The sequence below is a fragment of the Streptomyces sp. NPDC093149 genome (genome assembly GCF_044754145.1).
In the GTDB taxonomy this organism is placed as follows: domain Bacteria; phylum Actinomycetota; class Actinomycetes; order Streptomycetales; family Streptomycetaceae; genus Streptomyces.
In genome coordinates this window covers 437989-480847 of sequence record NZ_JBIVON010000004.1, presented here as the reverse complement: position 1 = coordinate 480847, position 42859 = coordinate 437989, and the positions used below count along the sequence as shown (strand labels likewise).

The window sequence follows — 42859 nt, the reverse complement described above, 5'->3', positions numbered from 1 at the left end:
CACCTGTTGGTGTGGGCCCCGGGCCACCACTCAACCCGGCCCGCCGCTGACCCCGGGCGGGCTAGCGGGCCCCCTGACGCCGTTGTCCGGCGTCAGGGGCCCTTCTCGCGCGGCTCAGATGCTGGTGGCGCCGATTTCGACGCCGTGCTCGGCGGCGAGGCGGTGCAGGTCGTCCAGCTCGCCCTGCTCGACGTCCGCGAGGAAGTCGTCGCCCGTCTCGCGCGCTTTCGTGAGGTCGGACTCGGTTGCCCTGATTCGTTGCAGCAGACCTGCGGTGAAAGCGTCCATAATGCGCCCCCTCATCGTGGGTCGGTGGCACGGGGGTGTGCCCGGGTTTCCCTCCGCGCGGAGGCGGTAGGGCGGGTGATCACGCGCTCTCCGGGGACGGAGCGGCCAGTGGTACGCCACATTCAAGGCGTGATCGCGGGTGTGAATGCGTCCTCCCCAGCCTCGAGCTCAGAGAAACCTCAACTGGCCGGGAAATCCGGCGCATTCCCCGGAGCCCGGGGTGGGCCAGCGCCGTCTTACCGCCGGTTTATGCGCGTTGCGGGCAGGATGGAGCCGCACAGGACATCACCGATGAGCGGCCCGCATCACGGACCGTGACCGCATCGGGACGTTCTGAATTTTCCGTCTGATTTTTCTAAGGAAGGACAGCGCCGTGCGCGTACTCGTCGTGGAGGACGAGCAGCTGCTCGCCGATGCGGTGGCCACCGGATTGCGCCGTGAGGCCATGGCTGTCGATGTCGTGTACGACGGTGCCGCGGCCCTGGAACGCGTCGAGGTCAACGACTACGACGTCGTGGTGCTGGACCGGGACCTCCCTCTGGTGCACGGCGACGACGTCTGCCGCCGGATCGTCGAGCTGGGCATGCCCACCCGGGTGCTCATGCTCACCGCGTCCGGTGACGTCAGTGACCGGGTGGAGGGCCTGGAGCTGGGCGCCGACGACTATCTGCCCAAGCCGTTCGCCTTCAGCGAGCTCACGGCACGGGTGCGGGCCCTGGGCCGGCGTACGACGGTGGCGCTGCCGCCCGTCCTGGAGCGCGCGGGCATCAAGCTCGACCCCAACCGACGCGAGGTATTCCGGGGCGAGGCCGAGATCCAGCTCGCGCCGAAGGAGTTCGCCGTGCTGGAGGTCCTGATGCGCAGCGAGGGCGCGGTCGTCTCGGCCGAGCAGCTGCTGGAGAAGGCCTGGGACGAGAACACCGACCCGTTCACCAACGTGGTCCGGGTGACGGTCATGACGCTGCGCCGCAAGCTCGGCGAGCCGCCCGTGATCGTCACCGTGCCCGGCTCCGGCTACCGGATCTGACGGCCGATGCCCTCCGTCCCCGTGCCGCCGACGGCACCTCCGAAGCCCACCTGGGAGCCCAAACAGCAGGAGCCGCCCTACTGGCTCCGGCCGACCATCCGGATACGGCTCACGCTGCTGTACGGCGGCATGTTCCTGATCGCGGGCATCCTGCTGCTGTCGATCATCTACATGCTGGCCGCGCAGGCCCTGCACGTGGGCAGCGAGCTGCCGTTCAAGATCGTGAGCGGTCAGGTCACCAGTGACGTGTGCAACTTCAACGACAAGTCGACGCCGGACGCCTTCAATGCGGCCATGAACTCCTGCGTCAACCACCAGCGCCAGCAGGCGCTGGACACCCTGCTGAACCGATCGCTGCTGGCCCTGGTCGGTCTCAGCGTCATCGCCTTCGCCTTCGGCTACGCCATGGCGGGCCGGGTGCTCTCCCCGCTGGGCCGGATCACCCGTACCGCCCGCCGGGTGGCCGGGACGGATCTGTCCCGCCGGATCGAGCTGGACGGCCCGGACGACGAGCTGAAGGAGCTCGCCGACACCTTCGACGAGATGCTGGACCGCCTGGAGCGGGCCTTCACCGCCCAGCAGCGGTTCGTCGGGAACGCGTCGCACGAGCTGCGGACCCCGCTCGCGATCAACCGGACGCTGCTGGAGGTCCATCTCTCCGATCCGCAGGCCCCGCCCGAGCTGAAACAGCTCGGCAAGACCCTGCTGGCCACCAACGAGCGCAGTGAGCAGCTGGTCGAGGGACTGCTGCTGCTCGCCCGCAGCGACAACCAGATCGTCGAGCGCAAACCGGTGGACCTCTCCGAGGTGGCCTCGCGTGCGATCGATCAGACGCGTGGCGAGGCGGAGGAACGGGGCGTGGAGATCCGTGCCGAGCTGGCCTCCGCCGTGATCCAGGGCAATGGCGTCCTGCTGGAGCGGATCGCGCTGAACCTCGTACAGAACGCCGTGCGCTACAACATCCCCGAGCAGGGCTGGGTGGAGGTCACCACCGAGCTGCAGTCGGGCCATGCCCTGCTGGTGGTCTCGAACACGGGCCCCGTGGTGCCCGCGTACGAGATCGACAACCTCTTCGAGCCCTTCAGACGGCTGCGTACGGAGCGAACGGGCAGCGACAAGGGGGTGGGGCTCGGACTGTCGATCGCGCGGTCCGTGGCGCGCGCTCACGGCGGCCGGATCGTCGCGGAACCCCGCGAGGGAGGTGGTCTTGTGATGCGTGTCTCACTGCCGGTCTGAGAGGCTGAGCGGAGCGATTCGCACGCGCAGGAATTTGTTCGCTTTGAGCGGAATTTTCGGGACCTGGACCCGGAGCGGCCGTGTGTGATCGATCACAGAAGCGAATATCAGGACGTCAACGCTCCGTGATCGGGGTCGTCACCGGAAAACCCGCAAAAGTCGGGGTTTTCGGGGCCCGATATCACGGGAAGTACACGGGGTGGCGCCCGTGAAGCACGACACCGGGACCGTGTACGGTCCCCATCGCCACCCAAGCCGACCACTCCCGAGCGGTCCTTTTGGGTGTCGATTGAGTAACAGACCTTGATGTGAGGCAAAATCTCCGCCTCGGGTCGGGCACAAGTCCGGCCTCTCACGCGTTACGTGCGCTGAGACACCGCAGACACCCAGAGGGGGAGAGCGACATGGCAACGGATTACGACACCCCACGCAAGACCGATGACGACGTCGACCAGGACAGCCTTGAAGAGCTGAAGGCCCGACGGAGCGACAAGACGGCGTCCGCCGTCGACGTCGACGAGTTCGACGCGGCCGAAGGGCTGGAGCTGCCCGGCGCGGACCTGTCCAACGAAGAACTGGCCGTGAGGGTCCTGCCCAAGCAAGCCGACGAGTTCACGTGCATGAGCTGCTTCCTCGTGCACCACAGGAGCCAGTTGGCACGCGAGAAGAACGGCCAGCCGATCTGCCGCGACTGCGACTAGGTCGAGCGGCCGTGGCAGGCGACACACCGTTCCGGAAGCGACGCTTTCGGCGCAAGAGGTCGTCGGAGGCGAATCAGGGCGGTACAGGCCCGGCAGAAGGCGTTGCAGCGCCTGCCGAGCGGTCCGCCCTGCCACCCTCCACGGGTGTGCGGGACGACGAGCGAGGCCGGTCGGCCTCGCTCGAAGCGGTCACGGCAGCCGAGGGGGTCGACACGGCCGACGGGGCCGGACAGGTCGACAGGACGGAGCCCGTGACCGGGGCAGGCCGTCTGGGTTCGGTGAAACGGGGAGTACGCAAGGGCGGGGAGAGCGCCAGGGCCGCGATCGGTCATATCGCCGACCTGATCATCGAAACGGCTCCCCGCATTCCTGTGCGTGACCTCGCCACCCTGCGCAAGCAGTTCCCGGGCCTCGGGCCCGAGGAGCTCGCCGACAAGCTCATCGCGGGGGCCAGCAAGGCCACCGCCGCCGTCGGCGCAGGTATCGGCGCGGCGGCCATGATGCCCGTGCCGCCCGCCCTGCTCGCCGAGCTGACGGCGGAGATCACCGGTGTGGCCGCGATCGAGATGAAGCTCGTCGCCGAGCTGCACGAGGTCTACGGGCTGCGCCCGCCGGGCGGGCTCACCCAGCGTTCCACCGCCTACCTGACGTCCTGGACGGAGGAGCGCGGTATCGATGTCGCCCATCCCGCGACGGTCAACGCCGCGCTGGGCGGCCAGATGAAGCGCGAGCTGCGCCAGCAGATCATGAAGCGCACGGTGCGCAATCTGCCGAATCTCGTCCCGTTCATGATCGGCGCCGCCGTCGGCGCGATGGTGAACCGGCGCGACACCAGAAAGCTCGCCGAGCGGGTCAGGAAGGACCTGCGCAAGCGCCGGATCCCCTGGGACCGGCTTTCGGAGCTGCCACCGATGGAGCCGGGCGGCCCGCACAAGGGGCTGCCGGGCGAGCCGGGGAGTTAGGGCCTCTCGTTCGGATCAGGTCAGGCGGGTCAGGACCTGCTGGAGGCCGACGAAGCCCCTGGAGAGCCCGCGAAGGGCTTCCGCCGGGTCCATGGAAGAACGAAGGCCCGGATCGCGAAGAGCCCGGGACCAGTGCCCCTCCCGGCAAGCTCTGTCCCGTCGCGCCGTCCAGCACGCACGCTCGCGGCGTTGGCCAAAAGTCCTGGTAGTTGCGCTACAAGGACTTCCGGCCGCCTTGCGATCGCACGCACTGGACGACACTCCTCACGGGGCAAACATTGCGGGTCACGGCACCAGGTCGCTGCGGCCACGCCGCCAGGATGCGCACCGGGTGGTTTCGCAGGGCAGGCGGCGGTGTGCGCACACGCCTCTCCGGGCCGCGCCGCGATGCCCGGCCCGTGTCGCGATGCGTCTTTCAGGTCCGTACCGCGCTGAGCGCGGCGACCAGGGCCTGCGGCTCGCGGGTCGACAGATAGATGTACGGCGTCGGGTCCTGCGGGTCGGTGACCTCCACCCGCACCGCCGTCGGGATGTAGCTGCGCAGCAGCATGAACGCGCGGGTGTCCGCCTTGTACGAGCGCCACGCACGCGCCTCCTCCGCGTCCAGCACCTCGGCCTCACCGAGCGCCGACACCGGAATGCGCGCGTCACCGGCCACCAGGGCGCCCGCCACGACCCGGATCCTGGTCGAACCGTAGGAGCTGACCGCGACCGCCGAGAGCGCCGTGCCGCCTACCAGGCCGGCCAACAGCGGCAGGCTGCCGAGCGGCAACAGCATCAGGGCACAGGCGATGCCGACCAGGAACGCGATGAGCCACCACGAACGGGGTGCGGTCAGTCGTTCGTCGAAAGGCGGGGTGGAGGGCTGCATGAACCCAAGCTTGGCACGGTGCGACCTGCGGGTGGCCGCGCGGGTAAGGTCTGCGCCTGTGAGTGGAACATCTGCGGCTCTGAAGCCCCCGGCCGACGCGGTGAAACCGGTCCGGCATCCCGAAGCCCCGGCTCCCGGCGAACTCCTCGGCGCGCACTACGAACACTGTTTCGGCTGCGGCGGGGGACAGCCCCACGGGCTGCACCTCCAGGCACGGGCCGGCGAGGGTGTCAGAGTCACCGCCGAGTTCACCGTGAAGGCCGCCCACCAGGGCGCCCCGGGCCTCGCGCACGGTGGCATCCTGGCCACCGCGCTGGACGAGACGCTCGGCTCGCTGAACTGGCTGCTGCGGGTGATCGCGGTGACCGGACGGCTGGAGACCGACTTCGTCGCCCCGGTGCCGGTGGACACCGTGCTGTACCTCGACGCCGAGATCACCGCGGTGCACGGCCGGAAGATCTACTCCCGGGCGACGGGCCGGATCGGCGGCCCGGACGGGCCCGTGGCGGTCCGTGCCGAGGCCCTCTTCATCGAGGTGAAGGTCGACCACTTCATCGACAACGGCCGCCCGGCCGAGATCCGGGCCGCGATGGCGGATCCGGACCAGGTCAGGCGCGCCCGCGCGTTCGAGGTGAACCCCTGATGCGCCATCCCGTGGACGTACTGATCCGCCGGGTCGACCCGGACGTGCCGATTCCGGCCTATGGGCACCCCGGCGACGCCGGGGTCGATCTGGTGACCACCGAGGCCGCCGAACTGGCCCCGGGCGAGCGGGCGGTTCTCCCCACCGGGGTGTCGATCGCGCTGCCCGACGGGTATGCGGCGTTCGTGCACCCGCGGTCCGGCCTCGCCGCACGCTGCGGAGTCGCTCTCGTCAATGCCCCGGGGACGGTTGATGCCGGGTACCGTGGAGAGATCAAGGTGATCGTCATCAACCTCGACCCGCGGGAGCCCGTGCGGTTCGAGCGGTTCGACCGGATTGCCCAACTGGTCGTACAGCAGGTCGAGAAGGTGCGCTTCCACGAAGTGGCCGAGCTGCCCGGCTCGGCTCGCGGCGAGGGAGGCTTCGGATCCACCGGAGGGCACGCTTCCGGTGATGTTGGTGGCGTCAGGGGCGGGATTACCCAGGGCGGGAACAGCTACGCTTCGGTCGTACCCGACCGGGAAGGACAGTGACGTGTTCGGACGTCGCAAGAAGAGTGGTTCCGCCGATGACGTGGCGGACGAAGCGCGCGAGGCCGAGCAGGTCGTCGACGAGCTCGATGACGGCGACGGGGCCGACAGCGGCTCGCGTCGGGTGAATCTCCCGCCGGCGCCGCGGCCGGACGGACCGTGGGACATCACCGAGGTCTCCCAGCCCGGCGAGGGCCGGGTCGACCTGGGCGGCGTGTTCGTGCCCGGCGTCGAGGGCATGGAGCTGCGGGTCGAGGTCGCCGGTGACGCGATCGTGGCCGCGACCGTGGTGCTGCACGACAGTGCCATTCAGCTGCAGGCCTTCGCCGCGCCCAAGAAGGAGGGCATCTGGGGCGAGGTCCGCGAGGAGATCGCCTCCGGCATCACCCAGCAGGGCGGGATCATCGACGAGGTCGAGGGTCCGTTGGGCTGGGAGCTGCGCGCCCAGGTCCCCGTACAGCTCCCCGACGGCACGAACGGTGTGCAGCTGGTGCGCTTCGTCGGCGTCGACGGGCCGCGCTGGTTCCTGCGCGGAGTGATCTCCGGCCAGGGTGCCGTGCAGCCGGAGGCCGCGGGGCTGCTGGAGACGATTTTCCGGGACACCGTGGTCGTCCGAGGCGAGGGCCCGATGGCGCCGCGCGATCCGATCGTCCTCAAGCTCCCCAACGACGCCCAGATGGTGCCCGAGGGCGTCCAGCAGGAGAACCAGGAGGGCTCGAAGTTCTCCGGTGGCATGGGCCAGCTCCAGCGTGGACCCGAGATCACCGAGGTGCGCTGAGCGGATACGGGCCGCCGCCCGGCACAGCTGAAGGCCGGTGGGCCGTACTCCCTTTCGAGGGGGTGCGGCCCACCGGCCTTTCGGCGTCCAGGGGGATGGCAGGGACAAGCCCCAAAGGGACCACTGGACGATCCCGAAACCCCGACTGCCCAGGTCCACCCGCGGTGTGAGTGGGTGCGCGGGCCCGGACAACCCACGGCTTCGACGTCCGCGACGAGGACGTCGCACGCCTCTCACCGTGTGTGCGACACCGTTTCGACATGTCCGGCCGGTACTCCGTACCGATTGCCAGACCTGCCCGGCGGGCCGCGACCCCTGCGTGACCCGGGCACTCACGACGAGGAATCACGGTGTGCACTTCGCCACGCCCTGCTAACGTCTGCGACATGAAGCGCGCTGCTGTGACGACGACGCCGGAGAGTGTCCCGGCGCGCTGACAGATGTCTTGGTCCGAAGCCCCGGGGCGATTGCCCCGGGGCTTCGCCTTGCGGTCATTCGCCCGATGTCCGTGAGGAGACCGCCATGCATGACCACCGCAAGCTCGGCCGTGAACTGGGCCTGTTCGACACCGACCCGCTGATCGGCGCGGGCCTGCCGTACTGGCTGCCCGACGGCGCGGCCGTACGGCACACCCTGGAGGAGTACATCCGCGCCGCCGAGCGGCGCGCGGGTTACCGCCACGTGTACTCACCGGTGCTCGGCAAGCGGGAGTTGTACGAGATCTCGGGGCACTGGGCGCACTACAGCGACGACATGTTCCCCCCGATGGACCTCGGTGGGGAGCAGGTCGTCCTGCGGCCGAGCCTCTGCCCCCATCACGCGGTGATCTATCGCTCCCGCCCCCACAGCTACCGCGAGCTGCCCCTGCGCATGGCCGAGTTGGGAGGCATGTACCGCTCCGAATTCTCGGGCGTGCTCGGCGGACTGACCCGGGTGCGGGCCATCCAGCTCAACGACGCGCACATCTTCTGCACCCTGGACCAGGTCGCCGAGGAGGCGCAGGCGGCGCTGGAGATGATCCGCCGGGCGTACGAGGCGCTCGGCATCACCCCGACTCGCTACCGGCTCTCCCTCCCGGGCTCGGGTGGCAAGTACGTTGCCGCGCCCGCGAAGTGGGAACGGTCCACCGCCCTGCTGACCGACGTCCTCGACCGCTCCGGCCTGCCCTACGAGGCGGTTGAGGGTGAGGCCGCGTTCTACGGCCCCAAGATCGACGTCCAGGTCACCGACGGTGCCGGCCGGGAGTCCACCCTGTCCACCGTCCAGGTCGACTTCCATCAGCCCGAGCAGTTCGATCTGCATTACATCGGCGCGGACGGCGCCAGACACCGCCCGGTCATGGTCCACCGCAGCATCATCGGCAGTGTGGAGCGAGCCGTCGCCCATCTCATCGAACAGCACGGCGGTGCCTTCCCCGCCTGGCTCGCCCCCACTCAGCTGGTCATTCTCCCGGTCTCCGACACCGAACTGCCGAACGCCGCAGCCCTCGCCCGGCGATGCACCCACCTCGGACTGCGTGCCGAGATCGCGGGACCGGAACGCGGCAGCCTGGGCGCCCGTATCCGAGAGGCCCGCCTCGTTCCCTACCAAGCCGTCATCGGCGCCAGGGAGGCCGCTGACGATCACGTCGCACTGCGTCTGCGCGACGGACGCCGAATCGACCCGCAGCCGGTCAGTGACGTACTCACCCGCATCAGCGGTCTCGTCGGTGCCCACAGCACCGCCCTGTGGGTCGATGCCACCTCATAGCGGGCGTCGCGTGCCGGGTGCGGGCCCGCGGTGGGTGACGAACGGCCGGCCGCGCGTACGGCCCTCGGCCGGGCAGGTGTCCAGGGGCGCGGTACGGGCGGTGACCAGCGACCACCGGGCCCCGGGCACGCAGCACCTCAGGAGGGATTCACTGTCGTGCTGCGCGCAGCTTGAGAATGTAGGCCGCGGTGAGCGCAACGGCGCGGTCCTCGTCATGTGACAGATCCGCGAGGGCACGCGACGCCGCGTCCCCCGGGATGTCCGCGAGCGCCTGTGTCAGCCGTCGACGTGCAGACGATCCGATGGTGCTGCGGGCGAGGCAGTCGACGAGCCCGGTGGCGATCTGATCCGCCAACGCGCGATCACTCGCCAGCGTGCTCAGTGCATCGGCTGCGTCGGCGTCGTTCCTCTCCTCGACGATCATGTCGATGAGCGTCGGGACGGCGTCGGCTGCTCCACGTGCCCCGAGCGCCAGGGCCGCGTACCCGCGGACCACGACGTCGGGGTTCGTGAGAGCGTCCTGCAGCAGTGCGGTCGCCTCACCGTTCGGAATCTCGGCGATGGACCGGACGGCGCGTTTCCGTACCTCGGCAGCGGGTGATCCGAGGCCCTTCGCCAGCAGTGCCGGACCGTCCCCGCCCGCTCGCGCCAGAGCCCAACGCAGGGCCCCGGCGACGTTCGGATCCGACTCGCTCAGCACGGCCTCGACCAGTGCCTCCACCGGCACGGGTACTTCCTCGATCGCGGACAGGGCCGCGCGCTGCCGCGCCCCCGCGCTCTTCGACCCCAACGCCTGGAGGAGCGCGACGATCTGGAGGACGTCCTCCCAGCCGGCGGGTTCCGCGGCACCGATCCGGCGGAGTCGCGTGAGCAGCTCCGTCTCTGCTGCGATGCGGTCCCGCGCCTGGCGGATGAGGTCGTCGACGAGCTCGGCGGGCGCGAAGCCGGGGTCATCGAGCGCGCGCCCGACGTCGCGCAGCGACAGCCCCAATGAACGCAGGCTCTCGATGTGGAAGATCCGCCGGATGTTCTCGCCGGAGTACTCCCGATAGCCGGAGCCGGTACGGCCCGTCGGCCGCACCAGGCCGAGCGACTCGTAATGCCTGAGCATGCGGGCGCTGACTCCGGACCGTCGCGCGACATCACCGATCAACACTGCCTACCGCTCCTCCTTGCCGGCCCCGCCCAGGGCCACGATGCGCTTCGCCTCCTCGATCGCGGACTCGAATCCGGCATCCGGGTCGCGCCACAACCGTTCCGTGGCGATCGCGTGCGCGCGCACACGAGGGTCGAGGTCCGTCGTCGCGGCGTCCAGTGCCGGCAACATCACCTCCCCGAGCGCGACCAGCGCCCGGCTGAGGCTCAGCTGCGTCTCGTGTTCGCCGCGCCCGAGCTGTGTCGCCAACACTACGGCCAACTCGTGCTCCCCACCTTCGGGCACGAGCACGACCGCCGCTCGCCAGGCGCTCCGGGCCACCTCGTCGTCGGCGTCGGACAGCAGTGCCGGTGTGATCGCCGGCCACGCTTGCCGATCCCCGATCTTGGACAGCGTGTGCAACGCCTGGCTCCGTGCCTGCGTACGGTCCGAGCGGACTTCTTCGAGAAGCACCGGGACCGTCATCGATGCCGCGTGGCGGGTGAGCGCCCACGTCAGCATTTCACGCACGTAGAACTCGGGTTCGATCGCACATTGCTCGATGAGCTTGCCGATGAACCCCGGGTCCGGGGCCGTGCCGACGGCCAGCGCTGCCCGCAACCGGACCGACGAGCTGTTGTTCTCCAGCCCCTGGAGAGCTCGCATCGTGTTCGGGTCCTCTTTCGGCAGTGTCATGAGGGCCACCTCCTTGGCTGCAGTGAAGACCCTGTCACCGTGTCAAGGTCAACCGGAACCGGGCCGGGAGACGGTCGGCGTGCGCGGCGCGGGGCGCTGCGTCCAGGGGCCGGCGGCCATGGCGGATTCGGGGTGCCCAAAGGGGCGCGTATGGGGCGCGTATAGGGCACGTATGCGCGCCGTCAAAGGCCCGACCCTCCCCGTAAGGAAGCCATCAACGCAAGGCCGGGAGCGTCGGGACGCGGGGTTTGCTCAGGAGGTCAGAGATTCCGTACCTCATCTAGGAGCACACGATGGCCGATGTGGCCTTCGTCGTCACCACGATCGCGGTGTTCGCGTTGGTGGCTCTCGTCGCCAAGGGGGTGGCCAAGCTGTGACCGCCGAAAACGTCGTCGGCCTCGTCGTGGCCGTCGCCCTGCTGGGCTATCTCGTCCTCGCCCTTCTGTACCCGGAGAGGTTCTGAGCCCGATATGAGCCCCGTCCTCGCTGGTGTGCTCCAGGTTCTCGCGCTCGTCGTGGCGCTGGCACTGGCATACCGTCCGCTCGGTGACCACATGGCCGGCGTCTACTCCTCGCAGAAGCACCTACGCGTCGAGAAGTGGATGTACAAGGCCGTAGGCGTCAACCCCGACGCACAGATGCGCTGGCCCGCGTACCTGCGCGGGGTCCTCGCCTTCTCCGCGGTGAGTGTTCTCTTCCTCTATCTGCTGCAGCGGCTCCAGGGCGTTCTGCCCGGTTCGCTCGGCTTCGCCTCGATCGACCCCGACCAGGCCTTCAACACGGCGGCATCGTTCGTCGCGAACACCAACTGGCAGTCGTACTACGGCGAGCAGGCCATGGGCCATGTCGTCCAGACCGGTGGCCTCGCGGTGCAGAACTTCGTCTCGGCGGCGGTCGGTATGGCCGTCGCGGTGGCGCTGGTACGGGGCTTCGCCCGCTCCCGTACCGGTGAACTGGGCAACTTCTGGTCCGACCTGGTGCGCGGCACCGTCCGGATCCTGCTGCCGATCGCCGTGGTCGGCGCGCTGGTGCTGGTCGCCTGCGGTGCCATCCAGAACTTCTCCGGCATCCATGAGGTCGGCCGGTTCGTGGGCGGTTCGCAGCAGTGGAACGGCGGAGCGGTGGCCTCGCAGGAGGTCATCAAGGAGCTGGGTACGAACGGCGGCGGCTACTTCAACGCCAACTCGTCCCACCCGTTCGAGAACCCCAACGGGCTGTCCAACCTCTTCGAGATCTTCCTGATCCTGGTCATTCCCTTCGCGCTCACGCGGACGTTCGGCCGGATGGTCGGCTCGCTGAAGCAGGGCTACGCGATCCTGGCGGCGATGGGCGTCATCTGGCTGGGCTTCACCACCCTGATGATGTGGACCGAGTTCAGCCACCACGGGCCCGCCTTCGACATCGCGGGCGGAGCCATGGAGGGGAAGGAGACCCGGTTCGGGATCGCCGGCTCGTCGATCTTCGCCGTGGCCACGACACTCACCTCCACGGGTGCGGTCAACTCCTTCCACTCCTCGTACACGGGCTTCGGCGGGGGCATCACGATGCTGGGCATGCAGCTCGGCGAGATCGCGCCCGGTGGGGTCGGATCCGGCCTCTACGGCATGCTCATCATGGCGATCATCGCGGTCTTCATCGCGGGCCTGATGGTCGGCCGTACGCCCGAGTACCTCGGCAAGAAGATCGGTACCCGGCAGATCAAGCTCGCGGCCTGTTACATCCTGATCACCCCGGCGCTGGTGCTCTGCTTCACCGCCGTGGCGCTGGTCCTGCCCACCCCGCCGCACTCCATGCTGAACTCCGGTGCGCATGGATTCTCCGAGGTGCTGTACGCGTACACCTCGGGTGCCAACAACAACGGTTCGGCCTTCGCCGGGCTGAACGCCGACACGCAGTGGTTCAACACGACCATCGGTCTCGCGATGCTGCTGGGCCGCTTCCTGCCGATGGTGTTCGTGCTGGCGCTGGCCGGCTCGCTCGCCGAGCAGAGGCCCGTACCGGCGACCGTGGGAACCCTGGGCACGCACAAGCCGCTGTTCAGCGGGCTGCTGGTCGGGACGATCCTGATCATCACCGGGCTGACCTACTTCCCGGCCCTGGCGCTGGGGCCGCTGGCCGAAGGGCTGGCGTCATGACCACTCGTACGAAGCAAGAGGACTCGATGTCCACTGTCACCCCCACCCGGGCGCCCCACCAGGACGCGCCCACGGGTCATCAGAGCGAAGGACGCGTCGGCGGGGGTCTGTTCGACCCCGGACAATTGCTCAAGTCCTTCCCCGACGCCGTACGCAAGCTCGACCCCCGGGTGATGGTCAAGTCTCCGGTGATGTTCGTGGTGCTGATCGGTTCGGTGTTCACCACCGTGCTGGCGTGCCTGAACCCCGGCGACTGGTTCGGCTGGGCGATCGCGGCCTGGCTGTGGCTGACCACGATCTTCGCCAACCTGGCGGAGGCGGTCGCCGAAGGGCGCGGCAAGGCGCAGGCCGACACGCTGCGCAGGGCCAAGACCGACACCGTCGCCCGGCGGATCATCGGCACGAACGAGGAGCGGGTCCCCGGCACCGAACTGCGCATCGGCGATCTGGTGGTCTGTGAGGCCGGTGACATCATCCCCGGCGACGGGGATGTCGTCGACGGTGTCGCGAGCGTCGACGAGTCCGCGATCACGGGTGAATCGGCGCCGGTCATCAGGGAGTCCGGCGGCGACCGCTCGGCCGTCACCGGTGGTACGAAGGTGCTCTCCGACCGGATCGTCGTCAAGATCACCACCAAGCCCGGTGAAACGTTCATCGACCGGATGATCGCCCTGGTCGAGGGCGCGGCCCGGCAGAAGACACCCAACGAGATCGCGCTGAACATCCTGCTCGCGTCCCTCACCATCGTCTTCCTGCTCGCCGTCGTCACCCTCCAGCCGTTCGCGATCTACGCGGGCCAGAAGCAGTCGATGATCGTGCTGACCGCGCTGCTGGTCTGCCTGATCCCGACGACCATCGGAGCGTTGCTCTCCGCGATCGGAATCGCCGGGATGGACCGGCTGGTGCAGCGCAATGTGCTCGCGATGTCGGGGCGTGCCGTCGAGGCCGCCGGTGATGTCTCGACCCTGCTGCTGGACAAGACCGGCACCATCACGCTCGGCAACCGGCAGGCCGCCGAGTTCGTCCCCGTCAGGGGCACGACCGAGGCCGAACTGGCGGACGCCGCCCAGCTGTCCTCACTGGCCGACGAGACGCCCGAGGGCCGCTCGATCGTGGTGCTCGCCAAGGAGAAGTACGGGCTGCGCGAGCGCCACCAGGGCGAACTGCGGCAGGCCGAGTGGGTCGCGTTCACCGCCCAGACCCGGATGTCGGGTGTGGACGTCGAGGGACGCAGGGTCCGCAAGGGCGCGAGCGGTTCCGTCGTCGCGTGGGTCGAGGAGCGCGGCGGCAGCGTCTCGCCGGAGGCACGGACGCTCACCGACCGGATATCCGAGGCCGGCGGAACACCGCTGCTGGTGGCTCTGGAGGACGGGCGAGGCGCCCGGGTCCTGGGCGTCATCCACCTCAAGGACGTCGTCAAGGAGGGCATGCGGGAGCGGTTCGACGAGCTGCGCCGGATGGGCATCAGGACGGTCATGATCACGGGCGACAATCCGCTGACCGCGAAGGCCATCGCCGAGGAGGCGGGGGTGGACGACTTCCTCGCGGAGGCCACGCCCGAGGACAAGATGGCCCTCATCAAGCGGGAGCAGGCGGGCGGCAAGCTCGTCGCGATGACGGGCGACGGGACCAATGACGCGCCCGCGCTGGCCCAGGCGGACGTGGGCGTGGCGATGAACACCGGTACCTCGGCCGCCAAGGAGGCCGGGAACATGGTGGACCTGGACTCCAATCCCACCAAGCTGATCGAGATCGTCGAGATCGGCAAGCAACTGCTCATCACCCGGGGTGCGCTGACGACGTTCTCGATCGCCAACGACGTCGCGAAGTACTTCGCGATCATCCCGGCGATGTTCGCGGTGGTCTATCCCGGCCTGGACACGCTCAACATCATGCGGCTGTCCTCGCCGCAGTCCGCGATCCTGTCGGCGGTCGTGTTCAACGCGCTGATCATCGTCGCACTGGTGCCGCTCGCCCTGAAGGGCGTGCGTTACCGGCCCAGCAGCGCCGACTCGATGCTCCGGCGCAACCTCGGGATCTACGGACTCGGCGGACTGGTCGCCCCGTTCATCGGCATCAAGATCATCGACCTGATCATCTCCCACATACCCGGAATCGGCTGACCTGCCATGAACAACTCCGTAGCAAACACCGCCCGGTTGCTCTGGGCAGGGCTGCGTGCCCTGCTCGTCCTCACCGTCGTCTGCGGCGTGCTCTACCCGCTCGCCGTCACCGGTGTCGCCCAGGGCATCTTCCCCGACAAGGCCAACGGCTCCGAGATCACCGCGAACGGCAAGGTCGTCGGCTCCGAACTCATCGGCCAGCGCTACGACCTGCCGCTGAAGAAGGGGCAGCAGACCGCGGCCCCGGACCTCAGGTGGTTCCAGCCGCGCCCGTCCGACGGCCTCGGCACCAACAGCGTCAACACCCAGTACAAACTGATCCTGTCCGGCGCGACCAACCGCTCCGGCGACAGCAAGGAACTGATCGACGCGGTGACAGCCGCCAAGGCCGCCGTCGTCAAGGACAATTCCGTCCCCGGCCACCCCGTCAGCCCCGCCGACGTGCCGGCCGACGCCGTCACCTCCTCGGGCTCCGGCCTCGACCCGGCCATCTCCCCGGCGTACGCACAGCTCCAGGTGCGCCGCGTCGCCGAGCGGAACCATCTCGGCGTCGCGCAGGTGGAGAAGCTCGTCGAGCAGCACACGGACGGCCGGATTCTCGGCTTCGTGGGGGAACCGAGGGTCAACGTCCTCCAGCTCAACATCGCTCTCAAGCAGTTGGTGAACGGAGCCTGAGAGCACCGGGGCCGGCCTTCGCGGCCGGCCCCGGACCATGGGACGCACGACGCACGACGCACGACGCACGACGCACGACGCACGACGCACGACGCACGACGCACAGCGCCGGGCGCACGACGCACGACGCACGACGCACGACGCACGACGGTTCAGCCCGTCGGCGAGCCCAGGCTTCCCGGGTAGAGGTACTTCGCCGGCGGGACCACCGTGCCGTCGACCCACGCCCCGAAGAAGCCCGTGAGGTCCTTCCCCGACACCTTCGCCGCCAGCGCCTCGAACTGCCGGAACGAGGCGTTTCCGTACGCGTGGTCGCGGGTCCAGGTCCTGAGCGTCCCGAAGAACGCCTCGTCACCGACCGTGCGCCGCAGGGCATGCAGCATCAGCGAACCCTTGAAGTACAGCGCGGAATCCAACTCCTTCCCCGGCCCCGGGTCGTAGAGCCTGGTGGACCAGAACGTCGGATCGTCGCGGTAGTTCTCGATCTCGGAGCGGTAGTAGTCCTGATCCAGGTCGGTACCCTTGTGCTCCTCCCACAACTGCCCGGCGTACTGCGCGAAGCACTCCGCGGCGCAGCCGTCCCGCCAGTCCTTGAACGAGACGCTGTCACCGAACCACTGATGGGCGTTCTCATGGACCATCGAGGCGTCGAAGAGCATGCCGGCGCCGTACGTGGGGCGGCTCTGCGTCTCCAGGGCGAGCGGGCCACCGGTGGGTTCCTTTGTGGCGCCGACGACGATGGCGCCCGCCGAGGAGAACGGGTACGGGCCGAACTTCGCGGTCAGGAAGTCCAGGATGTCCGTCTGCTCGGCCTCCGCGGCCGGGTCGATGACGGCGTCCGGGCTGTACGCCGTGATGACCGGCGTTCCGGCGGCCGTCTTCCCCCGGTGGACGGTGAACCTGTCGATCGCGACCGTGCTGAGGTACGTCGCCAGCGGCTTGTCCTCGAACCAGCGGAAGGTCTTCCTGCCGTCCTTCGCGGTGACCGGGCCCGGCAGGCCGTTGCCGACGGCGGTCCAGCCGTCGGGCACCGTCGCCGTGAGGGCGAAGGTGGCCTTGTCGGACGGGTGGTCGTTGGCGGGATACCAGGAGGTCGCCGCGTGCGGTTCGCCCGACACGTACGCGCCGCCGGTCTTCAGGGTGTGCCAGCCCTCGGCGTCGGGCGCACCGGCGTACACCACCCGGACCTCGAACGTCGTGCCCTTCACGACCGGGCGGGCGGGGGTGACGACCAGTTCATGGGCGCCGGCCCGGGAGAACGCCTTCGCAGGGGTGCCGTTCACGGTGACCGATGCCACGGTGAAGCCCTTGAGGTCCAGGCTGAACCGGTCCAGGCCGGTCAGGGCGCGGGCGGAGACGGTGGTGTCGCCGTCCAGATGGCCGGTGCGCGCCGGGTCGTAGGCGATGCGGACGTCGTAGTGGGACACGTCGTAGCCGGAGTTGCCGTCGTCGGGGAAGTAAGGGTCACCGACGCCCGGACCGCCGATGGCGGCCGAGGCGGGGAGGGCGGTCAGTGCGGTGGTGCTCACCACTGCGGCCACGAGGGCGACAGCGGCTCTGCGGCGGCGGTGCAGCAGTATGCGCATGTCTCGTTCCTGAGGAAGGGGCGGTCAGTGCCGGGGATCGGCGGCGGCGAGCTTCCACAGCACGCCGATGAGGGCGTCGGTGCTCGTCGTCTCCGTCCGCGGGTCCACGTTGGCGAGGTCGTCGCACGCCTCGTGGATGCAGTCCGAGATGCCGGTGCTGAAGCCGGACGACGGGATGCCGGCGTTGCCGAACGACTCGTGGTCCGAGCCGCCGACGCCGATGTCGAACGTGGGGATGTTCCGCTCGGCGAACCACGCCTCGAAAGCCTGCTGGGCCTCGGTCTCGCCGTGCTCGTCGTCGTGGACCACGAGCCACTGCCGGGTGTTCTTGCTGCCCGCCTGGTCCAAGTTGAGGTAGACGTCGATCCTGCGGCGCTCGGCCGCGGAGAGTTTTTGGACGTAGTCCGCCGAGCCGATCAGGCCCTTCTCCTCCGCGCCCCACCATGCGAACCGGAGGTGCCGCTCGGGCTTCAGCCGCTCCGCCGCCACCTGGAGTGCGGTGGCCAGGACCGCTGCCGAGCCGGAGCCGTTGTCGTTGATTCCCGGGCTCTCCTCGACGCTGTCGAGATGGGCGCCGGTCAGCAGCACATGGTCCGGGTCGCCGCCCGGCCAGTCGGCGATCAGATTGCTGCCGGTGGCGCCGTCGTGGGTGAAGGGAACGAGTTTCGTGCGGAAACCCGCCCGGTCGAGGACGTTCTTCACATACGTCACCGAGTCGGCGTACCCCTGCGTGCCGTGCGCGCGGTTGCCGCCGTTGCGGTCGGCGATGCGCTGCAGGGCACGCAGATGGGGCATCACCTGCTGCTCGGAGACGGTGGGGGCGGTGGGGGGCTGCGTTCTGGCGGTGGCGGTCGCGGCCGGGACCGCGGACACGGTCAGGGATATCCCGAGGACTCCGGCCGCCAGCCGGGGAAGGCTCCTGCGTAACGTCATGCGCACCCTTTCAAGGACGGGGGCACTCGCCCCGGTGGACCTCGGCAAGGCTGGTCGGCCGGTGTCAGAGAGTTGTCGGAAAGTTGTGGGGAAGCGGTAGCGCCTCGGAGGGGAGGGCCGGCCGGGCCGTGCGGCCGGACCAGCGGTACTGCTCGCGGCCACCGTCCTGGTCCTCACCCCACGACGGGAGGCCATTGCCCGGCCCTGCGCCCGATGCACATACTGGCGGCCGACGAGACGATCACGTACGGGGAAACATGTGTGGGGGAGAGACATGACCGACAACACCGGCCGGACGAGCGCCGGAGGGCGGAGCGGTGCGGCGCTGGTCGAGGACGCGGCGCGCGGACCCATGGTCCGGGTCGAGGACCTGCACCGCTCCTACGGCACCGGCGCAGCGGCCGTCCACGCGTTGCGGGGGGTCTCCTTCGAGCTGCCGCGCGGAGAGCTCGTCGCGCTCAAGGGACGCTCGGGCTCCGGCAAGACGACCCTCCTCAACCTGGTCGGTGGACTCGACGGCCCGGACGGCGGCCGGATCACCGTCGACGGCACGGACCTCGCCGAACTCGGTGAGAACGGGCTGCTGGAGCTGCGCCGTGACCGGATCGGCTTCATCTTCCAGTCCTTCGGCCTGATCCCGATCCTGACGGCCGCGGAGAACATCGGCGTACCCCTGCGGCTGCGCAAGACGGACCCGCGCGAGCGCGAGGAACGGGTGGCCCTGCTGCTCTCCATGGTCGGTCTCGCCGACCACGCGGCCCAGCGTCCGGGAGAGCTCTCCGGCGGTCAGCAACAGCGCGTCGCGATCGCCCGCGCGCTCGCCAACCGCCCCGCGCTGCTGATCGCGGACGAGCCGACCGGACAGCTCGACGCGGAGACCGGGCTCGCGGTGATGGAGCTGCTGAGGGCGGTGGTACGGAGTGAGGGCGTCACCGCACTGGTGGCGACGCACGACGCCCAGCTGCTGGGCCTGGCGGACCGGGTGCTGGAGCTGAGCGACGGGCACATCGTCGAGCGGGGGTAGGGGCCGAGTGCATCGTCGAGCCGGGTGAGGGAGGCCTTGAGCTGCCGGGGCCGACAGCGGCCCCGGCCCCGGCCCGGCGGACCGCGGCTGGAAGGGACGCCACCGACCTGGCCGGCCGCCGGCCCGGCCCGGCGGACCGGGGCGGACCCGAGCGCCCGAGCGCCCACATGCCCGGCCCCACAGGCCGGGGGCGCCCCTGACCTGCGGAAGGCCGGACCCCGCCGGGGCGTCCCGTGCTCCTTCCAGGCGTTCCGCACTCGGTGCGGGCGTCAGAATCCTGTCAATTCGGTTCCCACCCCCACCCCTCATCCGATTTGTCGAGAATCTACGGGGTAGCTTCGAACCGGCTGCCGCATCTGCCGCAGCCGGTTCAGAGAAGACAATGGGGCCATGGCACGCGGCAAGCTTCGGATCTACCTGGGTGCGGCACCCGGCGTCGGCAAGACGTACGCGATGCTCTCCGAGGCCCACAGGCGCGTCGAGCGGGGCACCGACTGCGTCGTCGCCTTCGTGGAGCACCACGACCGCCCGCGCACCGAGGTCATGCTCCACGGCCTGGAGCAGATCCGGCGCCGTGAGATCGAGTACCGCTCCGCCGTCTTCACCGAGATGGACGTCGACGCGGTTCTGGAGCGGGCCCCGGCCGTCGCCCTGGTGGACGAACTCGCGCACACCAATGTGCCGGGATCCCGCAACGCCAAACGCTGGCAGGACGTCGAAGAGCTCCTTCAGGCCGGCATCGACGTGATCTCCACCGTCAACATCCAGCACCTGGAGTCGCTCGGCGACGTCGTCGAGGCCATAACCGGCGTACGCCAGCGCGAGACCGTCCCCGACGAGGTCGTCCGCAGGGCCGACCAGCTCGAACTCGTCGACATGTCGCCCCAGGCGCTGCGCCGCCGGATGGCCCACGGCAACATCTACAAGCCGGACCGGATCGACGCGTCCCTGTCCAACTACTTCCGCCCCGGCAACCTGACCGCCCTGCGCGAGCTGGCGCTCCTCTGGGTCGCCGACCGGGTCGACGAATACCTTCAGCAGTACCGCGGCGAGCACAACATCCGCACCACCTGGCAGGCCCGTGAACGCATCGTCGTCGGACTCACCGGCGGCCCCGAGGGCCGTACGCTCATCCGCCGCGCGTCCCGGATGGCCGCCAAGGGCTCCGGCAGCGAGATCCTCGCCGTCTACATCGCCCGCAGCGACGGACTGACCTCCGCCTCGCCCAAGGAACTCACCGTCCAACGCACCCTGGTGGAGGACCTCGGCGGCACGTTCCACCATGTCATCGGCGACGACATACCGTCGGCGCTCCTCGAATTCGCCCGTGGGGTGAACGCCACGCAGATCGTCCTCGGCTCCAGCCGCCGCAAGACCTGGCAGTACATCTACGGACCGGGTGTGGGCGCCACGGTCGCCCGCGAGTCCGGCCCCGACCTCGACGTCCACATCGTCACCCACGAAGAGGTGGCCAAGGGCCGCGGGCTGCCCATCGCCCGCGGCGCCCGGCTGGGCCGGGTCCGGATCATGTGGGGCTGGCTGGTCGGTGTCGGCGGCCCGGCGCTGCTCTCGCTGCTCCTCACCAGTCTGGAGAACGGACCGGGGCTCGCCAACGACGTCCTGCTCTTCCTCTTCATGACGGTCGCGGCGGCCCTGCTCGGCGGGCTGCTGCCCGCCCTCGCGTCGGCCGCCGTCGGCTCGCTGCTGCTGAACTACTGGTTCACCCCTCCCACCCACACCCTGACCGTGCAGGACCCGGAGAACTTCGTCGCCATCCTGATCTTCTTCGCGGTGGCGGTCTCGGTCGCCTCGGTCGTCGATCTGGCGGCCCGCCGCACCCATCAGGCGGCCCGGCTGCGCGCCGAGTCGGAGATCCTCTCCTTCCTGGCGGGCAGTGTGCTGCGCGGCGAGACCACCCTGGACGCGCTCCTGGACCGGGTCCGCGAGACCTTCGGCATGGAGTCCGTCGCTCTGCTGGAGCGGCAGAGCGACGTCGACCCGTGGACCTGCGCCGGAAGCGTCGGCCCGGGGCCGGTGGCCCGGCCGGAGGACGCCGACGTGGACATGCCGGTCGGCGACCACATGGCGCTCGCCCTCTCCGGCCGGGTGCTGCCCGCCGAGGACCGCCGGGTGCTCGGGGCGTTCGCCGCCCAGGCCGCCGTCGTACTGGACCGGCAGCGCCTGGTCGGCGAGGCGGAGGAGGCCCGGCGGCTCGCCGAGGGGAACCGGATCAGGACGGCGCTCCTCGCCGCCGTCAGCCACGATCTGCGGACCCCGCTCTCCGCCATCAAGGCCGCCGTCAGCTCCCTGCGCTCCGACGACGTCGCGTGGTCCGACGAGGACGAGGCGGAACTCCTGGAAGGCATCGAGAACGGCGCCGACCGCCTCGACCACCTCGTGGGGAACCTGCTGGACATGTCCCGGCTGCAGACCGGCACCGTCACCCCGCTGATCCGCGAGATCGACCTCGACGAGGTGGTGCCGATGGCGCTCGGCGGCGTGCCGGAGGGCAGCGTGGACCTCGACATCCCCGAGACCCTGCCGATGGTCGAGGTCGACCCCGGGCTGCTGGAGAGAGCCGTCGCCAACATCGTCGAGAACGCCGTCAAGTACAGCCCCTACGAACAACACGTCACGGTGGCCGCCAGCGCGCTCGGCGAACGCGTCGAACTACGGGTCGTCGACCGGGGCCCCGGCATCCCCGACGACGCCAAGGAACGCATCTTCGAGCCCTTCCAGCGCTACGGCGACGCCCCGCGCGGAGCGGGCGTCGGACTGGGCCTCGCGGTGGCCCGCGGCTTCGTGGAGTCCATGGGCGGCACGCTGGGCGCCGAGGACACCCCGGGCGGCGGTCTCACCATGGTGCTGACCCTCAAGGCGGCGTCGGGATACGTTCCGGTCAGCCCCGACCTGCCCGCGCGGGTCACCTCATGACTTCGCCGGTCACCTCATGATCCCCGGAACGCTCCGGGAGATCGCCGTACAGCAGAAAGGCAGGGCCCCCATGACCCGGGTGCTTGTGGTCGACGACGAGCCGCAGATCGTACGCGCCCTCGTGATCAACCTGAAGGCGCGCAAGTACGAGGTGGACGCGGCGCCCGACGGCGCCACCGCCCTCCAGCTCGCCGCCGCCCGCCACCCCGATGTCGTCGTCCTCGACCTCGGACTGCCCGACATGGACGGGGTCGAGGTGATCAAGGGGCTGCGCGGCTGGACCCGGGTGCCGATCCTGGTGCTCTCCGCCCGCCACACCTCCGACGAGAAGGTCGAGGCCCTGGACGCCGGAGCCGACGACTACGTGACCAAGCCGTTCGGCATGGACGAGCTGCTGGCCCGGCTGCGCGCCTCCGTCCGCCGCGCGGAACCCGTCGGCCAGCACGGCACCGACGACATGGTGGTCGTCGAGACCGAGGGGTTCACCGTGGACCTGGCGGCGAAGAAGGTCCACCGCGAGGGACGCGACGTGCGGCTCACGCCCACCGAGTGGCATCTGCTGGAGGTCCTGGTCCGCAACAGCGGCCGGCTGGTCAGCCAGAAGCAGCTGCTCCAGGAGGTGTGGGGGCCCTCGTACGGCACCGAGACCAACTACCTGCGGGTCTACATGGCGCAGCTGAGGCGCAAGCTGGAGGCCGACCCCTCGCACCCCCGGCACTTCGTCACCGAGCCGGGGATGGGCTACCGCTTCGAGCGCGGCTGAACCGCAGCCGGGCGCCCCGGGCGTACGGATGTGGGCGGCCGAGCCCCGCGTCGGCAGGCGCGGGCTGTGGGCCCGGTCCGTCGTGTCCGCGTCGCTCGCCCCTGCTCCGCACCTCCGACGCCGACGAGAACTCCGAAGCCCTGACGAGTAACCCGTTCGAGTGAGACCCGGGACACCCGCTCGGGGCACGGGAGACCGGTACCCTTCGGTTATGAGTGCTGTTCCTCGATTCGAGAAGCCGGGCAAGGCGGAGAAGCCGTCCGGCCGCTTCCGGCGGATGCTCGACCGGCTGTCCAGCTCCCGGGAGGACCTGGAGTCCGAGGAGCTGCAGGAGGACTCGCAGGCTTCGGGATGCACGCGTATCTCCGAATGCACCGACCGGCAGATCGTGAAGGTGACTGGTACCTTGCGGACCGTCACCCTGCGGCCGCGCGCCGGAGTGCCCGCCCTGGAGGCGGAGCTCTTCGACGGCACCGCGCCGCTGGACGTGGTCTGGCTGGGCCGACGCTCCATCGCGGGCATAGAACCGGGCCGCAAGCTCATCGCCTCGGGCCGGATCGCCATGAGTCATGGACGCCGGGTGCTGTTCAATCCCAAATACGAACTCCGACCGCTCGGCAAGGAGTAGCCGGTGACGTCTCTCGACAAGCCGTCGTCCGACACGGACCGCACCACCCGCACCGACCAGCAGGAGGCCGACGCGAAGGCGGTCACCGAGGCAGCGCTCTTCGAGGCGTTCGGCGGTGTCCGGGGGATGGTGGAGACAGTCCTTCCCGGGCTGCTCTTCGTCACGATCTTCACGGTCAACAAGGATCTGCACCTCTCGGCCATCGCGGCCCTGGTGGTGTCCCTGCTCCTCGTCGCCGTACGGCTGATCCGCAGGGACACCGTGAAGCACGCCTTCAGCGGTGTCTTCGGCGTGGCCTTCGGCGTGGTCTTCGCCATGATGACGGGCAATGCCAAGGACTTTTATCTGCCGGGCATGCTCTACACGCTCGGCCTGGCCCTCGCCTATCTGATCACCACCCTCGCAGGGGTGCCGCTGATCGGTCTGATCCTGGGCCCGGTGTTCAAGGAGAACCTCTCCTGGCGCACCAGGAACCCCGGTCGCAGGAAGGCATACGCCAAGGCGAGCTATGCCTGGGGACTGATCCTGCTCGCCAAGTGCGCGATCCTCTTCCCGCTGTACTGGTGGGCCGACACGACCCAGTTCGGCTGGGTCCTGGTCGCCCTGAAGATTCCGCCCTTCCTGCTCGCGGTCTATCTGACCTGGGTCTTCCTCGCCAAGGCGCCGCCGCCCATCGATGTCTTCGCCGAGATGGAGGCGCAGGAGCAGGCCGAGGAGGCCCGCAAGGCCGAAGCGGCCGCCGCCGCGACGCGCCACCAGGAGTACTGAACCGCCCAGGGCGCAAGGCGAGGGGCCCGGAACCGTTTCACACGGTTCCGGGCCCCTCGCCTTCCGCCTGCCTTGTGCCTTGCGCCGGCCTCGGGTCGGCTCCGGCCGGCCCTGCGCCGGTCAGTCGTCCGAGTCGCCCCGGCGCACCGACAGCAGGTCCTCCAACTGCTCCTCGCGCGCCTGCGCGGCCACGAACAGCAGCTCGTCACCGGCCTCCAGCGTCTCTTCGGTGCTCGGCGTCAGCACGCGCTGCCCGCGGATGATCGTGACCAACGAAGTGTCCTCGGGCCAGGCGACATCGCCGACCTGGGTGCCGGCCAACGCCGACTCCGGGGGCAGCGTCAGCTCGACCAGGTTGGCGTCGCCGTGGCTGAAGCGCAGCAGCCGGACCAGATCGCCGACGCTCACCGCCTCCTCGACCAGGGCCGACATCAGCCGCGGTGTGGAGACCGCCACATCGACGCCCCAGGCCTCGTTGAACAGCCACTCGTTCTTCGGGTTGTTGACCCGGGCGACGACCCTCGGCACGCCGTACTCGGTCTTGGCGAGCAGCGAGACGACCAGGTTCACCTTGTCGTCGCCGGTCGCGGCGATCACGACGTTGCAGCGTTGAAGCGCTGCCTCGTCGAGCGAGGTGATCTCGCAGGCGTCGGCCAGCAGCCATTCGGCCATCGGCACCCGCTCCACCGAAATGGCGGTCGGCGCCTTGTCGACGAGCAGCACCTCGTGCCCGTTCTCCAGCAACTCGCCCGCGATGGAACGTCCCACCGCACCGGCGCCGGCAATCGCGACACGCATCAGTGACCGCCCTCCTCAGGGCCCTCGGCGAAGGCCGCCTCGACCTTCGCGATCTCGTCCGTACGCATCATCACGTGGACCAGGTCGCCCTCCTGCAGCACGGTCTGCGACGAGGGCAGTATGGCTTCGCCCAACCGGGTGAGGAACGCCACGCGGACGCCCGTCTCCTCCTGCAGCGTGCTGATCTTGTGGCCGATCCAGGACGGTGTCGTGTGCACCTCCGCGAGCTGCACGGCGCCGCTCGGATCCCGCCACAGCGGCTCGGCCCCCGAGGGGAGCAGCCGTCGCAGCATCTGGTCGGCGGTCCAGCGCACCGTGGCGACCGTGGGGATACCGAGACGCTGATAGACCTCGGCACGCCGGGGGTCGTAGATCCGCGCCGCGACGTTCTCGATGCCGAACATCTCACGAGCGACCCGGGCGGCGATGATGTTCGAGTTGTCGCCGCTGCTCACCGCGGCGAACGCGCCGGCCTCCTCGATCCCCGCCTCACGGAGGGTGTCCTGGTCGAAGCCGACACCGGTGACGCGCCGCCCACCGAATCCGGACCCGAGGCGTCGGAATGCCGTGGGGTCCTGATCGACGACGGCGACCGTGTGCCCCTGCTGCTCCAGGGTCTGCGCGAGAGCGGCTCCGACTCGCCCGCAGCCCATGATGACGATGTGCACCTTGCGCCTACCTCGCAGTCCTGGTCGTCCGGCTGACCTGCGAAAACACCCTGCTCACACTTCTTTCTCAGCTTGCCGGGCAAACAACGGGGCAACGGAGTGTCCCGTTGCCCAGGATGAGCTTATGCGGCTGGGATCGCGAAGCCTCATCCGAGTGCGCTTTCGCCGCGCCCGCGCGATGCGGATGGACAGCGCGCAGTGTCCGCGCGATGACGAACGGGTGCCGTGAAGGGTCCGCGCGACACGGATGGGTACGCCGCCGGACACGCGTGATGCGGATGGGCGCCGAAAGTGTCCGCGCGATTGCGGACGGAGAGGGCCGTCCTTCGTGCCACTGCGGAAGGGGAGGGCCGCCGTTCGCGCCACTGCGCAGGTACAGGACCCGTCGATCGCATCAGGGGCGCACGGACCCTTGAGTGCCGACGACACAGACATCTAACATGTCAGTTCATGGAGACCCTGCGCCCCGTCCGACGGACCTTGCTGCGGGACACCGCGTACGAGGCGATCCGTGACGCCATCGTCCGTGGCGACATCCCGCCCGGTGCCCCTGTCCGTGACGCCGAGCTCGCCGAACGCCTCGGACTGTCCCGGGCTCCGGTCCGCGACGCGCTGTCCCGGCTCTCCGGCGAGGGGCTCGTCGAGTCCAAGCCGCAAAGCTACACGCGGGTGACCCGTCTGGTGCCGCGCGACGTCCGGGACGCGGCGGCTGTCGTACGGGCCATGCAGGAACTGGCGGCGAGGACCGCCGTACCTCGCCTCACGGACGCGGACATTGCCGCCATGCGCGAGGCGAACGAACTCTTCAGGGACGCGACCCGCCGCAGCGACGTGGCGGACGCGCTGCGCGCCGACGACCGGCTCCATGACGTCCTCGTCGCAGCCTGCGGCAACCGTGCCGTGGCCGCCACGGTTGAGCGCTACACCCCTTTGATCCGGCGGCTGGAATGGCGGCAGTTCGGCACCGCGAGCGCGTCACACGGCTCGGCCGAACTGCACGACCGGCTGATCGAGGCATGCGCGGGGCGTGATGCCGAAGCGGCGTCCCGGATCACTGCGGAGATATGGCGGACTCTCGAAGAGCTGGCAGACGAACCGTCCGTAGAACCGTCCGACGGGGCGGCCCGGTGGCGCTCCACCTAGGGCAGCCCCGACAGGCCAACGGACCCGTCCGGGGTCAGGGCGGCGACCGGCCGAAGCCCCGACTGCCGTCCGGATCCCCGGCGTACCCGCGGACAAGTCGACACCTCGACCCGTGACCACCGCCGTCGCGCCCCCCTCCCAGTCACCGCGCCGACCCGAACGCGCCCCCACCCCACCGCGCCGGGCGCGATCCTCACCGCCACCGCGCCGACCAGGAAAACGAACCCCACCGCCACCGCGCCGACCAGGAAAACGAACCCCACCGACCCCCGACCGAGGGAGCTCCCATGACGCCCGCAACCCCGACCCCGCCCACCGCCGCGTCCCCCGCCTCCTCCACCACCTCTCCCTCCCTCTCCTCCTACGAGCGCTATCCCCTCCTCTTCGGCCCCTCTCCCGTACACCGCCTCGACCGGCTCACCGACCACCTCGGCGGCGCCGCTGTCTGGGCCAAGCGGGAGGACTGCAACTCAGGCATCGCCTACGGCGGCAACAAGACCCGCAAGCTCGAATACCTCGTCGCCGACGCCCTGGCGAAGGGCTGCGACACGCTCGTCTCCATCGGCGGAGTCCAGTCCAACCACACCCGGCAGGTCGCGGCGGTCGCGGCCCGCGCCGGCCTCAAGTGCGTACTCATCCAGGAGAGCTGGGTCGAATGGCCCGACGCCGTCTACGACAAGGTCGGCAACATCCTGATCAGCCGCCTGGCCGGTGCCGACATCCGCCTGGTGCGCGCCGGTTTCGGCATCGGCGTCAAGGAGAGCTGGGAGCAGGCGCTGCGCGAGGTCGAGGAGGGCGGCGGCAGGCCGTACGCCATTCCCGCCGGTGCGTCCGACCATCCCCTGGGCGGACTCGGCTTCGCCAACTGGGCCTACGAGGTCGCGGAGCAGGAGCGCGCGCTCGGTGTGTTCTTCGACACCGTGGTCGTCTGCTCGGTGACCGGTTCCACCCAGGCCGGGATGGTCGCCGGCTTCGCCGCGCTCGAAGAGGCGGGCGGCCGTCCGCGGCGCGTGCTGGGCATCGACGCCTCCGCCGAACCCGCCCGTACGCGTGAGCAGATCGCCCGGATCGCGGCAGGCACCGCACGGCTCATCGGGGTGCGGCGCGAGCTCACCGTGGACGACATCGAGCTGGACGAGCGCTACCACGCGGGCACGTACGGCATCCCCGACGACACCACCCTCGACGCGATGCGGCTCGCCGCCCGTACCGAGGGCATGATCACCGACCCCGTGTACGAGGGGAAGTCGATGGCCGGAATGGCCGATCTCGTGGCCCGCGGCGAGATCACCCGTGATTCCACCGTCCTTTACGCACATCTCGGCGGCCAGCCCGCGTTGAATGGTTACAGCGCCCTTTTCGCGGACGCTTAGTGCAAGGATTTCGTTAAGGATTTTGTGGCTTTTTCGTCCGAGTGCAGGAGATTGCAGGGCCGCGGGGGTGGTGCGTCTGCGGCTTCCATACGGAACGCTTACGATCCTCTGCGTGTCCAAACTGACCGACGTGCCCAAACGGATCCTGATCGGGCGCGCACTGCGCAGTGACCGGCTCGGAGAAACGCTCCTGCCAAAGCGCATCGCCCTCCCCGTCTTCGCCTCCGACGCCCTGTCCTCCGTTGCCTACGCGCCTGGCGAGGTTCTGCTCGTCCTGTCTGTCGCGGGCGTGTCGGCGTACCACTTCAGCCCGTGGATCGCCCTGGCGGTCGTGGTGGTGATGTTCACCGTGGTGGCGTCGTACCGGCAGAACGTGCACGCGTACCCCAGTGGTGGTGGCGACTACGAGGTCGCCACCACCAACCTCGGCCCCAAGGCCGGCCTGACGGTCGCCAGCGCGCTGCTTGTGGACTACGTCCTCACCGTCGCCGTCTCCATCACCTCCGGCATCGAGAACCTGGGCTCGGCGATCCCGTTCGTGGTCGAGCACAAGGTGCTGTGCGCCGTCGCGGTGATCCTGCTACTGACGCTGATGAACCTGCGCGGCGTCAAGGAGTCCGGGTCGCTCTTCGCGATTCCGACGTACGTGTTCGTCGTGGGCGTCTTCATCATGATCGTGTGGGGTGCCTTCCGCGCTCTCGTGCTGGGCGACACCATGCGCGCGCCCACCGCCGACTTCCACATCAAGGCGGAGCAGGAGGGTCTCGCGGGCTTCGCCCTTGTCTTCCTGCTGCTGCGCGCCTTCTCCTCCGGCTGTGCCGCGCTCACCGGCGTCGAGGCGGTCTCCAACGGCGTCCCTGCCTTCCGCAAGCCCAAGTCCAAGAACGCGGCGACGACGCTCTCGATGATGGGCGTGCTCGCCATCACCATGCTCGTCGGCATCATCGCCCTCGCCCTGGTCACCGACGTCCGGATGGCCGAGAACCCGGGGCAGGACCTGCTGAGAGGCGGTGTGCCGGTCGGTCCCGGCTATGTACAGGACCCGGTGATCACGCAGGTCGCCGAGGCTGTCTTCGGCCACGGCAGCTTCCTGTTCATCGCGCTCGCCGCGGCCACCGCCCTGGTGCTGTTCCTCGCGGCGAACACGGCGTACAACGGCTTCCCAGTGCTCGGCTCGATCCTCGCCCAGGACCGCTACCTGCCGCGCCAGCTGCACACCCGCGGCGACCGCCTCGCCTTCTCCAACGGCATCGTGCTGCTCGCCGGCGCGGCCGCCCTGCTCGTCGTCATCTACGGCGCCGACTCGACCCGGCTGATCCAGCTCTACATCGTCGGCGTGTTCGTGTCCTTCACGCTCAGCCAGACCGGCATGGTCCGCCACTGGAACCGCCACCTGCGCACGGAGAAGGACGCCGATAGGCGCCGCCGCATGATCCGCTCCCGCGCGATCAACGCCTTCGGCGCCTTCCTGACCGGCCTCGTCCTCGTGGTCGTCCTGGTCACCAAGTTCACCCACGGTGCCTGGGTCGCCCTGCTCGGCATGTGCATCTTCTTCGCGACGATGACCGCGATCCGGAGGCACTACGACCGGGTCGCCGAGGAGATCGCCGCCGACGAGACCCCGTCCGACGAGACGATCCGCCCGTCCCGGGTCCACTCGATCGTCCTGGTCTCCAAGCTCCACCGGCCCACTCTGCGCGCCCTCGCCTACGCCAAGCTGATCCGCTCCGACCGGCTGGAGGCGCTCTCCATCAGCGTCGACCCGGCCGAGACCAAGGCGCTCAAGGACGACTGGGAGCGGCGCGGCATCGACATCCCGCTGAAGATCCTCGACTCGCCGTACCGCGAGGTGACCCGCCCGGTCATCGATTACGTGAAGGGCCTGCGCCGGGACAGCCCGCGCGACGTGGTGAGCGTGTACATCCCGGAGTACGTGGTCGGCCACTGGTACGAGCACCTCCTCCACAACCAGAGCGCCCTGCGCCTCAAGGGGCGGCTGCTCTTCACCCCGGGCGTCATGGTGACCTCCGTGCCGTATCAGCTGGAGTCCTCCGAGGCGGCCAAGAAGCGTGCCAGGAAGCGCGCGGAATGGAACGCGCCGGGCTCGGTGCGCCGCGGCCCCGTGGAGCGCAAGCCCAAGGAGCCCAGCGGCAGGAACTGACCGCCCTCGTCCGCTTTCGCTCGTGGTCAACGGCCGGACGACACCCACGTAGAATCGTAGGTTGTTGTCCGGCCGTTAGTCCCTTGATCTCTGGAGCCACCCCCTCATGCAGAACGAACCCACGTCGTCGCTGGTCGGGGAGGAGTACGAGGTCGAGGTCGGGCCCGTCGCACACGGCGGCCACTGCATCGCCCGCACCTCCGAGGGACGGGTCCTCTTCGTACGGCACACGCTTCCCGGCGAGAAGATCATCGCCAAGGTCACCGAGGGCGAGAGCGACTCCCGCTTCCTGCGCGCCGACGCGGTACGGATCATCGAGGCGTCCAAGGACCGCGTCGAGGCGCCCTGCCCGTACGCAGGACCGGGCAAGTGCGGCGGCTGCGACTGGCAGCACGCCAAGCCCGGCGCCCAGCGCAGGCTCAAGGGCGAAGTGATCGCCGAACAGCTCCAGCGCCTCGCGGGTCTCACCCCGGAGGAGGCGGGCTGGGACGGCACCGTCATGCCGGCCGAGGGCGACAAGCTTCCGGCGGGCGAGGTACCTGCCTGGCGCACTCGTGTCCAGTACGCCATCGACGAGGACGGCCGCGTCGGCCTGCGCAAGCACCGCTCGCACGACGTGGAGCCCATCGAGCGCTGCCTGATCGCGGCCCCCGGCGTCACCGAGCTCGGCATCGAGAAGCGGGAATGGCCCGGCATGGCCTCGGTGGAGGCCATCGCGGCCACCGGCTCCCACGACCGCCAGGTGATCCTCACCCCGAGGCCCGGTGGGCGGCTGCCCCTCGTCGAGCTCGACAAGCCCGTCTCGGTCATGCGCGTCGACGAGCGCGACGGCGGCGTCCACCGGGTGCACGGCCGTGCTTTCGTCCGCGAGCGCGCCGACGACCGCACCTACCGGGTCGGCTCGGGCGGCTTCTGGCAGGTCCACCCCCAGGCCGCCAACACCCTCGTCCGCGCCGTCATGCAGGGCCTCCTGCCCCGCAAGGGCGACACCGCCCTCGACCTGTACTGCGGCGTCGGCCTGTTCGCGGGCGCACTCGGCCAGCGCATCGGCGAGAAGGGCGCGGTCCTCGGCATCGAGTCCGGCAAGCGCGCCGCCGAGGACGCCCGTCACAACCTCAAGGACCTGGAACGGGTCCGCATCGAGCACGGCAAGGTCGACCAGATCCTGCCGCGCACCGGCATCACCGAGTGCGACCTGATCGTCCTCGACCCCCCGCGCGCCGGCGCCGGCAAGCAGACGGTGAAGCACCTCACCGGCCTCGGCGCCCGCCGCATCGCCTACGTCGCATGCGACCCGGCGGCGCTGGCCCGCGACCTGGCGTACTTCCGTGACGGCGGCTACCGGGTGCGGACGCTGCGGGCGTTCGACCTGTTTCCGATGACGCATCATGTGGAGTGCGTGGCGATTCTGGAGCCGGCCGCGAAGGGCTCCTGACCAGTGGGTTTGCGGCCCGGGTGGTTCGCTCGACCGGTTTGCCCGCCTCAACCGGATCGAGCGGACGGTCCCCCGCCGTAGACATCCTGACCTGTGGGTTCGTGACAATGGGCGTTCCCGGCAGCAGCAGCAGTGTCGCGGCGGTGGCGTGAGCTCCTGACGCTCGCACGACGCCCGTTCGGGGCGCGCCGCCGCGTCGTCTGCACGTCAATGGCCGAGAAGCGCACCGCGAAGATCTGACAGCTCGGTGGTCAGGCGGTCACGGGGCTCGGCCGCCGGTGCGACTGCGTACCGTGAGACCGGCCACGGGGGAGCTTGCGCCATCGGTCGAGTCGGTCATGGAGCCGGGCCGGATGTCGAGGGCAGGGGCGGATCATGCGAGGTCGCCGATGTTGCGGAACGGCAGACCGTCATCGCAGTCCCAGCGCGCAGTGAGCTGTTGGAGCCAGCTGTTTGTGGAGGCAAGCTCACTCGCCGATTCCTCAGGCTGTATCCCGGGTGTCCCAGCGATGACGGAACCACGCCAGTGTTTCGGCGAGCAGTTCGCGGTTGGCGTCCCCCTCCAGGAGGGCGAGCCGGAAGTTGGGACGCAGTTTCAGTTTTCCCTCCGTGATGTCGACGCCTTTCAGCTCATTGAGGCGCCGCAGGAGCTCGGCGCAGCCCGCGGTCGGTGAAGGGATCGCGAGCGGCGAGGTGCTGGAACACCACCTCCGCCGTGCCGCCGCGCCGCCCGGACAGAGCGTCAGCGGCCAGATGCCGCTGCCCGGTGCCCCGGCTTCTTCGAGCATGAGGGCACGCGGTCGGAGCCCGAACCGATCAGCCGCCCGCCTCCGGTTCAAAGGGGGTCGAACCGCCAGAACACCAGGGCGAGACAACGTGGCAGAGCCTGCACGTCCGCCTGGTGGATGTGGTGCGGGAGATGAAGGCCTGGGCCGCTCGCGCGGCGGGTTCACCAGCAAGCTCCACTCGGGTGCGGACGGCCGCTGCCGCCGAGTCACTGGATTTGTTGTGGCAGCGAGGATCCGAGTATCTGCGCGTGGCCGCGGGCGGTCGGAGCGTCGCGCGCGACATGGGGCGTGCGCCTGCAACCACGTCTCCACGAGGTCCCACGCCGTTGTTACGGCAGTCCCACCAGCCAGGCAATGACAGCCGCGGCCTCTGCCGCGGGCCTTCAGCCCGAGGAAATGCGAACGCTTCTCGGACCACCTCACGCGAACGTGTGAAATCACCACGCCCCGTAAAAGCCACCCACCCCCGTAACAACGGGCGAAGAACCGTTCCGCACGTCAACTCCAGTCCTGAACGGCCACACAAACCCGTCCTCGGTGCATGCCATCGTGTCCGCCGGGCGCCGCCACGCCCCCACCGACCGAAAGCGAGGCACCGTGAAGAAGTCCATCGCCTGCTGGACCGCCGCAGCGGCATGCGCTCTGCTCGCCCTCACCGGAACCGCCGAAGCCTCTGATGCCATGGCCAAGCCCAAGACGTGGTACTCCACCGCCGTCTGTGCTGTCGAGAGGATCGGAAGCGGTGACCACGGAAAGAATCAACTCAAGGGCACCGGAAAGGGAAAGAGCAAGTCGGAGGCCGAAAAGGCCGCCCAGCGAGATGTACAAGCCCAGATCAGCAAGAAGTACGGAAAGGGGTACCGGGCGCACCACTGCACCTTCCGCAGCTCCAGGCGGTAGGCCCCGCGCCCGTGGGATCACGTGAACAACAGAAAGCGTAAGAAGCTGCCGAAGCGGCTTGCGGCGGCTGCCGGTGACGGACACGTCGGACTTCTCAGAAGACTCCTCGCCCAAGGGGCCGATCCCGACGCCCGCGACCCTGACGGAGCCACACCGCTCTACCTCGCCGCCGTCCAAGGCGAGAACCGTTGTGCCGAACTGCTCCTGGCGGCCGGAGCCTCGCCCAACGCCGAATCCCGGGGGCGGCGCAGCGGGCTACCACTCGCCGCAGCCGCCACCAAAGCGAACTCGCCCCTCGTCGAGCTGCTGTTGCGTCATGGCGCCGACCCGCACCTTCGGGAGTCGGGGGGCGGCTCGGCGCTCGACTGGGCGCAGGGTTGGAGCGACGACACCGAGGAGCGTCAAGCCGTTCTGGACCGGCTGCGCAACCTCACCGCTTGAACCGTCCCCACCGGACGGCCGACACCTCCGGCTGCACGAGGGCCCTGGTGCTGCAGGGGGCACGGGTATCTGCTCTCTCCCTGAGAGGGCAGATGACCTGATGCCCGTCGAGCTCTCCAGCCGGCAAATCACCCTCGATCAACAGACGGAGACCGCGCTCCGACGTGAACTGGTCATCGATCGCATTGTTGCGAGAAGGCCGGGATCGGTCGTGCCGACGGCTCTGGCTCCATCGCGTGAACGATGAGGATCAGCCGAACCGGACGCCATTCGCACGTGTTCAGCGCTGTGCCGGGCAGCAAGGGGCCATGTCGGCGGTCGGACTTCCAAGGGTGTCCGGAGGTGACCGCACACTCGCAGATCGTCCGGATCGAGGTCACCGACGCCTGTGCCGAACGGATGCCGCCCCGATCGGACGCGCTCCGCCTCCCGGATGGAGCGGACCCCGGTGGCCGGGGACTCCTTCTCGTCGCCGGGCTCGTCGCGCGCCGGGACTGGTACCTGCGGTCCGAGGGCCTGAGCAGGACGGTGTGGGCCGAGTGTGCGCTCACGCTTCCCACGTGATCGTGCTGATCGGTCCGGGCACAGAAATTCGGACATCACGTCCAGACGGGGGCGCGGGTCCGGAAGAATGGACCGACAATGACATCCCAGACGTCCCGCACCGACCAGCCCTCTCAGCCGTCCGAGCCTCCCGCCGGTTACACCCCCTTCGCCCACCTCACCGTCCCCAACGCCCCCCTCTATCGCCAGGTGATGCGCGCCTTCCTCGTCGCCAAGGAACGGTTCGCCGTGCACCTGCGGCCGGAAGAGGTGTACGCCGCCCTGGACGCGGGGAGCCGGCCCGCCGATGTCGAGGCGGTGGTGAAGGCGCTGGACAGCCTCGTCGCCTGGGGGAATCTGAGGGCCGATCCTGACCATGCGAGGGTGACGGCGGTCGAGGACTTCTACCGCAGGCGGTTCATCTACCAACTCACGCGGGCCGGTGAGGCGGCCGAGGCGGCACTGGGGACGTATGACGAGGTGTTGGGGCGACGCGGGGAGCTTCAGGCAGTCGCGCTGCATGACATCGTCACGCAGTTGCGGGCGTTGCTGGTGATCGCGGCTGAGGACGATCCGGATCCGGCGAAGGCATACGTCGCCCTGTCCGTGCTGACCGCGCGCTTCGCCGACCTCGCCGACAACGCTCGTGCCTTCATGGGGTCGCTGCAGCGCACCATCGACCTGCACGACATCGAGGTCGAGGCGTTCCTCGCGTACAAGGACCGGCTGATCCAGTATCTGGAGCGGTTCATCCAGGACCTGATCACCCTCGGTGGGCGAATCGCTCTGCTGATCGGGGAGTTGGAGGATCAGGGGCGGGTGGCGCCGCTGCTGCGGGTTGCTGCCACCCGGGAGGCAGCCGACGCGTCTCCCGAGGTGGCCGAGCACGCGGAGGCTGTGGCGTGCGAGCGGTGGGCGGGCCGGTGGTCGGGGCTCGCGCAATGGTTCGTGTCGGGGGAGGGGCGGGAGTCGCAGGCCCGGCTGCTGCGAGGGCGCGCGCTCGGGTCGATTCCGCAACTCCTCGCCGTCGTAAGGCAGTTGAACGAGAGGCGAGCCGGACGTTCCGACCGCTCGGCCGACTTCCGCACGCTGGCGCGGTGGTTCGCCCAGGCGCCGGACGACGCGGCGCGGCACCGGATGTGGCGGGTGGCGTTCGGGCTGTATCCGTCCCGGCATCTCACCGTCGACGGCGACACCCTCGCCGAGCGGACGGCCGCGCCCGAGCCGGCTTCGACGCCGTGGGCCGAGTCGCGACCGCTGCGGATCAGTCCTCAGCTGCGCCGTACCGGCAGCTATGAACGGCGTGGCAAGCCGCGCCGGGTGGCCGACCGAGGGGAGGCGAAGCGCAGACTCGCCGAGATCGCCGCCCGGCAGGCGGGGGAGGTCAAAGAGGCCCGGGAGCGGCTCGCTACAGGCGGGCCGGTGCGGCTGTCCCGGCTGGGGGAGCTCGATCCGATCGCCTTTCAGTTGTTCATGCGGCTGCTCGGCGACGCCCTCGCCACCTGGCGGCCGGAGATGACGACCACGGTGACCACCAGCGGGGACGGCTCCATGGAGATCAGGCTGACCGCACTCGACGACGGTTCGACAGCCGAAGTGCACACACCTGACGGGGTGTTCAGCGGGCCTGATCACCTGATCGACATCGTCGACCTTACGGCGGAGGTCCGGTTCGGTCCGCCTCTCGTCGCTCCCGTGTCCGCCCCGGCGGGGATCGGGTCGGTCACCGGCTCGGGGGAGGAGCTGTGACCGGCCCCCTCGCCGAGATCCTCGACGGGCAGCGCGAGGCCGATTTTCAGCGGGCCGCACGCGCCCTGCTGAAGGAGCCGCTGCTCACCGCCGACGGGCCGTACGCCGACGAGTTCCGGCTGGTACGACGGCACACCGCCGAACTGCGCGAGTGGTTCGAGCGCAACGTCGGCTGGACGCTGCGCACGGACGCCGAAGCCGCGCGTCTGCGCAAGACGCCGGGCACCCTCACCGACGCCACGCATCCCGCCCGCGAGGCCGCCCGGACCGCCCTGCCCTTCACCCGCCGCCGCTACGTCCTGCTCTGCCTGACGCTGGCCGCGCTGGAGCGGGGCGAGGCTCAAGTGGCGCTCGGCCGGCTCGCCGAGCAGGTCGTGCTGGCCGCCGCTGATCCCGAACTCATCGCCGCCGGGATCACGTTCACCCTGGAACGGCGCGATGAGCGCCTCGACCTCGCGGCCGTCGTACGACTGCTGCTGCGGGTAGGGGTGCTGCGGAGGGTGGCGGGCGACGAGGAGGCGTATGTCAGCGGATCCGGGGACGTGCTGTACGACGTACGGCGGCGCGTGCTGGCCGGGATGCCGGCGTCCCTGCGCGGTCCCTCCCTCGTCGAAGCCGAGGACTTCGAGGGGCGGCTGGTGGAGATGACGGCGCAGACCGCCCTCGACAGCGACGAACTGAGGTTCCGTGCGATCCGCTGGAAGCTGACCCGCAGCCTCCTCGACGACCCGGTGCTCTACTACGACGACCTCACGGACGAGGAACTGGCCTACCTCACCCGGCAGCGCGGCTTCATCACCGCGCGGATCGGCGAACTGACCGGGCTGGTGGCCGAGGTGCGCGCCGAAGGCATCGCCATGGTCGATCCTCAGGACGACCTCACCGACGTACGCATGCCGGAACAGGGTACGCACGGGCACGTCACCCTGTTGCTCGCTCAGCACCTGGCGGGGGCCGACAGACCCGTCACACCGGCGGAGCTGGCGCTGCGGGTGCGTGAACTCGCTGCGGAGCACGGCAGCTTCTGGGCCAAGTCGGCCAGGGAGCCGGGCGCCGAGCCCGTACTTGTGGAGCAGGCCCTGGCGAAGCTGGAGGCGCTGGGGCTCACCGAGCGCACCGAACGAGGTGCCGTGCCGCGGCCGGCCCTCGCGCGGTACGCGGTCGGCGAGGCCGTCGTCAGAGAACCGGGGCCGCCGCCTGCCCGTCGGCACCCTGCCACAGCACCGGGCACAACCGTGAAGGACGAAAGGTGAACCGCGCCTTGACCGCGCTCCCGGCCCCCGCTCTCCCCACCCCCGCACCCGGCCGGTGGCGGCCCCTGCGCATCGGGCTCGTCGATTTGTTCCACTACGACATCGAGGAGTTCTGGTTTCGCGACGGCCGGCTGCTGCTGCGCGGCAACAACGGCACAGGCAAGTCCAAGGTGCTCGCCCTCACCCTGCCGTTCCTGCTGGACGGGGACCTTTCCGCCCGCCGGGTCGAGCCCGACGGCGACCCCGGCAAGCGGATGGAGTGGAACCTGCTGCTCGGCGGTGAGCACCCGCATCCGGAACGGCTCGGTTACACCTGGATCGAGTTCGGACGGCTCGACGAGACCACGGGCGAGCCCCATTTCCGTACGCTGCTCTGCGGGCTGAAGGCCGTCGCCGGACGCGGCATCGCCCGCCACTGGTTCGCCGTGACCGACCAGCGGATCGGCGCCGGACTCGACCTGCTCGACGCGACCGGCACGGCTCTGTCCCGGGACCGGCTCGCGGAGGCCGTCGGCGACTACGGCATGGTGTACGACACCGCGAAGACGTATCGCCGAGCGGTTGACGAAGCTCTCTTCGGGCTGGGGGAGCGGCGCTACGGTGCGCTCGTCGACCTCCTCATCCAGCTGCGCCAGCCCCAGCTGTCCAAGCGCCCCAACGAAGCCTCCCTGTCCCGGGCGTTGACGGAGGCGCTGCCACCGATGGATCAGGCGGTCGTCGCCGACGCGGCGGAGGCCTTCCGGTCGCTGGACGAGGAGAAGGAGGAACTGCGGGCGGCGCGCGAGGCCGAAGGAGCCTCGTCGGGGTTTCTCGACCACTACCGGCGCTACGCCCGCATCGCCTCCCGGCGCCGGGCCCGCCTGCCTCGCACCGAACACGCCCGCTACGAGCACATCCAGCGGGAGCTCCTCAAAGCACAGGGCGATCAGGAACGGGCCGTGGCGGACCGGGCGGAGGCCCAGGAGCGGGCGGCGTCGCTCGTCGAGCGCGCGGCGCGGTTGAGCGCGCAGGACGCGGCCCTGCGGACCGGGCCCGAGATGCGCGACGCCCGCGCACTCGACCAGGCGGCGGCCGACGCCTCGCGTACGGCGTCGGACCTGGCGCGGTCCGAGGCGGATCGGCGGACGGCGTCCCAGGCTCACACCCGGGCCCGGGGCAGGCTCGCCACCGCGACGAACCGGTTGACCGCCGCGCAGGAGGCACTGGACGACATCCTGGGCCATGTGGCCGAGAGCGCCGCGGCGGCCAGGCTCGACGTCCCGCAGACCGAAGGAGCTCCCGTCACGGTCCTGCGTCGCGCGGCGGACGAGGCGACGGCTGGCAGAAGGCGTGCTGTCGAGCATGTGGAGGCCCTCGCCGAGCGGGCCGAGCGGGCCGAGGAGACACGCAGGGCCGCCCGACTGCGCGCCGACGAGGCCGACGAGGAGGTCGTGCACAGCGGGGAACTGCTGGCCGAGGCCGACGAAGGCGTCGCGGAAGCCGGGCGCGTGCTCGTCGCGGCCGTGCGGGAACACCTCTCCGGGTGTGTGGAGTTGCGGGTGGACGGGCTGCCCGGGGTCCTGGACGGGGTACAGGGGTGGGTGAGCGGCCTGGTCGGTCCTCACCCGGCACGTGTCGCCGCGGCCCGAACCCACCGCGTCCTCGCCTCCCAACTGGCCGACCAGGCCGCCGCCCTGGTCCATCGCGAGTCGGCGACGGCGGAGCGGCAGCGGTTGGTGGCACAGGAACTGACCGCGCTCGAAACGGGCGGGCAGCGAGGTCCGTCGGCTCCGTACACCCGCACTCCCGATGTGCGGGTACGAGGTCTCGGAGCCCCGCTGTGGCGGCTCGTCGACTTCCGCGCGCACGTCACCGAGGCCGAACGCGCGGGCTTGGAGGCTGCGCTGGAGGCGTCGGGGCTCCTCGACGCCTGGGTACGACCGGACGGCTCCGCGGTGGCGGCGGACGGGCACGACGTGCTCCTCGATCCCCTGGACCTGCCCGGCGGAGGTGGTCTCGACCGCGTGCTGTGTCCGGCGGTCGACCACACCGATGTGGGGGCTGCCGCCGTGGGAGAACAGACGGTCCAGCGCCTGCTGGTCTCGATCGGGCTGGCAGGGAAGAACAGCGACGGGTCGGCGGAGGACGTTTGGGAGACGGGCGGCAATCGCACCTGGGTCGCCACTGACGGGCGCTTCCGCGTCGGTGCGCTGACCGGAAGCTGGGCCAAGGACAGCGCCCAGTATGTCGGGGAAGGAGCGCGGGAACAGGCGCGGCGCACCCGCACTGGCGAACTGCACGTCGAGCGGGAAGCGTTGGAAGCAGAGAGGGAGCAGCTGGCCGAGGCGCTGCACGCGGTGGCAGAGCGCCGTGAGGAACTCGACGCCGAGCTCGCGGCCGTACCGGGCGACGATGATCTGCGCCACGCGCACGCACGGGTCACCGCCGCTGCCGGTGCGGTCCAACGGGCCCGTACCCGGCAGCAGGAGCGGGCCGCTGAACTGGGCAGGGCGGCCGACGAGGCCGACCGTACGGCGGCTGAACTCGGCGAGACGTCGGCCGCCATGAACCTCCCCACCGACCGGGAGGGGCGTGCTTCCGTGCGCCAGGCGCTCGCCGATCACACCGCCCACCTCGCGGCGCTGTGGCCGGCCCTGCGTGAGCGCGCGGACGCCGAGCATGCGGTCACCGGGGATCAGGCCGAGACCGGCCGGGCCGAACTTCTGTTCTTCGAACTCGCGGAGCGCACCACGGAAGCGGCTCGTCTCGCCGCCTCGGCGGACGAACACCTGCGGACCCTTCGTTCCACTGTCGGAGCGGCCGTCGCCGAACTCCAGCGTCGGCTGGAGGAGACCGCGGCCGCCGTCCGCGTCTGTGAGAGAGAGCAGCAGCGCGCACAGGCGGACATTCGCGACGCTGACCGGCGGGCGGGCCATGCGGAGGGGCGCATCGAGCGGCTCGCCGAGGATGTCACGGACGCCACGGCCGCGCGTGAACGCGCCGTCGCAGCGCTCCAGCGGTTCGTCTCGACCGGGCTGCTTGCCGTCGCCCTCCCCGATGTCGTCGTACCGGACGACGGCGGCGGAACGTGGGCTGCGACCCCTGCCGTGAGCCTCGCCCGTGCCATCGAGTCCCGGCTCTCGTCCACCGACGATTCGGACGCGGCCTGGGAACGCGTTCAGAAGCGATTGAGCGAGGAGTTCGGCAGGCTGCAGGACGCGCTCTCCCGGCACGGTCATACCGCCACGGCCCGTCCGAGCGAGGACGGCATGCGGGTCGACATCGTCTACCAGGGTCGGCGGCGCGCAGTGCCCGAACTCGCCGAAGCCCTGGCCACCGAGGTTGCCGAGTTGACCCGCATCCTGTCGGCGCACGAACGCGAGATCCTCGAGACCCATCTGATCACCGAGGTCGCCGGGACACTCCAGGAGCTGATCGGAGCCGCCGAACGCCAGGTGCGCGCCATGAACCGGGAATTGGAGGAGCGCCCGACCTCGACCGGAATGAAACTGCGCCTGGTGTGGCGGGCCTCTCGCCGGGCCCCGCAGGGGCTGGCCCAGGCCCGGGAACGGCTGCGCCAGTCGGCCGACGCCTGGTCGGCGCAGGACAGGGCCGCGGTCGGTGTGTTTCTTCAGGAGCAGATCGCTTGCCGCCAGGCCGACGACAGCACGGGCAGTTGGCAGGAGGACCTCACCGCTGCCCTCGACTACCGGGCCTGGCACGAGTTCGGCGTCGAACGACACCAGCACGGCAAGTGGGTGCCGGCCACCGGGCCCGCCTCCGGCGGCGAACGCGTCCTGGCGGCGTCCGTGCCCCTCTTCGCCGCCGCGTCCTCCCACTACGCGAGCGCGGGCGGCGCGCACGCCCCCCGGCTGGTCACCCTGGACGAGGCGTTCGCCGGAGTGGACGACGACTCCCGCGCCAAGTGTCTCGGCCTGCTGAGTGCGTTCGACCTCGACGTCGTCATGACCAGCGAACGGGAATGGGCCTGCTACCCGCAGGTGCCCGGCATCGCCATCGCACAGCTCTCCCGCGTCGACGACATCGACGCAGTCCTGGTGACCCGCTGGGAATGGGACGGCAGCGACCGACGGCGCGGCGCCGAGCCGGGCGCCACCCTGCGTGCGACGGCGGTTCCCCTCCAGGCCGATGGCCGCGAACGAGGGAGCCAAGACGCGGCGGGACCGATCGCCGGGATGGCGCGGACCGCTGGTCCGGAGGCCATCGGAGAACAGGAGCCCCTGTGCACGTGAATCCTCCCGCTCGGCCGGCCGCTGTCGAACGGGCGCCCGGACGGCGGGCACCGGGGCAGCGGGAGGGGCCGACGGACGTCGTGGCGGCGGAGCGGCCCGGGACCCCCCAGACCGAAGGACAGACCGGCAGGGTCGACGCCGATCGCGTCGGACGGCTGCTCGGAGACCCGGGCCTCGCCTGGCTTCTGCAACGCATCCGCCGGCGGATGGCCGGCGGTCGGACCCTCACCGGTGCGGTCACCCTGGCGCATCCTGACGAATCTCAGCGCCGAGCCGCTGAGCGTCTTCTGGGACGCGCCCCGAGCGCGGGCCGCTCCCTGACAGTACGTCTCGACGCGGTGGACGCGATCCTGCGCCGCTCAGGTGTCAGCCCCGACGGACTGGGGGCCGCGGTGGTGGACCTGACCGGACCCGTTGCCGTGCACGCGGAGGTGCGCGGCAGGGAGGAACGCGCCTGGGAGGAGGCGTACGCCCCTTTCGGAGCCCTGGATCCCGGGCTGGCCGACTGGGCGGAACGGATGTGCAGGGACGGTCTCGTACGGCGGCTCGCGCGCACGCCGGAAGCCGCCGGCCCTCTGGTGAGCGCTGCTGTGCGAGCGCTGCGCGCGCTGCCCGCGGTTCCCCCGACGTCACGTGCGACGTTCGCGGCACTCCATCTCTCCGGTGCCCATGCCCTGGACGAGGGAGCTCCGCTCGCCGCTCTCGTCCTGTCAGGGCTCCGGACCCTCACGGGTTTTCCCGACGGCTCCGGTGCCGAGTGGCGACGGGAAGCCTGGGCTTCGGCCGGACTGCTCATGGACGATGTGTCGTCGACCGTCCTGACCCTCAACCTGCGAGGCACACCAGCCCTCGACTGGATGGCTGACGCGGGGGAGCCCACGGTCCTGACGCTGCGTTCGCTCACCCGCCACGCGCCGAGCAGCGCCCTCTCAGGGACTGGAGTCGTACACATGTGTGAGAACCCGGCCGTCCTGTCCACCGCTGCCGACGCCTTCGGCCCGGCGTGCCCGCCCATGGTGTGCCTCCAGGGACAGCCTTCGGCGGCGGCGCTTACTCTGCTGCGCGGCCTGTCCGCGCAGGGAGCCGAACTTCTCTACCACGGTGACTTCGACTGGGGTGGGGTGCGCATCGCCACGGCGCTGGGACGCGGTGCCCCGTGGCGGCCTTGGCGATACGGAGCGGCCGACTAC

General features: G+C 70.1%; 37 protein-coding genes and 1 pseudogene (1 of these 38 cut by a window edge). 29 read left to right on the top strand and 9 right to left on the bottom strand.

The window, feature by feature from the left end; translation table 11 throughout:
• Positions 1 to 114 precede the first annotated feature (114 nt).
• Positions 115 to 288: a hypothetical protein gene (locus tag ACIQCZ_RS15750; protein ID WP_351084827.1), complete on the bottom strand. Its 174-nt coding sequence runs from the start codon at positions 286 to 288 to the stop codon at positions 115 to 117.
• A 373-nt stretch (positions 289 to 661) separates the two neighbouring features.
• On the opposite strand from ACIQCZ_RS15750, the gene ACIQCZ_RS15745 reads away from it, so the two are divergent.
• The 4 genes from ACIQCZ_RS15745 to ACIQCZ_RS15730 all read left to right on the top strand — a co-directional run bounded on the left by ACIQCZ_RS15745 (position 662) and on the right by ACIQCZ_RS15730 (position 4214).
• Positions 662 to 1315 carry a response regulator transcription factor gene (locus ACIQCZ_RS15745; RefSeq protein ID WP_266357093.1) on the top strand — a complete coding sequence of 218 codons (654 nt, stop codon included), beginning with the start codon at positions 662 to 664 and terminating at the stop codon, positions 1313 to 1315.
• Positions 1316 to 1321: 6 nt separating this feature from the next.
• The gene (locus ACIQCZ_RS15740; RefSeq protein ID WP_402282723.1) at positions 1322 to 2551 is read left to right on the top strand and encodes a sensor histidine kinase; all 1230 of its coding nucleotides are present in this window, start codon (positions 1322 to 1324) and stop codon (positions 2549 to 2551) included.
• Between the two features lie 404 nt (positions 2552 to 2955).
• Positions 2956 to 3252, top strand: a complete 297-nt coding sequence (locus ACIQCZ_RS15735; protein ID WP_003965732.1) for a DUF4193 domain-containing protein — start codon at positions 2956 to 2958, stop codon at positions 3250 to 3252.
• 11 nt (positions 3253 to 3263) lie between these two features.
• Positions 3264 to 4214 (top strand): hypothetical protein, encoded by a 951-nt coding sequence (locus ACIQCZ_RS15730; RefSeq protein ID WP_402282722.1) that lies wholly within the window; start codon positions 3264 to 3266, stop codon positions 4212 to 4214.
• Positions 4215 to 4629: 415 nt separating this feature from the next.
• Here the strand turns inward: ACIQCZ_RS15730 and ACIQCZ_RS15725 are convergent, their stop codons facing one another.
• Positions 4630 to 5085 carry a DUF3093 domain-containing protein gene (locus ACIQCZ_RS15725; RefSeq protein ID WP_402282720.1) on the bottom strand — a complete coding sequence of 152 codons (456 nt, stop codon included), beginning with the start codon at positions 5083 to 5085 and terminating at the stop codon, positions 4630 to 4632.
• 58 nt (positions 5086 to 5143) lie between these two features.
• Here ACIQCZ_RS15725 and ACIQCZ_RS15720 point away from each other — a divergent pair, with 58 nt between their 5' ends.
• The 5 genes and pseudogenes from ACIQCZ_RS15720 to thrS all read left to right on the top strand — a co-directional run bounded on the left by ACIQCZ_RS15720 (position 5144) and on the right by thrS (position 8785).
• A complete protein-coding gene (locus ACIQCZ_RS15720) occupies positions 5144 to 5728 on the top strand; it encodes a PaaI family thioesterase (protein WP_376216234.1) in 585 nt (194 codons plus the stop codon).
• Entirely contained in the window at positions 5728 to 6261 is a 534-nt protein-coding gene (dut, locus tag ACIQCZ_RS15715) for a dUTP diphosphatase (protein ID WP_351084839.1), read from the top strand. The genes ACIQCZ_RS15720 and dut overlap by 1 nt, the downstream gene beginning before the upstream one ends.
• A 1-nt stretch (position 6262) precedes the next feature.
• A complete protein-coding gene (locus ACIQCZ_RS15710; RefSeq protein WP_351084841.1) occupies positions 6263 to 7036 on the top strand; it encodes a DUF3710 domain-containing protein in 774 nt (257 codons plus the stop codon).
• 197 nt (positions 7037 to 7233) lie between these two features.
• Positions 7234 to 7426: pseudogene (locus tag ACIQCZ_RS15705) on the top strand (hypothetical protein); the annotation flags it as partial.
• A 30-nt stretch (positions 7427 to 7456) separates the two neighbouring features.
• On the top strand, positions 7457 to 8785 hold the full coding sequence (gene thrS / locus ACIQCZ_RS15700; RefSeq protein ID WP_402282718.1) for a threonine--tRNA ligase: 1329 nt from the start codon (positions 7457 to 7459) through the stop codon (positions 8783 to 8785).
• A 148-nt stretch (positions 8786 to 8933) separates the two neighbouring features.
• Here the strand turns inward: thrS and ACIQCZ_RS15695 are convergent, their stop codons facing one another.
• Together ACIQCZ_RS15695 and ACIQCZ_RS15690 are read right to left on the bottom strand one after the other, a co-directional pair.
• A complete protein-coding gene (locus tag ACIQCZ_RS15695; protein ID WP_402282717.1) occupies positions 8934 to 9941 on the bottom strand; it encodes a HEAT repeat domain-containing protein in 1008 nt (335 codons plus the stop codon).
• 3 nt (positions 9942 to 9944) lie between these two features.
• The gene (locus tag ACIQCZ_RS15690; protein WP_402282716.1) at positions 9945 to 10616 is read right to left on the bottom strand and encodes a HEAT repeat domain-containing protein; all 672 of its coding nucleotides are present in this window, start codon (positions 10614 to 10616) and stop codon (positions 9945 to 9947) included.
• A 373-nt stretch (positions 10617 to 10989) separates the two neighbouring features.
• Between ACIQCZ_RS15690 and kdpF the strand changes: the two genes are divergently transcribed.
• The 4 genes from kdpF to ACIQCZ_RS15670 are packed head-to-tail and all read left to right on the top strand — an operon-like array spanning position 10990 to position 15549.
• Positions 10990 to 11079, top strand: coding sequence for a K(+)-transporting ATPase subunit F (gene kdpF, locus ACIQCZ_RS15685; protein ID WP_037777601.1), 90 nt, complete (start codon positions 10990 to 10992; stop codon positions 11077 to 11079).
• Positions 11080 to 11086: 7 nt separating this feature from the next.
• Complete coding sequence (gene kdpA / locus ACIQCZ_RS15680; RefSeq protein ID WP_402282714.1) at positions 11087 to 12751, top strand: potassium-transporting ATPase subunit KdpA; 1665 nt, start codon at positions 11087 to 11089, stop codon at positions 12749 to 12751.
• Positions 12748 to 14874, top strand: a complete 2127-nt coding sequence (gene kdpB / locus ACIQCZ_RS15675) for a potassium-transporting ATPase subunit KdpB (protein ID WP_402282713.1) — start codon at positions 12748 to 12750, stop codon at positions 14872 to 14874. Before kdpA ends, kdpB begins: the two co-directional genes overlap by 4 nt.
• 6 nt (positions 14875 to 14880) lie before the next feature.
• The gene (locus tag ACIQCZ_RS15670; RefSeq protein ID WP_376561612.1) at positions 14881 to 15549 is read left to right on the top strand and encodes a potassium-transporting ATPase subunit C; all 669 of its coding nucleotides are present in this window, start codon (positions 14881 to 14883) and stop codon (positions 15547 to 15549) included.
• Positions 15550 to 15701: 152 nt separating this feature from the next.
• On the opposite strand, the gene ACIQCZ_RS15665 is transcribed toward ACIQCZ_RS15670, so the two are convergent.
• Both ACIQCZ_RS15665 and ACIQCZ_RS15660 read right to left on the bottom strand, forming a co-directional pair.
• Positions 15702 to 17135, bottom strand: coding sequence for a M1 family metallopeptidase (locus ACIQCZ_RS15665; protein ID WP_402282710.1), 1434 nt, complete (start codon positions 17133 to 17135; stop codon positions 15702 to 15704).
• A 24-nt stretch (positions 17136 to 17159) separates the two neighbouring features.
• Complete coding sequence (locus ACIQCZ_RS15660) at positions 17160 to 18068, bottom strand: M28 family peptidase (RefSeq protein ID WP_402282708.1); 909 nt, start codon at positions 18066 to 18068, stop codon at positions 17160 to 17162.
• 274 nt (positions 18069 to 18342) lie between these two features.
• Between ACIQCZ_RS15660 and ACIQCZ_RS15655 the strand changes: the two genes are divergently transcribed.
• From ACIQCZ_RS15655 to ACIQCZ_RS15635, 5 genes are all read left to right on the top strand, one after another.
• Positions 18343 to 19092, top strand: coding sequence for an ABC transporter ATP-binding protein (locus ACIQCZ_RS15655; protein ID WP_402282707.1), 750 nt, complete (start codon positions 18343 to 18345; stop codon positions 19090 to 19092).
• 390 nt (positions 19093 to 19482) lie between these two features.
• Positions 19483 to 22026: an ATP-binding protein gene (locus tag ACIQCZ_RS15650; RefSeq protein ID WP_376272325.1), complete on the top strand. Its 2544-nt coding sequence runs from the start codon at positions 19483 to 19485 to the stop codon at positions 22024 to 22026.
• A gap of 70 nt (positions 22027 to 22096) precedes the next feature.
• Positions 22097 to 22789 (top strand): response regulator, encoded by a 693-nt coding sequence (locus ACIQCZ_RS15645; RefSeq protein WP_351084878.1) that lies wholly within the window; start codon positions 22097 to 22099, stop codon positions 22787 to 22789.
• A 211-nt stretch (positions 22790 to 23000) separates the two neighbouring features.
• Positions 23001 to 23417: an OB-fold nucleic acid binding domain-containing protein gene (locus tag ACIQCZ_RS15640; RefSeq protein ID WP_351084874.1), complete on the top strand. Its 417-nt coding sequence runs from the start codon at positions 23001 to 23003 to the stop codon at positions 23415 to 23417.
• Between the two features lie 3 nt (positions 23418 to 23420).
• Positions 23421 to 24185 carry a DUF3159 domain-containing protein gene (locus ACIQCZ_RS15635; protein ID WP_402282706.1) on the top strand — a complete coding sequence of 255 codons (765 nt, stop codon included), beginning with the start codon at positions 23421 to 23423 and terminating at the stop codon, positions 24183 to 24185.
• Between the two features lie 120 nt (positions 24186 to 24305).
• On the opposite strand, the gene ACIQCZ_RS15630 is transcribed toward ACIQCZ_RS15635, so the two are convergent.
• On the bottom strand, positions 24306 to 24983 hold the full coding sequence (locus ACIQCZ_RS15630) for a TrkA family potassium uptake protein (protein ID WP_351087342.1): 678 nt from the start codon (positions 24981 to 24983) through the stop codon (positions 24306 to 24308).
• Positions 24983 to 25651, bottom strand: a complete 669-nt coding sequence (locus ACIQCZ_RS15625) for a potassium channel family protein (protein ID WP_376271631.1) — start codon at positions 25649 to 25651, stop codon at positions 24983 to 24985. Before ACIQCZ_RS15625 ends, ACIQCZ_RS15630 begins: the two co-directional genes overlap by 1 nt.
• A 450-nt stretch (positions 25652 to 26101) precedes the next feature.
• On the opposite strand from ACIQCZ_RS15625, the gene ACIQCZ_RS15620 reads away from it, so the two are divergent.
• The 4 genes from ACIQCZ_RS15620 to ACIQCZ_RS15605 all read left to right on the top strand — a co-directional run bounded on the left by ACIQCZ_RS15620 (position 26102) and on the right by ACIQCZ_RS15605 (position 31763).
• Complete coding sequence (locus tag ACIQCZ_RS15620) at positions 26102 to 26794, top strand: GntR family transcriptional regulator (RefSeq protein WP_402282704.1); 693 nt, start codon at positions 26102 to 26104, stop codon at positions 26792 to 26794.
• A 287-nt stretch (positions 26795 to 27081) separates the two neighbouring features.
• Complete coding sequence (locus tag ACIQCZ_RS15615; protein ID WP_402282702.1) at positions 27082 to 28167, top strand: 1-aminocyclopropane-1-carboxylate deaminase; 1086 nt, start codon at positions 27082 to 27084, stop codon at positions 28165 to 28167.
• Positions 28168 to 28279: 112 nt separating this feature from the next.
• The gene (locus ACIQCZ_RS15610; RefSeq protein ID WP_376290055.1) at positions 28280 to 30328 is read left to right on the top strand and encodes an APC family permease; all 2049 of its coding nucleotides are present in this window, start codon (positions 28280 to 28282) and stop codon (positions 30326 to 30328) included.
• A gap of 106 nt (positions 30329 to 30434) precedes the next feature.
• On the top strand, positions 30435 to 31763 hold the full coding sequence (locus ACIQCZ_RS15605) for a class I SAM-dependent RNA methyltransferase (RefSeq protein ID WP_376216266.1): 1329 nt from the start codon (positions 30435 to 30437) through the stop codon (positions 31761 to 31763).
• Positions 31764 to 32245: 482 nt separating this feature from the next.
• On the opposite strand, the gene ACIQCZ_RS15600 is transcribed toward ACIQCZ_RS15605, so the two are convergent.
• Positions 32246 to 32551, bottom strand: a complete 306-nt coding sequence (locus ACIQCZ_RS15600; RefSeq protein ID WP_402282700.1) for a hypothetical protein — start codon at positions 32549 to 32551, stop codon at positions 32246 to 32248.
• 597 nt (positions 32552 to 33148) lie between these two features.
• Between ACIQCZ_RS15600 and ACIQCZ_RS15595 the strand changes: the two genes are divergently transcribed.
• From ACIQCZ_RS15595 to ACIQCZ_RS15565, 7 genes are all read left to right on the top strand, one after another.
• Positions 33149 to 33451: a hypothetical protein gene (locus tag ACIQCZ_RS15595; protein ID WP_402282698.1), complete on the top strand. Its 303-nt coding sequence runs from the start codon at positions 33149 to 33151 to the stop codon at positions 33449 to 33451.
• A gap of 21 nt (positions 33452 to 33472) precedes the next feature.
• The gene (locus ACIQCZ_RS15590) at positions 33473 to 33892 is read left to right on the top strand and encodes an ankyrin repeat domain-containing protein (RefSeq protein WP_402282697.1); all 420 of its coding nucleotides are present in this window, start codon (positions 33473 to 33475) and stop codon (positions 33890 to 33892) included.
• A 342-nt stretch (positions 33893 to 34234) separates the two neighbouring features.
• Positions 34235 to 34456 carry a hypothetical protein gene (locus ACIQCZ_RS15585; protein ID WP_402282695.1) on the top strand — a complete coding sequence of 74 codons (222 nt, stop codon included), beginning with the start codon at positions 34235 to 34237 and terminating at the stop codon, positions 34454 to 34456.
• Between the two features lie 78 nt (positions 34457 to 34534).
• On the top strand, positions 34535 to 36184 hold the full coding sequence (locus ACIQCZ_RS15580) for a TIGR02677 family protein (protein ID WP_402282694.1): 1650 nt from the start codon (positions 34535 to 34537) through the stop codon (positions 36182 to 36184).
• Positions 36181 to 37437, top strand: coding sequence for a TIGR02678 family protein (locus ACIQCZ_RS15575; protein WP_402282692.1), 1257 nt, complete (start codon positions 36181 to 36183; stop codon positions 37435 to 37437). Before ACIQCZ_RS15580 ends, ACIQCZ_RS15575 begins: the two co-directional genes overlap by 4 nt.
• Positions 37434 to 41669, top strand: a complete 4236-nt coding sequence (locus tag ACIQCZ_RS15570) for a TIGR02680 family protein (protein ID WP_402282691.1) — start codon at positions 37434 to 37436, stop codon at positions 41667 to 41669. The genes ACIQCZ_RS15575 and ACIQCZ_RS15570 overlap by 4 nt, the downstream gene beginning before the upstream one ends.
• On the top strand, positions 41666 to 42859 hold the 5' portion of the coding sequence (locus ACIQCZ_RS15565) for a TIGR02679 family protein (protein ID WP_402282689.1). Its footprint extends 228 nt past the window's final position; the window shows 1194 of its 1422 coding nt (coding positions 1-1194); it begins with the start codon at positions 41666 to 41668; the stop codon falls past the right edge of the window. The genes ACIQCZ_RS15570 and ACIQCZ_RS15565 overlap by 4 nt, the downstream gene beginning before the upstream one ends.

Excerpts from the sequence above, each read along its gene's own strand:
- ACIQCZ_RS15645 (WP_351084878.1), top strand. The coding sequence starts at position 22,097 with ATGACCCGGGTGCTTGTGGTCGACGACGAGCCGCAGATCGTACGCGCC.
- dut (WP_351084839.1), top strand. The coding sequence starts at position 5,728 with ATGCGCCATCCCGTGGACGTACTGATCCGCCGGGTCGACCCGGACGTG.
- ACIQCZ_RS15640 (WP_351084874.1), top strand. The coding sequence starts at position 23,001 with ATGAGTGCTGTTCCTCGATTCGAGAAGCCGGGCAAGGCGGAGAAGCCG.
- ACIQCZ_RS15690 (WP_402282716.1), bottom strand. The coding sequence starts at position 10,616 with ATGACACTGCCGAAAGAGGACCCGAACACGATGCGAGCTCTCCAGGGG.
- ACIQCZ_RS15660 (WP_402282708.1), bottom strand. The coding sequence starts at position 18,068 with ATGACGTTACGCAGGAGCCTTCCCCGGCTGGCGGCCGGAGTCCTCGGG.
- ACIQCZ_RS15740 (WP_402282723.1), top strand. The coding sequence starts at position 1,322 with ATGCCCTCCGTCCCCGTGCCGCCGACGGCACCTCCGAAGCCCACCTGG.
- ACIQCZ_RS15605 (WP_376216266.1), top strand. The coding sequence starts at position 30,435 with ATGCAGAACGAACCCACGTCGTCGCTGGTCGGGGAGGAGTACGAGGTC.
- kdpB (WP_402282713.1), top strand. The coding sequence starts at position 12,748 with ATGACCACTCGTACGAAGCAAGAGGACTCGATGTCCACTGTCACCCCC.
- ACIQCZ_RS15665 (WP_402282710.1), bottom strand. The coding sequence starts at position 17,135 with ATGCGCATACTGCTGCACCGCCGCCGCAGAGCCGCTGTCGCCCTCGTG.
- ACIQCZ_RS15750 (WP_351084827.1), bottom strand. The coding sequence starts at position 288 with ATGGACGCTTTCACCGCAGGTCTGCTGCAACGAATCAGGGCAACCGAG.
- ACIQCZ_RS15620 (WP_402282704.1), top strand. The coding sequence starts at position 26,102 with ATGGAGACCCTGCGCCCCGTCCGACGGACCTTGCTGCGGGACACCGCG.
- ACIQCZ_RS15600 (WP_402282700.1), bottom strand. The coding sequence starts at position 32,551 with ATGCTCGAAGAAGCCGGGGCACCGGGCAGCGGCATCTGGCCGCTGACG.
- ACIQCZ_RS15650 (WP_376272325.1), top strand. The coding sequence starts at position 19,483 with ATGGCACGCGGCAAGCTTCGGATCTACCTGGGTGCGGCACCCGGCGTC.
- ACIQCZ_RS15580 (WP_402282694.1), top strand. The coding sequence starts at position 34,535 with ATGACATCCCAGACGTCCCGCACCGACCAGCCCTCTCAGCCGTCCGAG.
- ACIQCZ_RS15670 (WP_376561612.1), top strand. The coding sequence starts at position 14,881 with ATGAACAACTCCGTAGCAAACACCGCCCGGTTGCTCTGGGCAGGGCTG.
- kdpA (WP_402282714.1), top strand. The coding sequence starts at position 11,087 with ATGAGCCCCGTCCTCGCTGGTGTGCTCCAGGTTCTCGCGCTCGTCGTG.
- ACIQCZ_RS15630 (WP_351087342.1), bottom strand. The coding sequence starts at position 24,983 with ATGCGTGTCGCGATTGCCGGCGCCGGTGCGGTGGGACGTTCCATCGCG.
- ACIQCZ_RS15655 (WP_402282707.1), top strand. The coding sequence starts at position 18,343 with ATGACCGACAACACCGGCCGGACGAGCGCCGGAGGGCGGAGCGGTGCG.
- ACIQCZ_RS15725 (WP_402282720.1), bottom strand. The coding sequence starts at position 5,085 with ATGCAGCCCTCCACCCCGCCTTTCGACGAACGACTGACCGCACCCCGT.
- ACIQCZ_RS15615 (WP_402282702.1), top strand. The coding sequence starts at position 27,082 with ATGACGCCCGCAACCCCGACCCCGCCCACCGCCGCGTCCCCCGCCTCC.
- ACIQCZ_RS15735 (WP_003965732.1), top strand. The coding sequence starts at position 2,956 with ATGGCAACGGATTACGACACCCCACGCAAGACCGATGACGACGTCGAC.